The organism is Paenibacillus sp. FSL F4-0097, from assembly GCF_038593125.1.
Classification (GTDB): domain Bacteria; phylum Bacillota; class Bacilli; order Paenibacillales; family Paenibacillaceae; genus Paenibacillus_AQ; species Paenibacillus_AQ odorifer.
Map to the genome: position 1 here is coordinate 461,371 of NZ_CP151965.1, position 57,671 is coordinate 519,041.

47 protein-coding genes (1 of these 47 running past the window's edge) are annotated in these 57,671 nt (G+C 46.1%); 33 read left to right on the forward strand and 14 right to left on the reverse strand.

The window, feature by feature from the left end:
- Both MHH86_RS02060 and MHH86_RS02065 read right to left on the reverse strand, forming a co-directional pair.
- Window positions 1–1,266, reverse strand: partial view of a hypothetical protein gene (locus MHH86_RS02060; RefSeq protein ID WP_051491254.1) — the 5' portion only. 198 nt of this gene lie to the left of the window's left edge; only the first 1,266 of its 1,464 coding nucleotides appear in the window; the start codon lies at window positions 1,264–1,266; the stop codon falls past the left edge of the window.
- A gap of 72 nt (window positions 1,267–1,338) precedes the next feature.
- The gene (locus tag MHH86_RS02065; RefSeq protein WP_076103825.1) at window positions 1,339–2,559 is read right to left on the reverse strand and encodes an MFS transporter; all 1,221 of its coding nucleotides are present in this window, start codon (window positions 2,557–2,559) and stop codon (window positions 1,339–1,341) included.
- Window positions 2,560–2,719: 160 nt separating this feature from the next.
- Between MHH86_RS02065 and MHH86_RS02070 the strand changes: the two genes are divergently transcribed.
- The 7 genes from MHH86_RS02070 to MHH86_RS02100 all read left to right on the forward strand — a co-directional run bounded on the left by MHH86_RS02070 (window position 2,720) and on the right by MHH86_RS02100 (window position 8,254).
- On the forward strand, window positions 2,720–3,139 hold the full coding sequence (locus MHH86_RS02070; RefSeq protein ID WP_076103826.1) for a pyridoxamine 5'-phosphate oxidase family protein: 420 nt from the start codon (window positions 2,720–2,722) through the stop codon (window positions 3,137–3,139).
- Between the two features lie 119 nt (window positions 3,140–3,258).
- A complete protein-coding gene (locus MHH86_RS02075; protein ID WP_038568445.1) occupies window positions 3,259–3,933 on the forward strand; it encodes a response regulator transcription factor in 675 nt (224 codons plus the stop codon).
- Window positions 3,930–5,357, forward strand: a complete 1,428-nt coding sequence (locus MHH86_RS02080; protein ID WP_076223438.1) for a HAMP domain-containing sensor histidine kinase — start codon at window positions 3,930–3,932, stop codon at window positions 5,355–5,357. The genes MHH86_RS02075 and MHH86_RS02080 overlap by 4 nt, the downstream gene beginning before the upstream one ends.
- 70 nt (window positions 5,358–5,427) lie before the next feature.
- Window positions 5,428–6,339, forward strand: coding sequence for an ABC transporter ATP-binding protein (locus MHH86_RS02085; RefSeq protein ID WP_036682661.1), 912 nt, complete (start codon window positions 5,428–5,430; stop codon window positions 6,337–6,339).
- Window positions 6,336–7,052: an ABC transporter permease gene (locus MHH86_RS02090; RefSeq protein ID WP_076101308.1), complete on the forward strand. Its 717-nt coding sequence runs from the start codon at window positions 6,336–6,338 to the stop codon at window positions 7,050–7,052. Before MHH86_RS02085 ends, MHH86_RS02090 begins: the two co-directional genes overlap by 4 nt.
- 1 nt (window position 7,053) lies before the next feature.
- Window positions 7,054–7,788 (forward strand): ABC transporter permease, encoded by a 735-nt coding sequence (locus tag MHH86_RS02095; protein ID WP_036682657.1) that lies wholly within the window; start codon window positions 7,054–7,056, stop codon window positions 7,786–7,788.
- Between the two features lie 100 nt (window positions 7,789–7,888).
- Window positions 7,889–8,254, forward strand: a complete 366-nt coding sequence (locus MHH86_RS02100; protein ID WP_036682656.1) for a metalloregulator ArsR/SmtB family transcription factor — start codon at window positions 7,889–7,891, stop codon at window positions 8,252–8,254.
- A 364-nt stretch (window positions 8,255–8,618) separates the two neighbouring features.
- Here MHH86_RS02100 and MHH86_RS02105 read toward each other — a convergent pair whose 3' ends face one another.
- Window positions 8,619–9,380, reverse strand: a complete 762-nt coding sequence (locus MHH86_RS02105; protein WP_076147366.1) for a CPBP family intramembrane glutamic endopeptidase — start codon at window positions 9,378–9,380, stop codon at window positions 8,619–8,621.
- A gap of 264 nt (window positions 9,381–9,644) precedes the next feature.
- On the opposite strand from MHH86_RS02105, the gene MHH86_RS02110 reads away from it, so the two are divergent.
- Both MHH86_RS02110 and MHH86_RS02115 read left to right on the forward strand, forming a co-directional pair.
- A complete protein-coding gene (locus MHH86_RS02110) occupies window positions 9,645–11,894 on the forward strand; it encodes a heavy metal translocating P-type ATPase (protein WP_342479617.1) in 2,250 nt (749 codons plus the stop codon).
- 180 nt (window positions 11,895–12,074) lie between these two features.
- Entirely contained in the window at window positions 12,075–14,117 is a 2,043-nt protein-coding gene (locus tag MHH86_RS02115; protein ID WP_235219477.1) for a methyl-accepting chemotaxis protein, read from the forward strand.
- A 109-nt stretch (window positions 14,118–14,226) separates the two neighbouring features.
- On the opposite strand, the gene MHH86_RS02120 is transcribed toward MHH86_RS02115, so the two are convergent.
- The 3 genes from MHH86_RS02120 to MHH86_RS02130 all read right to left on the reverse strand — a co-directional run bounded on the left by MHH86_RS02120 (window position 14,227) and on the right by MHH86_RS02130 (window position 16,560).
- Window positions 14,227–15,189, reverse strand: a complete 963-nt coding sequence (locus MHH86_RS02120; protein WP_036682652.1) for an L-lactate dehydrogenase — start codon at window positions 15,187–15,189, stop codon at window positions 14,227–14,229.
- 402 nt (window positions 15,190–15,591) lie between these two features.
- Complete coding sequence (locus MHH86_RS02125) at window positions 15,592–16,092, reverse strand: cytochrome c biogenesis protein CcdC (RefSeq protein ID WP_036682651.1); 501 nt, start codon at window positions 16,090–16,092, stop codon at window positions 15,592–15,594.
- Window positions 16,093–16,299: 207 nt separating this feature from the next.
- The gene (locus tag MHH86_RS02130; protein WP_036682650.1) at window positions 16,300–16,560 is read right to left on the reverse strand and encodes a GlsB/YeaQ/YmgE family stress response membrane protein; all 261 of its coding nucleotides are present in this window, start codon (window positions 16,558–16,560) and stop codon (window positions 16,300–16,302) included.
- 249 nt (window positions 16,561–16,809) lie between these two features.
- On the opposite strand from MHH86_RS02130, the gene MHH86_RS02135 reads away from it, so the two are divergent.
- Entirely contained in the window at window positions 16,810–17,859 is a 1,050-nt protein-coding gene (locus MHH86_RS02135) for a lactonase family protein (RefSeq protein WP_038568464.1), read from the forward strand.
- Between the two features lie 129 nt (window positions 17,860–17,988).
- Here MHH86_RS02135 and MHH86_RS02140 read toward each other — a convergent pair whose 3' ends face one another.
- Window positions 17,989–20,256: an alpha/beta hydrolase gene (locus MHH86_RS02140; protein WP_342479618.1), complete on the reverse strand. Its 2,268-nt coding sequence runs from the start codon at window positions 20,254–20,256 to the stop codon at window positions 17,989–17,991.
- 387 nt (window positions 20,257–20,643) lie between these two features.
- Here MHH86_RS02140 and MHH86_RS02145 point away from each other — a divergent pair, with 387 nt between their 5' ends.
- The 4 genes from MHH86_RS02145 to MHH86_RS02160 all read left to right on the forward strand — a co-directional run bounded on the left by MHH86_RS02145 (window position 20,644) and on the right by MHH86_RS02160 (window position 24,045).
- On the forward strand, window positions 20,644–21,771 hold the full coding sequence (locus MHH86_RS02145) for a sulfate ABC transporter substrate-binding protein (protein ID WP_076179472.1): 1,128 nt from the start codon (window positions 20,644–20,646) through the stop codon (window positions 21,769–21,771).
- Between the two features lie 93 nt (window positions 21,772–21,864).
- Window positions 21,865–22,713 (forward strand): sulfate ABC transporter permease subunit CysT, encoded by an 849-nt coding sequence (cysT, locus tag MHH86_RS02150; protein WP_342479619.1) that lies wholly within the window; start codon window positions 21,865–21,867, stop codon window positions 22,711–22,713.
- 126 nt (window positions 22,714–22,839) lie between these two features.
- The gene (gene cysW, locus MHH86_RS02155; protein WP_036682641.1) at window positions 22,840–23,703 is read left to right on the forward strand and encodes a sulfate ABC transporter permease subunit CysW; all 864 of its coding nucleotides are present in this window, start codon (window positions 22,840–22,842) and stop codon (window positions 23,701–23,703) included.
- Between the two features lie 117 nt (window positions 23,704–23,820).
- Window positions 23,821–24,045 (forward strand): YezD family protein, encoded by a 225-nt coding sequence (locus MHH86_RS02160; protein WP_036682638.1) that lies wholly within the window; start codon window positions 23,821–23,823, stop codon window positions 24,043–24,045.
- Window positions 24,046–24,608: 563 nt separating this feature from the next.
- Here MHH86_RS02160 and MHH86_RS02165 read toward each other — a convergent pair.
- Window positions 24,609–24,917, reverse strand: a complete 309-nt coding sequence (locus MHH86_RS02165) for a hypothetical protein (protein ID WP_036682636.1) — start codon at window positions 24,915–24,917, stop codon at window positions 24,609–24,611.
- A 179-nt stretch (window positions 24,918–25,096) separates the two neighbouring features.
- On the opposite strand from MHH86_RS02165, the gene MHH86_RS02170 reads away from it, so the two are divergent.
- The 3 genes from MHH86_RS02170 to MHH86_RS02180 all read left to right on the forward strand — a co-directional run bounded on the left by MHH86_RS02170 (window position 25,097) and on the right by MHH86_RS02180 (window position 28,110).
- On the forward strand, window positions 25,097–25,510 hold the full coding sequence (locus MHH86_RS02170; protein WP_081383325.1) for a GNAT family N-acetyltransferase: 414 nt from the start codon (window positions 25,097–25,099) through the stop codon (window positions 25,508–25,510).
- A gap of 230 nt (window positions 25,511–25,740) precedes the next feature.
- A complete protein-coding gene (locus tag MHH86_RS02175; RefSeq protein WP_076306498.1) occupies window positions 25,741–26,373 on the forward strand; it encodes an NAD(P)H-binding protein in 633 nt (210 codons plus the stop codon).
- 90 nt (window positions 26,374–26,463) lie between these two features.
- The gene (locus MHH86_RS02180) at window positions 26,464–28,110 is read left to right on the forward strand and encodes an NAD(P)H-hydrate dehydratase (RefSeq protein WP_342479620.1); all 1,647 of its coding nucleotides are present in this window, start codon (window positions 26,464–26,466) and stop codon (window positions 28,108–28,110) included.
- 16 nt (window positions 28,111–28,126) lie between these two features.
- On the opposite strand, the gene MHH86_RS02185 is transcribed toward MHH86_RS02180, so the two are convergent.
- Both MHH86_RS02185 and MHH86_RS02190 read right to left on the reverse strand, forming a co-directional pair.
- Window positions 28,127–28,582 (reverse strand): hypothetical protein, encoded by a 456-nt coding sequence (locus MHH86_RS02185; RefSeq protein ID WP_051491252.1) that lies wholly within the window; start codon window positions 28,580–28,582, stop codon window positions 28,127–28,129.
- Between the two features lie 31 nt (window positions 28,583–28,613).
- A complete protein-coding gene (locus tag MHH86_RS02190; protein ID WP_038568476.1) occupies window positions 28,614–29,513 on the reverse strand; it encodes an SDR family oxidoreductase in 900 nt (299 codons plus the stop codon).
- Window positions 29,514–29,637: 124 nt separating this feature from the next.
- Here MHH86_RS02190 and MHH86_RS02195 point away from each other — a divergent pair, with 124 nt between their 5' ends.
- The 4 genes from MHH86_RS02195 to sdaAA all read left to right on the forward strand — a co-directional run bounded on the left by MHH86_RS02195 (window position 29,638) and on the right by sdaAA (window position 32,375).
- A complete protein-coding gene (locus MHH86_RS02195) occupies window positions 29,638–30,213 on the forward strand; it encodes a DUF4269 domain-containing protein (protein ID WP_342479775.1) in 576 nt (191 codons plus the stop codon).
- Between the two features lie 2 nt (window positions 30,214–30,215).
- Entirely contained in the window at window positions 30,216–30,635 is a 420-nt protein-coding gene (locus MHH86_RS02200) for a GNAT family N-acetyltransferase (protein ID WP_076103846.1), read from the forward strand.
- 154 nt (window positions 30,636–30,789) lie between these two features.
- Window positions 30,790–31,500, forward strand: coding sequence for an L-serine ammonia-lyase, iron-sulfur-dependent subunit beta (gene sdaAB, locus MHH86_RS02205; RefSeq protein ID WP_036682623.1), 711 nt, complete (start codon window positions 30,790–30,792; stop codon window positions 31,498–31,500).
- On the forward strand, window positions 31,497–32,375 hold the full coding sequence (gene sdaAA, locus MHH86_RS02210; protein ID WP_036682621.1) for an L-serine ammonia-lyase, iron-sulfur-dependent, subunit alpha: 879 nt from the start codon (window positions 31,497–31,499) through the stop codon (window positions 32,373–32,375). Before sdaAB ends, sdaAA begins: the two co-directional genes overlap by 4 nt.
- A gap of 2 nt (window positions 32,376–32,377) precedes the next feature.
- Here sdaAA and MHH86_RS02215 read toward each other — a convergent pair whose 3' ends face one another.
- Complete coding sequence (locus MHH86_RS02215; protein ID WP_036682619.1) at window positions 32,378–32,680, reverse strand: hypothetical protein; 303 nt, start codon at window positions 32,678–32,680, stop codon at window positions 32,378–32,380.
- Window positions 32,681–32,742: 62 nt separating this feature from the next.
- Between MHH86_RS02215 and MHH86_RS02220 the strand changes: the two genes are divergently transcribed.
- Complete coding sequence (locus tag MHH86_RS02220; RefSeq protein WP_036682616.1) at window positions 32,743–32,940, forward strand: YwbE family protein; 198 nt, start codon at window positions 32,743–32,745, stop codon at window positions 32,938–32,940.
- 65 nt (window positions 32,941–33,005) lie between these two features.
- Here the strand turns inward: MHH86_RS02220 and MHH86_RS02225 are convergent, their stop codons facing one another.
- A complete protein-coding gene (locus tag MHH86_RS02225) occupies window positions 33,006–33,728 on the reverse strand; it encodes an HNH endonuclease signature motif containing protein (protein WP_076103848.1) in 723 nt (240 codons plus the stop codon).
- 273 nt (window positions 33,729–34,001) lie between these two features.
- Here MHH86_RS02225 and MHH86_RS02230 point away from each other — a divergent pair, with 273 nt between their 5' ends.
- From MHH86_RS02230 to MHH86_RS02280, 11 genes are all read left to right on the forward strand, one after another.
- On the forward strand, window positions 34,002–34,484 hold the full coding sequence (locus MHH86_RS02230; RefSeq protein ID WP_143760487.1) for a hypothetical protein: 483 nt from the start codon (window positions 34,002–34,004) through the stop codon (window positions 34,482–34,484).
- Between the two features lie 62 nt (window positions 34,485–34,546).
- Window positions 34,547–35,563, forward strand: coding sequence for a LacI family DNA-binding transcriptional regulator (locus MHH86_RS02235; RefSeq protein WP_342479621.1), 1,017 nt, complete (start codon window positions 34,547–34,549; stop codon window positions 35,561–35,563).
- Window positions 35,564–35,959: 396 nt separating this feature from the next.
- On the forward strand, window positions 35,960–37,297 hold the full coding sequence (locus MHH86_RS02240; RefSeq protein WP_076215065.1) for a glycoside hydrolase family 30 protein: 1,338 nt from the start codon (window positions 35,960–35,962) through the stop codon (window positions 37,295–37,297).
- Window positions 37,298–37,325: 28 nt separating this feature from the next.
- Entirely contained in the window at window positions 37,326–40,553 is a 3,228-nt protein-coding gene (locus MHH86_RS02245) for a cellobiose phosphorylase (protein WP_342479622.1), read from the forward strand.
- A 209-nt stretch (window positions 40,554–40,762) separates the two neighbouring features.
- Window positions 40,763–41,716: an ABC transporter permease subunit gene (locus MHH86_RS02250; protein WP_051491255.1), complete on the forward strand. Its 954-nt coding sequence runs from the start codon at window positions 40,763–40,765 to the stop codon at window positions 41,714–41,716.
- A gap of 17 nt (window positions 41,717–41,733) precedes the next feature.
- A complete protein-coding gene (locus MHH86_RS02255; protein ID WP_036682603.1) occupies window positions 41,734–42,624 on the forward strand; it encodes a carbohydrate ABC transporter permease in 891 nt (296 codons plus the stop codon).
- 92 nt (window positions 42,625–42,716) lie between these two features.
- Complete coding sequence (locus MHH86_RS02260; protein ID WP_036682600.1) at window positions 42,717–44,411, forward strand: extracellular solute-binding protein; 1,695 nt, start codon at window positions 42,717–42,719, stop codon at window positions 44,409–44,411.
- Window positions 44,412–44,529: 118 nt separating this feature from the next.
- Window positions 44,530–46,440, forward strand: a complete 1,911-nt coding sequence (locus MHH86_RS02265; RefSeq protein WP_081382612.1) for a sensor histidine kinase — start codon at window positions 44,530–44,532, stop codon at window positions 46,438–46,440.
- A complete protein-coding gene (locus MHH86_RS02270; protein ID WP_340887988.1) occupies window positions 46,437–47,996 on the forward strand; it encodes a response regulator in 1,560 nt (519 codons plus the stop codon). The genes MHH86_RS02265 and MHH86_RS02270 overlap by 4 nt, the downstream gene beginning before the upstream one ends.
- Before the next feature lie 73 nt (window positions 47,997–48,069).
- Window positions 48,070–48,873: an AAC(3) family N-acetyltransferase gene (locus MHH86_RS02275; protein ID WP_076215077.1), complete on the forward strand. Its 804-nt coding sequence runs from the start codon at window positions 48,070–48,072 to the stop codon at window positions 48,871–48,873.
- 37 nt (window positions 48,874–48,910) lie between these two features.
- Complete coding sequence (locus tag MHH86_RS02280; protein ID WP_326046310.1) at window positions 48,911–49,549, forward strand: histidine phosphatase family protein; 639 nt, start codon at window positions 48,911–48,913, stop codon at window positions 49,547–49,549.
- A gap of 105 nt (window positions 49,550–49,654) precedes the next feature.
- Here the strand turns inward: MHH86_RS02280 and MHH86_RS02285 are convergent, their stop codons facing one another.
- Window positions 49,655–55,945 (reverse strand): 5'-nucleotidase C-terminal domain-containing protein, encoded by a 6,291-nt coding sequence (locus MHH86_RS02285; RefSeq protein ID WP_342479623.1) that lies wholly within the window; start codon window positions 55,943–55,945, stop codon window positions 49,655–49,657.
- 418 nt (window positions 55,946–56,363) lie between these two features.
- The gene (gene serS, locus MHH86_RS02290; protein ID WP_036682588.1) at window positions 56,364–57,650 is read right to left on the reverse strand and encodes a serine--tRNA ligase; all 1,287 of its coding nucleotides are present in this window, start codon (window positions 57,648–57,650) and stop codon (window positions 56,364–56,366) included.
- Window positions 57,651–57,671: the final 21 nt, after the last annotated feature.

Sequence of the window (57,671 nt, forward strand, 5' to 3'; positions counted from 1 at the left end):
CCCGCTTACTACCGTAAATACAGTGAGAATCATCAGCAGATTATCCCGTCGCTTGGACTGAAACTTATCCTGATACTGAAACAGATCATTTAAGGTTTCTTTCACTTCCTCGAACAAAGCGTCGTTTCCGTATACTTTACGCAGCTGAAGAAATATCTCCCGGCCCTGCGACTGGGAAATCAACTCCAAGAAGTAGAACTTTGCCGAGAACTTATTAATGGAGTAGATTAGATTGTCTATTTCCTCATAATCATGATTAATCCGAAGTCGGGAGTGCATATTGGCGAGCTTCAGCAGAACGATTTTGTGGAAAATATTGAGTAAAAATCCGTAATAATATTGCCCGTACATCTGGTTGGCTAGACTAACAGCAATCTCCTGTTCAGCCCGGGTCATGCAGCAAAAGGTCTGCTCATTCATCATATAATACGTGTCTGGGCCCCAGCGATTATAGGAATGCTCATGACAATAGTTTGCAATATACGCTGGATCGCTTGCACTGGCATAGGGCTTTCCGTTCAGATCAATTCCATCAAGCTGTGAGGCGCGATAGCGTAGATTTACACTAATCTCATCAGAACCTTCTTCATTCTGAAAGCCGTAAAAAGCTTGCACCTGCATTCTTTCATCTACGAAAAAAGGAAGGGTCTCAAAATAAGCCCCATTGATATCCGATTGATCCAGATATGGCTCCAGTCCATCCACCAAATTTCGGAAGACAAAATCCTCTACCATCTCATAGGTCTGTTCCCCGCAATGAATATAAGTGTAGTCATCCTGTATGAAGGTTTTCTCTAGCGCACGGAAACGATCCGCGAATTCTAGGGCAATACTAAAGGGAATCGAATCCCCCTCCAGCTGGACACGTATCGTCACGAATCCAAGCTGAAAGGGACATATGAATATATCCGTCGAGAGAATTTTGAAAAATATAGATTGCTGCGGAATCTCCAGAATGCAGTCGAGATTATTTACTCTGGAAAAACGGCGAAACGAGTCGGCATCCTTCCTGCGCGGAAAAAGGACGTGTGCGGCAAACGGTAAATAGGTGCGCTCCATTCGTTCATGGGAAACACAGTAACCTTCTCCATAATAGGCAGCTTCCAGTTCTTTGTTATCCAGAAAAAAACGTGTGAATCCGTCGTCCTGTAATTGCTGGATAAGCTGCTTAGAATCGCCCTTTTTTATAGAGAAGGGAAATATAAACTGCATAAGCGCAGTATGTAACAAAGGCTCAGTTGAAGACTCATTTAAAGACTCATTCATTCATTGTCCATCCTTGTGCTCAGAATATGCTTATAGATCACATTACCCTAAAAGGATAACGTTGATACTGTTCTAAATACGGGAACTCTTTCCTTCCACCGCTTGCCTGGCTTGGAATCTCCATGCGGCAATGCTTAGCAGGAACAAGAAGGCAGCAAAAGTGGCAAGTAATCCGGCTGTTTGCGCCACTTCTAAATGATCCATAGACCAGCCCGTAAACAGAGGTAGCAAAGCACCACCAACGCCTCCGGAAGCAATCATAATGCTGGGTGTTGACTCTTCGGTGCCAGGCAGCATTTTGCTGGAGAAAACCAATGCAATGGAGAAAATACCGGACATAAACAGCCCCAGCAGCAGAATTACAATGAAAGCAGCCATACGATTTTCAGTGAACGGAAAGAGTGTCAGCAGTAACAAGGTTAGTAAACAGCTGCTGAGAATGTACACGCGATAAGATATTTTTTCGGCAATTACACCCGCAAACAATCTTCCTGTAGACATCGCCAGCCAAAAGAAAGTGACTGTCAGTGCTGCCGCAGACTCTGTCATCCCTAGCTTGGCAATAAAGATAGCCGGCATAAAGTTGACTAAACTCATCTCTGTGCCTACATAAAGAAAAAAGAAAACGATGAAGATCCCTAGCAGAATCCATTGCTTACCTTTATACGGAAATTTTTTGTTAGAACGTGAGCTTGAGGAATGCGAATTGTCTGCTCCTTGGACAGAGGCACGTTCATCCAGCATGCGTTGTAGATTACCGAAGTGTCCTCTTGCCCAGAGGATAAGAGAAATCAAAGAGAAGGCAGCGACGATTAGAAAGGCCAATCTCCACGCTCCGGCAGCAATGAGCGGACTGGCGATAAGCGGCATCACGAGTGCGCCTATCCCGAATAGAACTTCGAGCCGGCTCATCGCAATAGCCGTTCCTTCGGTTACAGCACCAATAATGATGGTGCCGATAACCGCTTCGATCATCCCGAAACCAAAACCTGCGGCAACAGCGATAAAATACATCCAGCCCCAAGGCGGTAGAAAGGCATAGGCAACTTCTGCAACTATTAGAAGACTGGTGGCAATGAGGATGCCTCCACGTTTACCGAAGCGGCGATTAAGTAGGGGAGAGACCAACACGCCTGCTAAAAAACCAGCGAATTGACTAAAGATTAATTCACCGCCAGCACTGTAATTTTGATCATAATGTTGCAGTAGAACGGGCAGAATAGATCCCAGCACAACATGTGCCAGACCGATAACGAAGTAGGAGAGACAGCCGATCCAAATCAGTTTTTTCACGAAGTAAGCTCCTTATCTTGATGTAGTTTATGGAGTAAGGTCGGATTCAATGTGAACCTGAAGGGTACATTATAATAAGCACCATTGTTATGATAAATCCAAACGGTGAGCTTGGATATATAAACTTTTGTTTACATGCTTGAAGGGAGAGATTTACGTAATGGATAACAAACAACTGGAACAACTCATTATTAAAGCATTGGATGACAACAAGTTCGGTTCCTTTGGTACGATCGAAGAAGGAAATAAGCCGAAAGTACGTTATATGGCCATTTTCCATGAGGGTTTGAAGATTTATTTGGCTACAAATCGCAAAACTCATAAAGTGGAGGAGTTATCCGATAATCCGAATGCTTTTGTACTGCTTGGCTATGAGGCCGGCGGAAGCAAAGATTTGCTGGAGATTGAAGCGACCGCTACCGTCTCTAAGGATGAAGGCTTGCGCTCCAAGGTATGGAATAAAGAGCTGGAGCCATGGTTTACTGGACCTGATGATCCTAATTATGTGATTTTGGAGCTTACTCCAACACGTATTGAGTATGTAGGTAGCAATAAAGAGCATGGAGTATGGCAGCCATAAGCTATAGCCTTGAATTGATCAAACAGCCCTCCTATCCCCTATGGGGTAGGAGGGCTGTTTGATGTGTTATAATGACTTCAACTTTTTAGGTATTCATATCGGGGAGGAGCTAAAGCTACATGAGCGTTACTCTGTTATATATTGAAGATGATCGTGAGATTGGCAGCGTAGTGTCTGCTGATTTAAGCGAAAGAGGATATAGTGTCCGCTGGCTACGGAGCGGCGAAGGTGCGATGGAAGAAGCAGGCGCCTGCCAACTGGCTATTCTCGATGTTATGCTTCCTGGTCTGGATGGGTTTACGATCGGGCAACGATTGAAACGTTCCTACCCTAAGCTGCCCATTTTAATGCTCTCTGCCCGAACCTCGATTGATGATAAGCTGCAAGGTTTGGAATTCGCGGATGATTATTTGACCAAGCCTTTTCATCCGGATGAATTGGCCGCTCGAATCGAGGTGCTGCTCCGAAGGAATGGGGCATCTGTTCAGGATTCGCTCACACTTAAACATCTAGTCGTATATGAAGGGGATAACCGCGTGATGAATGCTCAGACTCAGGAAGAAATCATGCTTACAGGCAAGCAATTTCAGATTTTTTCCTATTTGCTGCGTCATCTTAACCAGATTATGACGAAGGAGCAGATCTACGAGGCCGTGTGGGGTGAGGCTTATATCGAAGGGGATAAAACTCTGATGGTACATATTCGTTATTTGCGCGAAAAGCTGGAGCTTGATCCGGGTAATCCGGAAATTATCGAAACTGTCCGTGGGATCGGATACCGGGTAAGAGCATGAGAGGATTAGAGCGCATTCGCAAGAAACGTAATTCCTCTTTGTTATCAGGGTATTTGCTAATTATCGTATCTGCACTGCTATTTATCCCTGTGGTCCTTCCGTTGTCTTTTGTTGGCTACAATATTCTTAACGAAGTGACCAAAGGTGCCCCGCCTGTAGATACATCCCTGTATTCGAATATTGCACCGCTGGAGACTATGTGGCATAAAGAGGCACTTCACTTAGGAAATGCTTCTTCGGAAGCCATAAATCAGCGGCTGCATGAATTGAGTCAAAAATACACTGAGGCTACTATGTTTTGGGTAGACGGGCAGGGAAAAACCCAGTTGATTCTCACGCCTGATGAAGGGGATAAGGATAAGATTTACCATGAAGTTCCTGATCAGTGGACTGCGGCTGAGGCTATTTCATTTATGAAAGAAAGTACGAATCGTGATCCTTTAGCCATCGTTGCTTTCGTGGGGGACAAAGTGGAGGCAGACAAGGGATTTATGGTGATGCAAATTCCAAGCAAGCTGTTGAACAAAGGGGCTTATGGGGGATTAGGGGCTTGGGCTTGGTATAACTTTGTGTTATTTACCCTTTTTGGAGGATTCGCTCTGGTTTCGTGGATGTTCTTTAGAAAAATTCGCAAACGGCTATTGCAACTGCAAACCGCGATGACGATTACAGGCCCGGATAGAATGCCTAAGTCTATAGTGACAGGCAAACTGGACGAGATAGGTCGCCTGGAGGAAGCTTTTAATACGATGGTAACCAAACTGGATGAAAGCCGACGCAGGGAAATAGAAGAGGAAGAGTTGCGTAAGCGTCTAGTCTCGAATTTATCTCACGATTTACGCACACCCCTAACCGTCATTCGCAGCCATATCCATGTTATGACCAAAGAGGATCTGACCTCAAAAGGTAAGCAGTCCTTACAGCTTATGGATGAGCGTATTGCGGATCTTAGCGTCCTGATCGAGAATCTTTTATCTTACAATCTGCTCAATAGTGGACGGGTAACCTTAAAGCTGGAACGTAAAGATGTTTTACGCTTGTTGCGGGAAAGTGCGGCTGCTTGGTACCCCGTATGGGAAAAAGAGGGCTTCGACATTGATATTAACCTGGAAGCCGAACCGCTATTCTGGAGGGTGGATGAGGTCTGGTTCCGCCGTATTCTCGATAATTTGTATCAAAACATTGTACGACATGCCAGCAGCGGGCATTATGTCGGGATCTCAACGGAGCAACGTAATGAACAACGTGCCATAATTATTGCGGATCATGGTCGAGGCATTCAGAGTCCATCCGATTACAAAGGGGCAGGTTTGGGATTGTCTATCGTCGATCTTTTGATGAAGCATATGGAGCTGGAATGGGTTATGGAGAGCACAGGCGAAGGCACTTCTATTGTAATCTTTGATCCGCGTCGTGAAATTTAAACAAAACTTAAACTTGGCACTTCCTTGTTCTTAACCTTGGGACGTTATGCTGTATACCGAGGTGAAGAACATGGAAGAAACAGTGATTAAAACTAAGGATTTATTGAAAAAATATCGTGGCCGGGCTGCGGTAGAAAATTTGAATTTAAATATCCGCAAGGGTGAGATTTATGGTTTTCTGGGTCCCAACGGAGCTGGGAAAACTACAACAATCCGTATGCTGCTTGGCCTAATTACACCGACATCTGGAAAAATTGAAGTGTTCGGTCAGGATCTTCGGAAGAATAAGCTGCAAATTTTACGGAAGGTAGGGTCGCTTGTCGAATCCCCCTCGTATTATGGGCATCTGAGCGCTGTGGACAATCTCGAAGCGATCCGCCGCATTCTGGATGTTCCGAAGTCACGAATCGCTGAGGTGCTAGATATTGTTTCTCTAACCGGGGAAGAGAGACGTCCGGTCAAAGGGTTTTCCCTCGGGATGAAGCAGAGACTTGGTATCGCAGCTGCCTTGTTAGGGAATCCAGAGCTGCTTATTCTGGACGAACCAACGAACGGACTCGACCCGTCAGGGATTCAGGAAATTCGTGGGCTTATCAAACGCTTGCCACAGGAGCAAGGAATTACGGTTGTAGTATCCAGTCACCTGCTTAGTGAAATTGAACAAATGGCAGATACCGTGGGTATTATTCGCCAAGGGCAAATGGTGTACCAAGATACAATAGCTAATCTGCAACAACAGGCTGCTGGCGAGATACGCCTTGCGGTTTCGGAACCAGAGTCTGCGTTACGTCTCGCTGGAGGTCGGGGGTATGAAGGGACACTACATGAGCAAAAACTGATTTTTTCAAGAATGAACGATGCAAGAGTAGCGCTGCTAGTCAAAGCTTTGGTAGAGAATGGGCACGCTGTCTATCGTGTAGAGGAGCGGAGACAATCGCTTGAGGACTTCTTCCTACAGGTTGTGGGAGGCGGGGAATCATGATGTGGCGGGCGTTGTCAGCGGATTGGCTTAAAATCCGCGGCAAAGGAATTTGGTTTCTAGTGTTTCTAGGACCGATTGGTCTAGTAGCCATGCAGGGCCTTAACTTTGGCCTTCGTTATGATTATCTGCGTCAGCAGTATAGCGCGGATTTATGGGGAGGACTACTGGATAATGTGTCCGGGTTTGTGCCCACAGCTCTTTTTCTGGGAGGCACTTTAGTATGCTCGCTGATTGCAAATGTCGAACATCAGATGAGCTCGTGGAAGCAGCTCTTGGCACTACCTATCTCCCGTACTTCAGTGTTTATGGCTAAGCTAACGCTCTGTCTGCTGCTTGTGGCTGTTTCCTGCTTGTTGCTCTCAGTGGGGATAGTTGTTTTGGGGCTTATTTTGGGCTTCAAAGCTGATCTTATTCCTTATGTGGATGTACTCAGAATTGGCTTTATGTCCTACATTGCGGCTCTGCCGGTCATCGCGCTACAGCTTTGGCTTTCCCTGGCTAATCGTAATCAGACACTGCCGGTTGCCCTGGGGATCACATTATCCTTGACGTCATTTTTCTCCATGTTCCTTTCGGAGTGGGTGCCTTTAACATGGCCATATTTGGCGTGGGACTCCTCTAATCGCCTCTTGTTCAGCGGTGCGGGTCTGCTGCTAGGAATGCTGGTATTTTTGCCGGGTGCAGTGCATTTCGCTCGAAAGGATGTGGATTAAGATGAAGTCATTTTGGAGAGTATTATCCTCAGAGCGATTAAAAATGTCTAAATCATATGTTTGGCTTTTAGTCATAGGAAGTCCGGTTTTATCACTGGTTCCCGGATTGTTATCGGATAATCAAGGCGAGAAGATGACTTGGGAGCTGCTGTTAAGTGTGATGTCAATGATGCATGCTTTGCTGTTTCTGCCTGTGCTTTCAGGCATTTTTGCGGCCCTGATCTGTCGTTATGAGCATCATGACGGTGGCTGGAAGCTATTGTTGTCTCTGCCTGTAACCCGGTTGTCGGTGTATCTCTCAAAATATGTGATGATCATCGGATTGCTGGCTGCTGTGCAAATAACGTTCCTCGTTATGGTGCTGGGAATGGGTTTGTTCCGTGGGGCTCCAGATCCAATCCCTTGGGCGCTGCTGCTAAAATCAGTATTTGGCGGCTTTGTAGCCTGCCTACCACTCGCCGCATTGCAGCTGGCGATCTCGCAAAGCTGGAGCAGCTTCGGCGCACCGCTGGCGCTGAATGTGAGTCTGACCATTCCCAATATACTGATCGCTAATTCTTCAACCTACGGCCCCTATTATCCTTGGGTACAGCCGATGTTAGCCATGAGTCCTTATGGTGATGACGGATTTGGTGCCTTTAATCTGCCTTTAGAGACACTGATGATGATAGTGGGAGGGAGCTTGATTGTCTTTTTTGCCGCAGGACTAATCTCCTTTTATCGTAAAGCAGTCTGATTCACAATCAGAGGCTATAAACTCCTCCTCAATGGACATCCCGTGCTGTTTTTCTTATAATTAAAGAATATAATTAGCTAAGATGGAGGAGGGCGAGAGCATGGAGCCAACGGCATTAGAAGATTGCGACAATACATGCAAGGGTTCAGAGCTTGAACCGGAATCCATTGCATTGATCCTGCCAGACCGTGGGATTACTGATAAAATGGCAGAAATGTTCAAAGCGTTGGGTGATCCAACACGAGTGCGGCTCATTTACGCTTTGTCTCAGCAAGAATTATGTGTACATGATTTGTCCGTGATCCTTGATATGGGCCAATCTGCGATATCCCATCAGCTCCGTTATTTACGGAATCTACGGATCGTGAAGCGCCGTAAAGAGGGGAAAACGGTATTCTATTCGCTGAACGATGCGCATGTGGAGCAGATCTTTTTACAGACCCACGAGCATGTCCGACACGAATAGCTAGTTGCAAAAAGGGGGACTCCCAGCAGCCATTGGATGGCTTTTGGGAGTCCCTCTTTTTATTATGCCGACGAGTCCTGATCATCCGCTACGGCTTACGGACCCAGCTGACGTTATTTGCACAATAATCGCTTTTTGAGCAGAGTTGCGGACCTCAGTGCAGTTATTCTTTAGAAAGAGGTCTTATTTTGCTCTTTTTCATGCCAATAGCGCCTATGGGGTCCGATAATATGCTAAACCGGGGATAATACTGCTTTTAGTGTCAACTGGGTCCGTTAGCTGTGTGGGTTGCGACAAATATTGCTCTAATGAAACCAAGTTGAATCCACTGAAGCCTTGTATTTCGAAGTAAGGATTTAGCTTATTAGCTGGCTTGATTTAGGTTCTTCGTTAGGTTTGGTTTTCTAAAGGACAACACTAGCCAGACACATTGCACAGCAAGCACTAGCAGGATAAACAGATCGATTCCCATGTATTCACTCGTATTATCGTTGCCCACAAACTGAATTAAATTATGTATAAAGTGAAAGGATATCAGCGGAAGAATATTATTATTTTTTAGCATTAGCAAGGCTAGCGCAAAACCGATCAGAAGCGCATATACGAGTTGTAGAAGAGTTTGTGTGATATCTGTGCCGGATAATGCATTAAGTAAGTGGGTAATAGAGAAGAGAATGCTTGAAGTGATCACTGCTGTTTTAGCCCCTTTAGGAAGCAAGGTCTTAAAAATCAAACCGCGATAGATGCTTTCCTCCACAAAAGCGACCAGCAGGGTGAAGAAAATAAAGAACAGTACCTCGGATGCGCTGATCTCACGAAAACCCTTAAAGGATATGGTAATCAGGACCACTACTAGTGGGGCATAATAGATCCAGTTGCCCGAGGATATGGTGTTTAGAGGTCGGAAGCCGAGCGTGCTCCATTTGCGCTTAACTGTAAAGTAGATGATGAGTACAAGCGCGATTGGGATGAAGGAGATAAGTACAGGGGCGTTGTACGCAAGTTCCTTAATGGTTGCGTAAGCCCCGGCGGCAGTTACGGCTACAAGTAATAACACCTCGATAATAACTACGCTCCAAATGGGGTGTTTCTGTGAAAAAGAAGACGTTTTGGCTAGCTTTGACATGTTCTAAATTCATCCCTTCTGTGTAAATCATTTGCCCATCGAGCTTCATTGATAATGGGGTCATTCGTATGTAAGAAACTTACTTTCGGTCATACATGATTTTACATATTTTCACGTAAAGGTCAATTGATTTAATTTTTAAGATAATGTAGAAAAATGGTGTATATCGCGTATTGACCTTGAAATATAAAGGGAATATAATAGGGCTAAGATAACATATGAACAAGTGCTCATATATGGTTTTTATTTGAGGAGATGTGCCGTATGGATACAATGCAAGGAAAATTAAAACGTCAGTGGGAATTAGAAGGTTTGGATTGCGCCAATTGCGCGATGAAAATTGAAGATAAGGTGAAGAAGATTGAAGGTGTATCGTCTTGTTCCGTTAATTTTGTAACAAAAACAATGACGTTGGAAACCGCCGCAGGGTATGAGGAATCAGCGATTGTAGAAGCGAAGAAAACGGTGAAGGCACTCGAGCCCCACGTAAATGTGAAAGAGAAGGTTGGGGGAAATCACAAGGCGCGCAATAGCGGTGCTCATGAACATACACATGATCACCAGCATGGACACGAGCATGTTCACGATCATCAAGCTGCTGGACATCATCATGGTCATGAGGATGCTGAAGGTCATGGTCATACACATGAGCATGGGGAAGGCGACACACGCAAAATATTGCTGCGGTTAGGCGCTGGTGGAATTCTTGCTCTAGCTGGGATATTCCTGCCCGTGGATGGAGTAGTTGAACTGCTGATCTTTTTGGCAGCCTATCTTATCGTGGGTGGTGAAGTTGTCTGGCAGGCGGTTAAGAACATCATCCGTGGTCAGGTGTTTGATGAGAATTTCCTGATGGCTCTGGCAACTATCGGTGCATTTGCGATTGGTGAGTATCCAGAGGGCGTGGCAGTAATGCTGTTTTACCAGATTGGAGAACTGTTCCAAGGTCTGGCTGTGAATCGTTCACGCCGATCTATTACGGCACTTATGGATATTCGCCCCGAGTTTGCCTATCTCAAGCTTGGAAATGATCTGAAGAAGGTCTCACCTGAGGAAGTAGCCATCGGAGATTTGATTGTTGTTAAACCCGGTGAGAAGGTACCCCTTGACGGAACTATACTTGAAGGTAACGCCATGATGGACACATCTGCACTTACTGGAGAGTCGGTACCACGATCAGCTGGTCCAGGAAGTGCGGTGTTAAGTGGTTTTATTAACCGGAACGGCGTAATTACTGTGCAAGTTACTCAGACCTTTGGAGAATCGGCCGTATCCAAAATACTGGAGCTAGTGCAGAATGCATCAAGCAACAAAGCTAAAACCGAGAACTTTATTACTAAATTTGCACGTGCCTACACGCCTGTAGTAGTGATCACAGCAGTTCTGCTGGCCGTCGTTCCTCCACTGCTGATCAGTGGTGCGACTTTTTCGGATTGGATTTACCGAGCACTTGTATTCCTCGTAATCTCTTGTCCTTGTGCGCTTGTGGTCTCGATTCCACTGGGATTCTTCGGAGGGATTGGTGCAGCTTCACGCAGCGGTATTCTGATTAAGGGAAGCAACTACCTGGAAGCCCTAAATGATGTGAAGGTAGTTGTCTTTGATAAAACCGGAACGTTGACCAAGGGACAGTTTAAGGTGACGGGGATTTATCCGTCGGGTGGCAAATCTAAGGATGAATTACTGCGGACAGCCGCTTATGCGGAGAGCCATTCCAATCACCCGATCGCTGAGTCGATTCGGACGGCTTATGGTGCACAGATTTCTAAGGAAGCTATCACGAATTATAATGAAATCTCTGGTCATGGTATCGAAGTAACTATCGAAGGCAAGACCGTATTTGCAGGCAACGCACGTCTGATGGAGCGGGAGGGGATTGCTTATGAGGTCCCAGAGCAGAGCGGTACAGTTGTTTACATTGCGGTAGATCATCAATATGAAGGTTATCTGGTGATCGCCGATGAAGTGAAGGAGGACTCACTGCAGGCCATTCAGCGCCTCAAAAAGCTTGGTATACGCAAGACGGTGATGCTGACAGGTGATGCTTCCGCCGTAGCTGAAGATGTAGGGAAGCAGTTAGGGGTAGATGAGGTACACGCAGAGCTTTTACCACAGCATAAGGTAGAGGCCATCGAGAAGCTGGATCGTGAAAAGCCTCCACGCGAGAAGATTATTTTTGTTGGAGACGGAATTAATGATACTCCTGTACTGGCTAGAGCCGATGTCGGGATCGCTATGGGGGGACTCGGTTCCGACGCTGCCATTGAAGCAGCGGATATTGTAATTATGACCGATGAACCTTCGAAGATTGCTGTAGCTATCGGAATTGCCAAGCGTACACGGACCATCGTATGGCAAAATATTATTTTTGCTTTAGGTGTAAAAGCTATATTCCTTCTGCTCGGTGCATTCGGGATTGCCACGATGTGGGAGGCTGTATTCTCAGATGTAGGGGTAACCGTACTAGCCGTACTGAACAGTATTCGAGCTTTAAAAGTGCAAGACGAGGGTTAAGTATCTTTGGTGTTTAAATAAATGATTTCAACAAAAGTGAGCTTTAGGATTCCAGTTTTAGGGGTCTTAGGGCTTATTTTTTTTATTTGCCAGCAAAGAATTTGTCTTTTTTTGCCGATATAGAAGATATATCCACATCAGGAGACATTATAACAAATGGAGTGAGGAGGCTATTTCATCGTGAATGAAAATGAAATGAAAGGAAACAAGATGAAAAAAATGAGAAAAAATGTAACGAAGAGAAAAGCGACGTCAATTCAACTTAAGTGGTCATCTGTTATATTAGCTATTGCAATCGTGCCGCTCATGGTAGCGACCATATTTTTACTTGATTATTTCGGCAATGTCACACGCACAGACAGTGAGCAAATGGCGCAGGACACCATTAATACGAACACATTCCGGATGGATGAGTGGCTATCCAACAAAACCTCGTCCGTAAAGGATCTGGTGTCCCAGCATCCTGAGTTCGATTTTACGAATCCAGCGAGTATCTTCCCTGTGATAGAAGTGCTGGAGGAAAGTGACAGTGAGACAGAAGGTTACAGTGTCATCAGTAAAGACGGCCAGTTAACTAATATGATGAACATGACCGCAAGTGTAGCAGATGCGAGCTATTTCTTGAAAGCGAAAGAAACACATGCGCCTGTGTTGGGGGAAATGTCCTATCTGGAGCAGCTTGATAAATATATCATTCCGATCGTAGTTCCTGTCATGGATAAGGATAAGCAATTTATGGGAGGTATTGTCTTCTCGATTACTCCTGAAGTTCTTGCCCAAATGAGTAATGAAATTACTATGGCGGATACCGGATTTGGATACGTAATCTCAAATGATGGCATGTATTATACTTATCCAGACGTCAGTCGTATGGGCAAAAAAATTACCGATTACGCTAAAGAGCCGGCTCTTCAGAAGGTCGTTGACAAGATTTTGAGCAACAAAGAGGGGTCCGAAACTTATAAGGGCGAAGATGGTAAGAAAGTCATTACATACTTTAAGACCATTCCAGATACTGACCTGAAGCTTCTTGTAACAGTACCGGAGAAAGAGGTTTTTGCCAAAGTGACCTCTGCACAAAGAACAGCAATGTTCATCTTATTGGCAGTTATACTCGTCATAATTTTTGTTTCTCTCTACCTTACTCGCCTTATCGTTAGACCCATTAAAGCTATTTCCTCCACTATGAAAAAGGTGGCAGAGGGTCATCTGAATGAGAGGGTTAAAGTGCAATCCGGAGATGAAATCGGCGAGATGAGTCAAAATATCAATGATATGATTGAGACACTCTCCGGTATTGTCAACAAAATTGATACAACGGTAGTGGAGGTTTCTTATTCCTCAGAAGGAATGCTGAAATCGGCTCAACGGTCGTCTTATACTTCAGCAGAGGTAGCAACAGTTATCCAAGAAGTGGCTCAAGGAATGGAAGAGCAATTCAGAGGCTCGGAGCAATCGGCAAGAGCAACGGAAGAGATGGCCGTAGGTTTGCAACGTATTGCTGAGTCCTCTGCAGCGGTATCAGATCAGGCTGAGACGGTCAACTCAGAAGTAGAGAGTGGCTATTTGGAAATCCAATCTACACTGCAACAGATGGCTGTTATCAGTTCCACAGCTAATCAGACAGCCGAGATGATTGGTAAATTAAGTGAGCAATCGGAACAGATCGGACAAATTGTGGATGTAATTTCTGAGATATCCAATCAGACAAGCTTATTATCTTTAAATGCTTCTATTGAGGCTGCCAGAGCTGGGGAACATGGCCGTGGCTTCGGTGTAGTTGCGAATGAGGTGAAGAAGTTAGCGGAGCGGACGAACAGTTCCATCATTAGTATAGTGGAGCTGATCGGCGGCATTCAGTCTTCGACAACAAGTGCAGCGGATTCCATGAAGAAGAGTATTGAGGAAATTGGCGATGGAATGGGAAAAATGCAAAACGTCGGTGTTTCCTTTGATCATATCCGTTCTTCGATCCGTGAAGTATCGTCGCAAATACAGGATGTGTCAGCAATTAATGAAGAGATGTCAGCTGGCACAGAAGAAATAACGGCTTCTATATCCGATATGCTCGGAATAGCTAAAGAATCTGCTGAGAATGCTCAGGCGGTCTCATTAGCTTCAGCGGAGCAGACGGAGATTATGAAGGATGTCGTGTCCTCGGCGGAATCACTTAATGAAGTGATGTCTGTGCTGAAAGAAGAAATCGAGAAGTTTAAAAAGTAGGAGATAAACTGAGATTCATCTCCTTATAATACAAAAAATCGCTCTTTGGGAGCTGGTGGGCTTATTTCACCAATTCCCAAAGTAGCGATTTTTTTTGTTCTTTATGAGATTAAATGCTTTCTTCCAGCTGTAGACTCTCGATGCCTGCACGTACAATATTGCAGGAGTTGTTCAATTTCTGGGTTTCCTCTGTATTTAAATTAAGCTCCAGCAGCTCTTGAATCCCAGTGTTGCCTATAATGGCGGGCACACCCGTGCATACACCACTATGTCCGTATTCTCCATCCAGAATGGCGGATACGGCGATAATTTTGTGCTCATCATTCAGGATCGAACGGGTAATGTAGGCAAGTGCGCTGCCAATCCCGAAATGTGTGGAGCCTTTACGGGTGAAAATTTCCCAGCCGGCATCTTTTGTCTTGCGGGAGATATCCTCCAGATCCAGATGCGGGAACCGCTCGCGATGCTGATCCAAAATTTGTAGAATAGGCTTGCCGCCAATTGTCACATGGGACCAAGCTACAAATTGAGATTCGCCATGTTCACCTAACGCGTAGCCATTAACACTACGCGGGTCAATGGAGAACACATCGGAGAGCAGTGTTTTTAGGCGCGACGAGTCAATGGAGGTTCCGGTACCGATAATTCTGTGGCGAGGCAGACCCGATATTTTCCAGACCATATAAGTGACAATATCGACCGGATTAGCGGCGACTACGAATATTCCATCAAATCCCCCAGCCATGATGTTGGTAATGATTTCTCTAGTAATAACAGCAGAGGCTTCCAATACGTCAAGTCGGGTCTGCCCGGCTGTTGGATTAGCACCAGCGGTTAAGATAACTACATCCATCTTTGCACAATCGCTATAGGTTCCGGCATATACCTTTGTGCGTGTGCTTGTGAAATCCATACAGTGCGAGAGATCAAGTGCTTGTGCCATAGCCCGATCATAGGTGCGGTCGATCATCATTATCTCGTCACAAATAGCCTGATTAACCATGGAGTAAGCACAGCTTGAACCCACCATTCCGGCCCCGACGATGGCTACTTTTCTCGATTTACTTTTCAATTGCCTTGTCCTCACTCTCTAAAAGTTATACGCAGTATAGGTTTCCAAATGATATTTATTTCAACATTAAGGTCTTTTGGAAGCTTATCGTTAGGTATGCTTATAGTTTAACGTATCCCTTCGCAGGTTACCTGACATCGGACTTACAAAGATTATATTTTTTCTTTTTAATGCTGAATAGGTGACATAACGAGTTGGATATTTTAAGTGATCTATTCCTATAGTGTATGTAAAGTACTAAAAGAGGATGTAATAAGAGGATGGCTAATTGATGTCAGAAAAGGGTGAAAAGTAGAAAAAAGCAGAGGATATAACATAAGCTTGAGTTACAAGAGGTAAGAAGTCATCTCAAGGATATCGGGTAAGCACCCTGAGATGGCTTCTTAGGATCATTGTTGACAATCATGGCTGGGGCAGCAGACTCCCCGAGGAAGTCATAGCCTTATAACGCTTGAACATAAAAAATCTCCAATGAACAATCATGCCGAAGGCTAAAATAAAGAACAAACCACCGGACTGTGGGATAGACACATAACGGTTAATAAATTCATGGAGTAAAGTGCGGACTAGAAGAAGTCCGAGCAGGATAAACGCAAAGCTCTTGGAGCGTTGAGCATAAATTTGTCCATCACGTTGTTCAAAATGGGTGCTGCGTATAAGAGGATACGCGAAGATGAACCAGCCAATCAGAAAGGCGACTGCCGCCCACCATAATGGGAACCTGACCGCAGGTGCCACAAACATGGCAAAACCCGTCGACATACCGAGAGGTGGAATCCATATTTTTCGAATGGTAACCGGACGTGCGCTTGCTTTTAGACGAATGAAAATAACCATCAGCGCCATGAACAAAGCCCCTAATGTAGAGCCAATATGTAGAAGCGAGGGGTTTATGTTACCCATGATACACGACCTCTCTATGATTTCAGTCACTTGTATCTTCATTATAACAGAAAAACGATGGCAAAACATTGAAGTGTATTGGCTCCATACCCGCTACAATTCCAGCTTAGGAATTATTTCTTAAAGGAGCGATACATACAAAAATCCCCGCCAGAGCATACTCTGACGAGGATTTATTGATGTGAATATTATTATCTCAGCCCAGACTTACGAACGGCTGCGTCCACTTGTCGAGCGAAGAATAAGGCTCACGATAAAGATCAGCACAACCGCACCGATCAAAGAAGGGAAGAAGTAGAAATCACTTACTTTAGGTCCCCAGCTTCCCAGAAGCACGCCACCGAGCCATGAACCGATAATACCAGCGATGATATTACCGATAACACCACCAGGAATATCTCTGCCCATAATCAGACCAGCCAACCAACCAATAACCCCACCAACGATTAACATCCATAGAAAACTCATGTTACTTCAACTCCTTCGTTTTGTTGTTTGCGATGTCTACTATTAACCTTTGTGACCATCTTTAAACCACATGGAAAAACTTACTTCTTCCGGAATAGTTAGGGAGTAGGCTCTAAATGCAGTTTCGATAATGTATTACAACTATAAACATGCTATAGTGAAAAAATATTATAAAATTATGAGTAAACCCCTATTAGTAAAGGGTAAGTAAGAAGTAATACAATACATAAAGATAAAGGAGCCACTATTATGGAACGGGCTAATGAGGCATTGTTTTATGTAGGAACGTATAACTCTGAGAATGAGAAGGCGATTCAGTTATGTGCGCTTAGTCTTTTATCGGGGGAAATGAGAATTCTTGAGGGTACCGAGGGAATTGAGAACCCATCGTTTTTAGCTGTGAATAGTGCAGGCAGCGTGTTGTATGCAGTTAGTGAGAAGGATCAAGGTGAGGTTTACGCATATGCAATTGATCCCGCAACTAAAGCGTTGCAATCACTTGGAAGTCGTTCTACGGAAGGCGGCGCTCCTTGTTATGTCTCCATTAGTCCTAAGGAAGATTACATATTCGTCTCCAATTACTCGGGAGGCAATGTTAATGCTTTTCCTGTAAATGAAGATGGTTCGCTTCAAGAAATGTCCGACCAAGTAAAACATGTGGGTTCAGGCATTCGTGAAGACCGTCAGGAGGCTCCGCATCCGCACTCTGTCATTCCGGACGCAAGTGGTAGACATGTGCTGGTGTGCGATTTGGGACTGGATCAAATTGTGATCTATCGCCCTGAAGAGGGCAAACTGGTAAAACATCGTGAGCTTAATCTGCCACCTGGTTCAGGTCCGCGTCATCTGGCGGTGCATCCCTCTGGACAATGGATCTACCTGGCGAATGAACTGAATTGTACAGTAACGGCATTTGCTAATGATGAACAGGATGCAAATCTAAATATTTTACAGCATCTTAGCACGCTTCCTGATAATTATACTGCTGGTAGTGACGATACAGCTTCCGATATTCATGTCTCCCCTTGTGGCAGATTCCTGTATGTCTCCAATCGCGGACAAGACAGTATCGCCCTGTTCCATATCGATGAATTAACGGGTCTGCTTGAAGCGGTGGATTGGCAGGTTACCGGCGGGCGTACTCCGCGTAACTTTGCAATTATTGGGGATAAGCTGCTTGCTGCTAATCAGAATAGTGATAATATTACCTCGTTCTCCATCGATAGTGAGAGTGGCAGATTAATCCCTACAGGAAATGAATTGGAAATGAAGTCACCTGTTTGTGTGCAAGCGTTGTAGGCTGAGACTAGGTTATTGTATGTCGTAAAAATAAGGGCTATTCCCGTAATCCATTCATTTTTTCGTGAGTGGAGGTTGGGAATAGCCCTATTTTGCAAATGAAGACCTAAGGATAATAGCAAGTGATTGTTAAAATGTATTTCTGATACCTAAATCGTAAAAACCGATGTCATCAAGCATGATCCGGTCGCCTTCTTCTTCAAGATAGAAGGTGATTTCCGTCAGGTTGTCAGGATCCAGCTCTGGTTCTTCCTCCTGAAATTGTTCGAACGGCATCTCGTAGGTTTGAAATACAGCTTCGGAAAGGTCGCCGTATTTGCCATCGTTTATCCGCTCTTCAAGCCATGGGAATAACGTGAACTGAGTTTGTGGAAGTGGCAGTATGTCCATTACTTCATCCAGCTTCAAGCGTGCTGAGGTATCGTTATGGTCAGTTAACTCCACCTCAACCTTTGGAGGTTGTGGAACATCCATTTCTTCATTCATGTCGTCATTCAGATTTGCCATGGAGAACGTAAGGCCATCTGCCCCTAAAAGAGCAGTTTCAGTACGGACACTGTCGTTAAGCTTAATGTTGTAATAAGCTTCTTCGTTTTTGCTGGCTGTGCGTTCAAGGACAACACCATAGGTGGCTTTGCTTTTCGACTCCCGGTCTTTAGCTAACTCTTCTGACCAAGAAATACCCGATGCTGCTGCTGTTCCCAGTTCTACAGTGTTTTTGTTACGGTCATCGTCAAATGTGGCTACAGGACGATATCCCCCGCTTTGGAATCTATTGTAGTAGGCGGTATCTGGTAACCACTTCAGCCCGCTGCGATAATCCCGGAACAAGCTTTGGTATTCCTCTTTTTCATGCAAGGTGGTCTCTAAGAAAGCTGATACATAGACCTTGGCGATTTGCCGTTGTTTGTCTGCATCCATGATTTGTGTCCGATTTAAAAAGAGTCCAGCTGGCAAGGTCTGATCATACCCGCCCCAATCGCTGTTGAATTGACTGTGATTGGCATCCGCAATATACAGCGAGCTTTTGAAAGCAGATGATCCTTGGGAATAGGAAGTGCGTATATACTGCCGATCACCATAGAAATCATGTACATCTCCATCGCGGGCTCCCTGCAAGGTCAAATAATTGATGTCTTTGAGACGGGCTTGCTGGTCATCTATTGTTTTGTCCGTCGGTGCAAGCGCGATTACAGAGGTTATATTAAAGCGATTAACTGCCGCCATCACCGGATCATCCTTAAACCAACGAGTGGCATCCGCGGCCATAGCTACGGCTTGTCCTCCGCGGCTATGGCCGAGCAGGGCGGTTTTTGTGAAATCTATTTTCTGATAAAAAGGACTGCCCGGATCATCTGAAAAATCTGCTAGCTGCTCTAAATGTTTCAGTAGGATCCAAGTACGTACTTTAAAATCATTGTCCGGAATGCCGGACCAAGCAGAATAATTCAGGAAATTCTCATCGAGCGAGATCGCGATAAATCCCCGGCTTGCCAATAGTTCGCCGAGATAAGCGTACCCGTCATCAGAGTAATCTTCCATCATATGATTGCCGTGCACCATCAGCACTACTGGATATGGACCTTCACCTTCTGGCATCCATACGCGACCATTCAGGGGAAGTGCCTTATAATCGAAACCCCAGAATAAAGTGCGCAGCTTTGACCAATCCTTAATATAAGCAGAAGCATCGGCCGTAGAGGATATCAAGCTTGTATCCTTGCCGTATTCGGCACGATGAAGATCGGTACCACTGGCATAGGTGAAGGTCTGATAAGCTAGATTGCCTGGTATTCCCGGATCGGAGGCTGTCAGTGGAACGACTTCCGTATCGTTGATATCGACCGACTCTGAAATAGGAAGTTCTTGTACTCCGCTTGCCAGCGCAAGTGGGGAAAAAGTCACCGCCACTGTTAGCAGAAGCCCTAGTGTTATTCTTTTGCTGCGGAGCAGGCCGATGGCTAGTCCGCCTAATGCCCCTAGCAGTGCAAGCACGACCGCGATGACAACCGCGGCTTCAATCTCAAAATCTGCGTAATATAAGATTAGTAGAATAGCTCCAAAATCACTCAATACACAGCCTGCAAATAATCTTGGGATACGCAGTCCGGTCAACGCTAGCAGAACAGCTAAGATATTGCCGGAAATCGCCAGCAGGACAGTGCCTGCACCTGCAGCAAGAGCGATATCGGTAGGTTTACCTAATCCAGTAGGAATGCCTAACACGGCTGTACTAAAGGCTAAAAAGCATACTATCCAAAGACCGGCTATAGCTGTTCTCCAAACTGCTGTATCGTAACGGTAGGTTCCCCTAATTCTTCGTCCAATTTCTTGAGCCATACGTCTGTGGAGCCGTGGTTTCAACGGCGCAGGGACGTACTCTAACTCCATACCCATGACTCTCTCCCCTGACATAAAGCGGTATTTTCTCTTAACCCATAAGCTGTAGCAATAATATTACTTTATAGCATCAATAACAAGTGGATCTTACAGGAACCGACCCCATAGCTTGTACGGTGTGATGTGTGGGAGTTTTCTTTGACATAGGCTGGAAAAAAAGGTTTGACACAGTTAAAGGGTTTCAGTATTATATCCATATAAACCAACTAAGTAGATAGGAATAATTGAAGAAAGTTCTTACCGTACGAACGGAGGAACGCCTGCATTAGGCTCGCAGACACGGTCTTAGGACCGGTTTGACCTGCCATACGTAGGCTTTCCTCCGTTCTTTTTGTGTTACCCAAGGGTTTGTCTGGTACGAAAAAACATGGGGGAGTGGAAGAGATGAAGAAAAAGATGAATAAAGGGCTTCTTGTAGGGTTTAGCTTGTTGCTGACGGCAGGGCTTACTGCTGCTTGCGGCAGCAATAACAATAACGGCAATAGTGCTAGTCCGGCAACAGACGCACCAGCAACAACCAATTCAGCGGAGGCCACAAGTGCGGCTGAAGCAACAAAAACTCCATCTAAAGATCCAGTAGAACTACTGAACGTCTCATATGACCCTACTCGCGAATTGTACGAGAATTATAATAAAGCTTTTGCTGCCTATTGGGAGAAAGAAACAGGACAGAAGGTCACCATTAAACAATCCCACGGTGGATCAGGGAAACAAAGCCGTGCTGTGCTTGATGGTCTGGAAGCGGATGTTGTGACATTAGCACTTGGTTATGATATTGATGCCTTGCAGGAAAAGGGACTGATCAATGAGGGCTGGCAAAGTAAATTCGATCATAATAGCTCGCCTTACACCTCGACTATCGTGTTCCTTGTACGCAAAGGGAATCCGAAAGGAATCAAGGATTGGCCAGATCTGCTCAAAGAGGGCGTAGAGGTTATTACACCAAACCCGAAAACATCAGGTGGAGCACGCTGGAACTACTTGGCAGCTTGGGGCTACGCACTTGACCAGAACAATAACGATGAGGCTAAGGCTGAGGAATTTGTAAAAGAACTGTTCAAGCATGTGCCAGTGCTGGATACCGGCGCGCGTGGATCTACGACAACGTTTGTGGAGCGTGGAATTGGTGATGTGCTGATCGCATGGGAGAATGAAGCCTATTTATCTGTGGAAGAGCTGGGACCGGACAAATTTGATATCGTGAATCCTTCGGAGAGCATTCTGGCTGAACCGCCAGTAGCTATAGTAGATAAGGTTGTGGATAAAAGAGACACGCGTGAGGTATCCGAGGCGTACTTGAAGTACCTCTATAGTGAAGAGGGACAAAAAATCGCGGCTGAAAACTACTACCGTCCTACATTAGATAGCGTGAAAGAAGAATACAAAGATAAGTTCCCGGAAATCAAGCTGTTCACATTGGCTGACAAATTCGGAACCTGGAAAGAAACGCAAGAGAAGCATTTTAATGATGGCGGGATCTTTGACAAGATTTATGTGCCAGGTGCCAAATAACAGATGAATGAAACGCAGGATGTAATCATTGAGATTTGTCCCGGTAGGGGCTGATCGGCTAAAAGGCCGAAGGCGAGAAAGGATGAATAGGGGATGAATGTCACCACTACGGCTACACCAGCAGCAACACGGCGCAAAATACTGCCCGGCTTCGGGCTGACGATGGGCTACAGTGTACTATACCTGAGTCTAGTGGTTCTACTGCCACTTTCGGCGCTGCTGTTCAATTCTACAGGTCTGAGCTGGGCGAAATTCTGGGATGTAGCTACGGACCCGCGGGTATTAGCCTCGTATCGTGTGAGCCTGTCGACAGCTGCTGCGGCCGCTTTTGTAGATGCAATTCTAGGACTTTTGCTGGCGTGGGTACTGGTACGTTATGAATTTCCGGGCAAAAGAATATTTGATGCGCTGATCGATCTCCCGTTTGCCTTGCCGACAGCTGTAGCCGGTGTCTCTTTGACGGCGCTCTATGCAGGCAATGGCTGGATTGGGTCTTGGCTTGAGCCGCTGGGATTAAAGGTGGCATTCACTCCGCTCGGGATTACCTTGGCTTTGATGTTCATCGGCATACCGTTCGTTGTCCGGACGGTGCAGCCGGTGCTGGAGGATTTGGACAGAGATATGGAGGAAGCTTCGGCAACCCTTGGCGCAGGCCGCTGGAGAACCTTTCGCTCAGTAGTACTGCCTGAGCTGTTCCCGCCACTGCTAACAGGTTTTGCTCTAGCTTTTGCCCGGGGCATCGGTGAATTCGGCTCCGTCGTATTCATCTCCGGTAACATGCCGATGAGGACGGAGATTGCTCCGCTGCTTATCATGTCTAAACTGGAGCAATATGATTATGCCGGAGCTACCGCCGTAGCCCTGCTATTGCTCTTCATTTCCTTCTTTATGCTGCTTGTTATTAACACACTTCAGCGCTGGGTTCGTAAGACTTCTCGTTGAGGGTAATCTCTGTGACAGCTGACATCCGATCATGTTCAAACTTACTCGGAGACAATTCGTATCTGTTGTCGATACTGCATACTCGAAGTATCTTGTCTTCGTAAAACCCTTAAAGGAGGAATAATTTTGGCCGGTACCGTCCCCCTCTACACCCCCCGGCTACAAAAGAATGCGTCCTCGTCCGCGACAACAGAAACCCCAATTGTAAAATGGGTGTTGATCGGAGCGGCTGGGCTAGTCCTTTTTTGGCTGATTGCTCTGCCATTAGTTGTTGTGTTAACCGAGGCGCTGAAGAAGGGCTGGGATGTATATATAGCTGCCCTGACTGATCCGGATGCCCGCTCAGCGCTGCGATTGACGCTGCTTGTTGCAGCGGTAACGGTGCCTCTGAATACCTTTTTTGGTGTAACAGCGGCGTGGGCTGTAACCAAGTTTCGTTTCCGCGGCAAAGGGTTTCTAATTACCTTGATTGATCTCCCTTTTGCAGTTTCGCCTGTCATCGGCGGTCTAATCTTTGTGCTCGTCTTCGGTGCTAACGGATGGTTTGGTCCTTGGCTAAGCGCACATGATATCAAGATTGTATTTGCGCTTCCGGGTATCGTGCTAGCCACGTTGTTTGTGACGTTTCCTTTTGTAGCGCGTGAGTTAATCCCGCTGATGGAGGATCAGGGTACACAGGAGGAAGAAGCCGCAATTACACTCGGAGCACATGGGTGGCAAATCTTTTTCAGAGTCACACTGCCTAATATTAAATGGGGATTACTATACGGCATTATTTTGTGTAATGCGCGGGCCATGGGTGAGTTTGGTGCGGTTTCTGTGGTGTCCGGGCACATACGTGGGGAGACGAATACGCTGCCGCTGCATGTTGAGATTTTGTATAACGAATATCAATTTTCAGCATCTTTTGCAGTAGCTTCTTTGCTCCTGTTATTGGCTTTGGTAACGATGATTATTAAAAGCTGGTTGTCGCGAAAAAATGCCCATTGACATGACTTTTAGTTCCATGCTAAGTTAATTCATAGTATACTGATTGGTAATAACGGAATTGAGGAAAAAAGGAATTTAGGCGGATATAATCCTTTGGTGAGAAAGGGAGGCTAGAGAATGGCTAAACCGCTGAAAGTGGACGATTTATGGCTTACGCGGATTGCAGGACTTCTGGATGATATGGAATTTGGCTCATTGCATATTGTGGTGCATGAAGGTCAGATTGTTCAGATGGAGCGTACGGAACGCAAACGGTTTGAGAATAGCAGTGGCAACGCAAATGGACGTTATATTGGTGAAAACGGCGGCCGGCGGGCCGATTCTCAATCCGCGGGACGTTGATTCAATCTCTGGGCAATCATAAAGATATATCTCATCTTTTTGGATAAAAGATTATGGAGTTGTCACATAAGCCACGTAATGGCTGCTGGGGCAACTCCTTTTCTTTGTATGCTTGGATATTCTGGCACGTATGACGCATCCCATCGGACTCAGTTGACGCTAAACGCAGTATTATGCCACATTTGCCACGCTAACGGACCGCATAGCTGTTATTGGCATAAAAAACACCACATATGGACCTGATTCTAAGCAATAACGTCCCTGGAGTCCGAAACCACGCTCCAAAAGCTGAAAAGGCGCAAATAACGTCATCTGGGTCCGTAGGTCGCAAGGAATGATGAGTGTTGAAGCAGACCGCTCATGAGTAAGAACACAGTAATATGTCATCCGGGTCCGTAGGTCGCCGGGAATGATGAGTGTTGAAGCAGACCGCTTACCAGTAAGAACACAGCAATACGTCATCTGGGTCCATAGGTCGCCGGGAATGATCTGTCTTTTTACGACTTTTACAAATGATTCGGCCCGTGGGACAGTTACATATTTTGATGTTGCAGGTACGTTTGTTAATAACGAGGGGCTTGGCGTGAGGCGGATACGCCCTCCATTAACAGGATGAACGCAGTGATGGCATGCATAATCCAACCAACGATCGGAATAAAAGCTAAAATCGAGGTGATAATGCCCAGAACGTTACCCATGAATGGTTTATGTTCTCTTTGCAGCACAACAACGGCTACAGCATGAAGCAAAAAGGCAATGGCCAAAGGGACCCAACCATTAGCAATGATAAAGAGTCCGCCAATCAACGGCAGAGCCAGAAAAGCTTCATAAAGGCATGTTCCCCATTTAAACAGCTTGGCTACAGGAGACATAATGCTTCACCCACCCTTTTAAAAATATTGTTACAGATACTATTCCACACAGTCAGTAAAGGAATTCAAGAATATAATGCTTATCCCTCAGTTTCAAAAACATCCCTAGCAGTGAGCCTTGCCTGTGAACCATGCAGTCGTATATAGTGGGAACAGCAATGCTGAACGGAGGAGTGCGGATGGAAACAACAAGTAAGCTTGATATACGCCATGAACAGCCTTCAGTGGAACAGTATTTGGCGCTGAGAAAAGAAGCTGGGCTGAGTGAAATGAGTGTGGAAGGTGCAGCGATCGGTTTGCCTCGTTCTATTTTTGCGGTAACTTTGTATGAGGAGAATAACTTAATCGGGATGGGACGGGTGATTGGCGATGGGGGATGCTTTTTTCAGGTCACGGATATCGCGGTCAAGCCTTCACATCAAGGACGAGGTTTGGGAAAGCTGATCATGCGGGAAATCAGGGAGTTCCTTAATACTGTACCTGACAAGGCTTATGTAAGTCTGATTGCAGATGGAGAAGCCTCGAAGCTCTATGCACAATACGGATTTGAATCGGTTATGCCACGTTCTCAGGGAATGTTTTTGCGTCGCTAAGCTAAGGCGAATTCATGCTGCTTTTTTAGTAGGAGTGCCCCTTGTATTGGTTAAGGGGTTTTTGGTCTGGAAGTGGAGTAGTAGGTGCGATCTGGTTTCGATTGGATCTCAGGGGATAAATAATGTTTAAAGGCTGTAAGGGAAAAGCTATTCAGATGAGCATCAAAAAAATAATTGAGCAGAAGGCTGCACGATAATGGTCTTGCTCGTAGAATGTGAGGAACAACAAGATGGATGTTGTAATATTGGGCGCTTCAGGAACGATTGGAAAGGCAATTGTACAGGAGGCATTAAAAAGAAAACACGAAGTAACAGCTGCGGTACGCAATCCAGAGTCAGTAACTCTCGAACACGAGCGTTTACATGTCACAACGGTGGATATTCTTGATCCGGCTTCAGTAGCAGCTGCGGTCCGTGGCCATGAAGAGGTAATCAGTGCTTATGGACCAGGAGCGGGCCACGAGCAGGATCTGATTACGGCGGCAAAAGCGTTGGTGGAGGGTATGCAGACGGCAGGGTTAAATCGGCTGTTGGTTATTGGAGGTGCAGGTAGCTTAAAGACTGAAACTGGAGAGCTGCTGATGAATACACCGGATTTTCCGGAAGAGTTTAAACCAGTTGCAGAGGCGCATGCGCAGGCTTATGAGATTTACAAAAATACAGAATTGGATTATACGTATCTCAGTCCTGCTGCGGTAGTTCATCCAGGTCGTCGTACAGGTCATTTCCGCATCGGATTGGACCGTCTTATTCTAGATGAGAATGGTGAAAGCAAGATTAGTGTGGAGGATTTCGCTGTAGCTATGGTGGACGAGCTGGAGGAAGGGAATTTTAGTCGGGCCAGATTTACTGTCGCTTACTGATATCAGACTTGCGCCGGACTTGCGCTCGGGATTGTACTTGGAATTGCGTGTGAAGCTTTGGAACGGTAGATAGCGGAAAGGGGCTAAATCATGTATCTGGTAACTGCTGAGCAAATGAGGCAGCTGGACAGCGAAACGATCCAGCAGCTGGGGATTCCAGCGATTGCGCTGATGGAGAATGCGGGAAGAGTTATCGCAGAGGAGATCATCGCGCTTTGCCGGGAGAGAGGCGGGGCAGGCTGCAGGAATGCAGCCAAAGGGAACGATGCCGGGCTAAAGCAGGCCGCGCTGGGTGACCTAGGCAAGGCATTTAAGGTCAGCGCAGATCATGCGCTGACGCTTGCCTCTGCCGCCGCCGAGCGATGGTTCATCCTCGTCGGCAAAGGCAACAACGGCGGCGATGGCCTCGCCGCCGCACGGTACCTTCGCGAGACCGGCATCGCCGTCACGCTCGTCTATGCGGTGCCGCCGGAGTCGCTCTCCGGCGAGGCCGCCCTGCAGCGCGATGCGGCTGCAGTCATGGGCCTGCCTGCCGTAGTATACGGCAGGGATCGGCTGGACCTTGCCGAGTGCAGCGGCATCCTGGATGCGCTGCTCGGCACCGGCGGCGCGGGAGCCCCGCGCGGCGCCTATGCGGAGCTGATTGCCGCAGCGAACAGCAGCGGCAAGGTCATTGTGTCCGCGGACATCCCCAGTGGTCTGAACGCGGACACAGGAGAGACGCATGAGCCTTGCATTCATGCGTCAGTGACGGTATGCCTCGCGTTTCTCAAGCGAGGCCTCCTGCAATACCCCGGTGCAGGCGCGGCGGGGCATGTCAAGGTACGGGCCATCGGCATTCCGACTGCTCTGGCTCTTAACAGCGGTGTGCAGGCACACCTGCTGACACCGGAAGTGCTGCATGCCCATCTGGGTGTCGATCTGGCCCGGCGGCGATCGCCTGAAGGCCATAAGGGTACTTATGGGCATGTACTCCTTGCCGCCGGCACCCTACGGATGAGCGGTGCTGGACTACTCGCAGCCCGTGCTGCGCTACGCACGGGCTGCGGACTGGTGACGTGGGCGCTTCCTAAGAAGCTGTTACCTTCCGTCATCGGTGTTGTTCCTGAATTGATGCTGGCTGATGTAGGTGGCAGTGAAGAGGGAAACTGGGTGGCTGAGACCGTGTCAGAGCTACTGAAGTTAAGCGAAGAGCGAGATGTAATAGCTGTGGGTCCTGGTCTTGGACGGTTCCCGGGAGATACAGATTGGCTTCGCAGTCTTTGGGAAGGCAGTGATTGCCCGCTGGTTATCGATGCGGATGCCTTAAATATTCTGGCTGACTCCGATTATAAGAGTTGGGTGCGGCGTCATTCTGTAATTTTGACCCCTCACCCAGGTGAGATGGCTCGTCTAGCCAACCTAACTACGGCTGAGGTCCAGCGTGACCGGATCGGTCTGGCTATGGACTATGCCAAGGAGCATGGGGTTACACTTGTGTTAAAAGGAGCGCATACCGTGATAGCAACTCCTGAAGGGCAAGCTTATGTAAATACCACAGGCCATCCCGGCATGGGCACTGGTGGAGCCGGTGATGTGCTAACGGGCATGATTTCCAGCCTGCTGGCTCAGGGACTTCATGCTACGCAGGCAGCAGCTTTTGGGGTATACCTGCACGGATTAGCAGGAGAGAGAGCAGCCCGTCAGCGGAATAATCCGGCGGCTATCATTGCCGGAGATATCATTGAAGCGCTTTGAATACACCTAATAAGGCTTATGACAGCAGTAAACAGAGCAGTGGCAGAAACAGGGCGAATACTGGCAGCAACAGAGGGAATCTTTCCACACCAAGCTGGGTCACTCGAAGAATGAGCAGTCCCAGAATTCCACCCAGACCCCATAGCAGATACTCTGCACCTTGTTCCGCTGCCAGCCATAAACCTGCGCCGAAACCCGTGACGACGTATACAGCCAGAGGCAGGATTTGCGATTTCGAACGCAGAATATGCAGCAGTATATCCGCTACTAACGCCGCAGGCAATCCATAAGCATAAATGGCATAAGGAATCGATAGTGGCCAGCCTTCAGGGATTCCGTCGGATTGTGGAAATCCAAGCATAAGTAAGGTAACAAGGACGTAGGTTAACCCTGCGCAGGCTAATTTGGTTAATGCGTACATGCCACTGCTCAGGCGGACAGAAGAGATATCATAATCGTTTATCTTATTCATTTGATATACATTCCTCTCGTGGTGTAATGCATCAGCTGGTGACCATGTCTCCACCATTGACATGAATACATGTCCCGGTAACATACGAAGAATCCGGTCCCGCTAAATAAAGATAGGCTCCTGCTAACTCATATGGCTGTGCGGCACGTTTAAAGGGTGTATCCGTCCCAAATACACTAACCTCATCTGCGGAGTAGCTGGAGGGAATTAGTGGTGTCCATACGGGTCCGGGAGCTACACTATTGACACGAATGCCAGAGTCTACGAGTGATAAGGCTAAAGAGCGGGTAAAGGATACGATCGCACCTTTAGTTGAGGAATAATCTATAAGCTCTTTATTTCCTTGATAGGCAGTAATGGACGCAGTATTGATGATGGCTGCGCCTTTTTTTAGATGTGGAAGTGCGGCTTGCGTCAGGTAAAAGAATGGAAATATATTCGTCTGAAACGTTTGGTAGAGCTGTGCTTCCGTGATATCCAAAATACTTTTTTGTGGATACTGGACGCCATGATTGTTGACGAGGATGTCCAGCTTGCCAAAAGTGCGAAGGGTATGCTCCACAGCCTTGAAGCAGTTTTCCTTATGGCGTAAATCAACTTCGATCCGCAAACAACGTTGCCCTAATTCTTCAATTCGCCGCTGAGTGACCTCTGCATCTGAAGCTTCGTATAAATAAGCTATAGCGACATCTGCGCCTTCCTTTGCAAAAGCAATGGCCGCCGCTTTACCAATCCCGCTGTCGCCTCCGGTGATGAGTGCAATTTTTCCTTTCAGCTTTCCACTGCCGGCAATCTCCGGATCTTCACTGATGGGGCGAGGATTCATTAGACTCTCTAGACCTGGCTGACGGTCTTGGTGCTGCGGGGGAAAAGCAATAGGCTGTTCCTTACATATCGTTTGTTCCCCATAGTAGGGGTAGGTGGGATTCATTTTTACATACACTCCTCCTTGCCTTCTATCTTCCGTATATTTCTATGCATGCGCCTAGAAAAGCGTGCGCTGTTATCCAGTTATACCTGTGTTTATATCCTAGTCGGAGGGGCGTTTGTCCGAGATGAATGATTGGCGAAATATAGATTATTTGAATCACGGAACTCCAGTGCAAAAAGAGGTCTATGCCCTGTTAAGAAAATTAAATATTATGAGTTTGCTGGCCGACTATAACCCGGTGCTGGTTGGCACAGTGCCGCTTGGAATTCAGGTGAAGGGCAGCGACCTGGATATTATTTGTGAGGTTCATGATTCCGTAATGTTTACGGACATTGTTAGTCGATATTTCGGAACCATGGATGATTTTACTAGTGTATCGCGTGTGGTTGATGGGGTCCCTCGAACGAAAATTAACTTTATGGCCGGGGGCTGGCCTATAGAACTGTTTGGGCAGCCGCGGCCTACAGCTCTGCAGAATGGTTACTTACATATGATCATTGAAGCGGAAATTCTAGCTCAGCTGGATAATGATTTTCGCCAGCTGATCATTATGATGAAAACAAACGGATGGAAGACCGAACCCGCCTTCGCGCAAGTGCTGGGTTTGGAAGGTGACCCTTACGAAGCGCTGCTGATGCTGGAAAAGCTTCCGCGGAGTGCTCTTTATGCTTTTTGTCATTCTATACAAGCGAGGGGATAGACATGAATTATCGAGAGATGATTGCGGATGATTATGAAGCTGCCTACCAGCTATGGGAAAATACAGAGGGAATGGGACTCAGCGAAGCAGATTCGAGGCTGGAGGTTGCGCGTTATCTGGAGCGTAATGCTGGCTTCAGCCAGATCTGCGAGAATGAAGACGGCCGGATTGTAGGAACTGCATTGTGTGGACATGATGGGCGAAGAGGTTATATGTATCATGTGGCGGTTAGTAATGACTGCCGAGGCATGGGCATCGGGCGTGAGCTTGTAAAGCGTTGTCTCGGTAATTTACATGCAGCTGGTATTGCAAAATGCCATCTGATGGTTATAGGAACCAATGAACAAGGAAGAGGATTCTGGGAAGGGATAGGCTGGCAGTATAGAGGTGGAATTATGTTATACTCCCAGGATATCTTGTGATACATAAGATGCGAAATGAAGATACTATCTAAGTAAAATATCATTAGATTAGAAGTGGATATATCACAGCAAATGTAACGGTGAACTCCGACTGCCAGTGCAGTATACTATATATGAGTTTGATAATTGCCTATTTGCAGGCAGGAGGTCTTTTATGCGTTTTAAAGATGTGTTTTCAATTATTGGTCCGGCCATGGTCGGGCCTTCAAGCTCGCATACAGCCGGTGCAGCACGGATCGGAAGGGCTGCAAGGCAGGTGCTGGGTGAAGTGCCGCGTGTGGCAGAAGTGACGTTTTTTGGTTCTTTTGCAGCTACTTATCAGGGACATGGTACAGACCGGGCTATTGTCGGAGGACTTATGGATTACGCTACCGATGATCATCGGTTACCCGACTCTCTGGAGTTGGCGGCTGAAGCTGGGATGGAAGTATCTTTTGAGCAAGGAACGGGATTGTTTCCTCATCCTAACACGGTTAAACTGCATCTTATCGGACAAGAGACAGGAAGTGAGCTGACTTTAACGGGGACATCCATCGGTGGTGGAAACATTGAGATCGTCGATGTGGATGGTTTTGGAGTAAAGCTTACGGGAATGTATCCGACGGTATTGATTCATCATATGGATTATTTAGGTGTTCTGGCGAGTGTTACAGAAGTGATGCGTAACGGACAATTTAATATAGGGCATATGTCTCTTGATCGGAAGAATCGCAGCGGTGCAGCCTTAACGGTACTGGAGCTGGATGAAGCTGCTACTCCTGAGCTTATTGAAGCGCTTAAAGCGCTCACTGCGGTGAAATCGGTGAAATTGGTTAATTTAAACGAAGGTAAGCAAGATGAGAAGGGGAAGGAAAGCTTAACATGAATTTTCAAACACTTAGTCAACTGGCTGTATTATGTGAGGAACGTGGCCTCACCATTGGAGCTCTTATGCTCGAAGAGCAAAGCGCGGAATCTGGACGTTCCAGTGAACAGGAATTTGCCACTATGCGTGAGTATTATGGGGTCATGAAAGAAGCTGTTCATCGTGGGATGCATGAAGATACCACTTCGCGCAGCGGCCTTACGGGAATGGATGCCCAGCGTGTAGGAGCCTATAACGCAGCAGATGAACCATGCCTAGGTGGACCCGCTGGTCAAGCAATGGCCTATGCTTTGGCTGTATCCGAGGTTAATGCCTCAATGGGCCGAATAATTGCTACACCTACCGCAGGTTCATGCGGAATTATTCCGGGTGTATTTCTCAGCTGCCAGGAACGGTTTGGCTGGGATGATGATTATATGGTTTCCGGTTTGTTCGCTGCGGGAGCAATCGGTTATGTCATTGCCAACAATTCGTTTGTATCTGGCGCAGAGGGTGGCTGTCAGGCCGAGGTCGGATCGGCCATCGGGATGGCGGCAGGAGCTTTAACCGAACTGCGTGGAGGGACGCCTGCACAAGCAGTGCATGCTGTTGGACTGGCGCTTAAGAACACATTAGGACTGATTTGCGATCCGGTGGGAGGACTTGTAGAGATTCCTTGTATCGTTAGAAACGGATTCGGTGCAGTGACCGCGCTCGCCGCCGCGGATATGGCACTGGCTGGTGTACGTAGCGTGATCCCTTCAGATGAAGTAATCAAGGTCATGCTTGAGGTAGGCTCAGCTATGCCAGAAAAACACCGCGAGACCGCAGGTGGCGGATTAGCACAGACACCTACCGGCCGCAAGATCATGCAGGATTTACGTAAAAAGAAATAATTTTAGAGCATTTTGAAACGTTCCAACTGTTCCCATAAGCCTTCCTTCCGAAGGATTTCTGCTTGTTTGGGTCCCATAAGGTCAAAGTGGGGGAATGGGGAACGATTATGAATATATTTAGCCGGCAGTCCATTTTCCTCACACCAATAGGTTAATCTGGTTAGGTCACTACAGCCTACCTTGGTGACAGTAGTCATGCCGGGAAAACGCGGGTCTAGCCAGTAATGGGTTAAGAAGGCGATTTCTCCTGCGGAGACTGCTTTTTTCCAGCGGGTTAATTCTTCTCTGTTGATGCCGAAGGCCATTACGTCTCCTCCTTATCTAGTATAGTTGACAACATTATAACCCATTGAAAGGGGATTACATCATGAACGGACAGGTAAGAGCCGATATTCGTCCTGGGCTTGAAGTGGATATTGTGCTTAAGCAGGATCAGCCGACGGGTAAGCTAACACATGGAACGGTGAAGGATATTCTCACCAACTCACCTCGACATCCGCATGGCATCAAGGTGCGTTTAACCAGTGGACAGGTAGGACGAGTTAAAAATATTGTTGCTAACTAATAATAAAATTCACCTTTAATTTAAAAAGCGCCCCTAATCAACTGAGATTGGGGCGTTTTTCTATTTTATCTGCTCATAAAATCCTCAACGGACTGATCGGCCTTGGTCTGATTACATAACGTACAAGCGCAAACGCAATTATCCGGAGTAGTATGGCCACCTTTAGCACGGGGCAGCAGATGATCTATAGTGTCTCCATAGGAGCCACAGAAGTAGCAGGTATAGTTGTCTCTGGTCAATATATAAGCACGGAAATCCTTATTGCTGTATATCCTGCGGATGGTTCGGCGATTCACTACGATAGCGGCATGTTCTCTGACTAGAGTAACCGCAAGCTCGTAGTCAATTTCCTGATGCCAGCGCCGTCCTTTATCACTGTGGCCACGCATTAGAATTTTCCCTTTGGCAGAGGGAATCAATTGCGTTGGATCTTCGGGACTCAGTTTCGCGCCTTGAGAATGAGAATGTTTCCTTCGTTGTTCCAAGCCCCGTATGCGCTGATTTGGGTTGGATTGCGGTGAAGAAGCAACCGTGGAAGAAGGCTTTCCTTGTTTGGAGCGTTCCTTGACAGCTGAAGAAGGGGGTTGAATGGTATCAGGTTGTACTGGAATGGGACCTGCTGCAAGAGTGAGATCTATGTTTTGTCGTTGTTTGCGGCACTCCCGACAAGCACCACGGCGAGACTGGCCTTTGGAACGTTTGCCGGTACGTTTACGAAATTCAGAGAGCGGCTTCTGTTGCTGGCAATAGGTGCATTGTTTGGTGGATAAAAGATGGGTATCGTTCATAGATATGTTAGGTTCAGCGCGTCTTTGCGCCCGTCCTGTCTCCTTGTTTTTTAGGATCCAATGTATTTTATTTATTAGATTCAGTCGGCAGGGTTAACATTTCGTTCTAATCTTAGTATAGCGTAAAATACAATCGTTCACATCGCACTCAAAAAAAGCTTAAATACGGCTTTTTGTGTGATATCTATCTTGGTGACGTTCAGGAAAAACATGTAAAATTGAAAAGAGCAGTAGGGAATGCTCTACTTTTTTAACATGGGAAGGGGTATTGAAATGGAACCAACCAAAAGAAGGCCGTTTACGGTAACATTGCTTTATATTCTTCATATATTTTTGGGGGTTGGAGCGTTAGCAGGAGGCGGGTCAATGGTCATAGATCCTAGTGGTGATCTGATACACATGCCCACATCTATGCTGGAAAGATCGCCATTTTCAGATTTTTTAATTCCGGGTATTTTGCTATTCATCGTATTTGGTATCCTGCCCTTGTTTGTGTTTTATGGGTTGATCAAGAGACCAGAATTGCGCTGGGTGAATACTTTGAATCCCTTTAAGAAATTATATAGCTTCTGGGCATTGTCCCTATATATCGGATTTGGGTTAATTATTTGGATTATGGTGCAGACGTATATGTTGAACAGTGTGGCAATCATACATCTGATCTATATGAGTCTAGGGCTTTTGATCCAAGTCTTTACGCTGCTTCCTTCCGTACAAAGTTACTTTTTGCTGGACGGCGGTATCGAAAGACGTTAAAATTGCAGTGAACAGAAGGTATCAGAAGGTATTTCATTAGTCTGGGCAAGGAGTGAACCGGATTGACAACTATATATGATATTGCCAAAAGAACCGGTTACTCTCCTACAACGGTATCCAAGGCGTTTAATAATTATTCCGATGTACGGGAGAAGACTCGCCAGGAAATTTTCCGGGTTGCCCAAGAAATGGGATATTTGCCGAATTCCCATGCCCGTACACTGACTACTAAGAAATCATGGACCATCGGTGTATTGTTTGTAGAGAATACGGGATTTGGTATTCGCCATCCCTTTTTTAGCGCTGTGATTGAGAGCTTTAAGAAGGTTGCTGTGGATAAGGGGTATGCCCTCATGTTTATTTCCAAGGATGTTGGAGGTAAACAAAGTGGTTATTTGGAGAATTGCCGAATTCGTGGTGTAGATGGTGTTGTCGTATTCTTGTCTGATTACGAGGACCCTTATTTCCGTGAGCTGCTAGAGAGTGATATTCCTACTGTGATTCTGGATTTTGAGACTACGCAGTCGCATACGGTATGTTCGGATAATACGGCTGGAGCTCAGCTTGCGATAGAGTATTTAGTTTCTTTGGGTCATCGCAAGATTGCTCATATTTCCGGAGGTATGAACACTTTCCCTGGTAAAACCCGGGAGTTAGGATATAAGAACGCTATGAAGCAGCAGGGGCTTGAAGTGCCGGAATCCTATGTTGTGAATGGAGCTTTTTATTCTCGTGAAAGTGGTTATCAAGCGATGCTGGAGCTTCTTAAGCTGCCTGATCGGCCATCCGCTGTTTTTGCTTCTGGTGACATGTTAGCTTTAGGGGCTATTATGGCGGTAAAAGATAGTGGACTTTCCGTACCGCTGGACATTTCAGTTGTGGGGTACGATGATATTGATCTAGCTGAGTATGTTACACCTGCATTGACAACCATTCGTCAGGATACGGAACTTTTAGGAAGCCGAGCAGCGGACATTCTTTTAGCATCGATTGAAGGGAAACAGTTGGATAAGGAAGCGGTTCTAGTTCCGGTAGAAGTGATCGAACGGGAATCCTGTGCGCCTCCGAGCGGAAATTAGGGCTGTATCAAATTCCATAAGTACAGAGAGCAGGCTGCTGCCCACAGGATAAATCTTGACGAAAAGAAAAGAGTCCTGATAAAGTAGAGGACATCATAGCTCGAATTCTTCCTATGTGGTATTTGCTACAGCTTATTCAGAGGAATGGGGCTATAATGGGTATATTGTTATGCCGCTTTTTTTTCCTGCTCTTCGTTAGATCATTTTTTTTCGCAACAATCGAAACCGGTTTCGATTTTAAGTTTCGAATGAGCTGAAATCAAAGTTTACCGAAGGCTTCCTTGAATTTTCTCAAACGTTTCAGTGGCCCATCGCTCCGAACCCTAACATCGGATGGTGATCCAGTAAAGACAGTGCTTGTTGTTAGTAACAAAACAATTAGAGGAGATGGATGAAATGGCAAAAGTTCAAACTGTAGTAACTGCAAAAGATACAGGGGAACGCTTAACTCCGAAAGAGGCAATTGTTTTTAGCGCAAGAGTTGATTCTGGATCTGCCGATGTAGAGCTTAAGCCAGAGCAGGAGTTCCAAAAGATGATAGGATTTGGCGGCGCTTTCACAGAAGCTGCGGCATATACGTTGTCACGGCTCAGTCCTGAGAAACGGGCAGAGGTTATTCATCGCTACTTTCATCCGGTAGAGGGATTAGGCTATAACATGGGTCGTGTTCATATTCATAGCTGTGATTTTGCGCTTGGAAATTATACTTATGTCGCTGATCATGATACGGAGCTGGCTACCTTTGATATCTCCCATGATCATAAGTGGGTGCTTCCGCTGATTAAGGATGCAATGCAGGTAAAAGGTGGACCGTTCACGATGTTGGCCTCTCCTTGGAGCCCTCCGGCATGGATGAAAACAAATGGTGAAATGAATAATGGAGGATCGCTCAAGCCAGAATACGCTGAAGTTTGGGCACGCTACTATACCAAATTTATTGAAGCTTATGGGAAGGAAGGCGTACCTATTTGGGCGGTTTCCGTGCAGAATGAGCCGGCTGCTGTTCAAGTCTGGGATTCTTGCATTTATAGTGCGGAAGAGGAACGCGATTTTGTTAAAAATCATCTCGGTCCAGTGATGCAGCAGGCAGGCCATTCCGATGTATACATTGTTATCTGGGATCATAACCGCGATATTATGGTCGAACGTGCTTCGGTCGTGTTGTCTGATCCTGAAGCTGCACAATATGTGTGGGGTACAGGCATCCACTGGTATGGTGGTGAGGAGTTCGACAAGGTAGAGAAGGTACATGATCTATTTCCTGACAAACATCTATTGTTCACTGAGGGCTGTCAAGAGGGCGGCGTCAAGCTTGGCGAATGGTTTACAGGTGAACGTTACGGCAGAAATATGATTGGGGATCTCAATGCATGGACAGAAGGGTATCTGGACTGGAACCTGGTACTGGATGAGACCGGCGGGCCCAATCATGTAGGGAATCTCTGTGATGCTCCAATTATTGCAGATACAACAACAGACGAATTGCACTATAACAGCTCTTATTATTATATCGGGCATTTCAGTAAATTTATCGCGCCAGGTGCGGTACGGATTGGCTTTACTTCTGAAGCGGAAGGAATCCTATCCACAGCATTCCGTAATCCGGACGGCAGCCTTGCTGTCATATTGATGAATGAGAGCGAAGAAGCTCGCACGGTAACCTTGGGGCTTGGCGAAGAGATTGCCAACTGCGAGCTATCCCCTCATTCTATCGTAACGCATCTGATTTCATAAATAAGTAACAGTTTAGGAGGACATTAACGTGAGTAATTATTATTTCGAATCAGGTAATTTTGTAATGGAGCAGTTTGATACAGGAAAGCCTTTCTCTAGTTTCCTGCCAGGTCTTGCAGGTCTTAAGGGAATTCCAATGTGGACTTTTTATGTGAACCGGGGGCAAGCGATTTGCAGCTTTGGAGTACGCGACAAGAACTCGCCAATCATGGAATTTTCTCCAGCAAATATCTCTTATAAAGACGTAGGAACCACCGGCTTCCGAACCTTTATTAAAATAAAAGGCGAGCAAGAGATTTATGAGCCATTTCAATCGGCACGTCCAGATCCTGCCGCCAAGCGGATCATGACCATTTTGCCTAACGGACTGACCCTTGAGGAAAGCCATGCCGGGCATGGGCTGAAGACGACCGTACACTATTTCAATCTGCCTAATGACGATTATGCCGCGTTGGTACGTCGGGTGGAGATTGAGAATATCGGGGGCAAAGAGATTGAGCTGGAGCTGATGGATGGTCTGCCTGAGATCTTGCCTTACGGAGTAGAAAACAGCGGCTACAAGGAGATTGGTAACCTGCTGCGCAGCTGGATGGACGTATACAATCTGGAGAACGGTATTCCGTTCTATAAGCTGCGTTCCAGCACCAACGATAGCGCGCAGGTTAGCGAAATCACAAATGGGCATTTCTATCTGTCGTTTACTGGAGAAGGAGAAAAAGTCGCGCCAATCGTTGATTTCGAGCTTATTTTCGGCGGCAATACCTCTCTTACTTACCCAGACCGCTTTGCGGGATTAACGCTTTCGGAGCTGAGTGAGCTTCCACAATATCCAGTCAATAAGGTTCCTTGCGGCTTCAGTGGTGTGGCTAGACGTTTGGCACCCGGCAGCAGCTTGACCCTGAATACTTTGGTTGGGCATGTAAATGACATCGATAAAATCAATAAAAAGGCAGAGCATTTATGCCGAGATGAATATATTCTGTCCAAATCCCAAGAAGCCGCAGGTCTGACAGAGGAATTAACAGAAGACATTGCCACGCACACTTCATCGGCTGTGTTTGATGCTTATTGCCGTCAGTCCTATCTCGATAACTTCCTGCGTGGAGGCTATCCTTTTATTTTTGACAATGGCGGAGATGGCTTTGTGGTTCATTTATATTCCCGTAAACATGGCGATTTGGAGCGCGACTATAACTTCTTCTCGCTTGCCCCAGAATACTATTCACAGGGGAACGGAAACTTCCGCGATATGAATCAGAACCGCCGGAATGATGTGTTTTTTAATCCGAAGGTGGGCAGCTTCAACATCAAAATGTTCTATAGCTTAATTCAAGCAGATGGCTACAACCCACTTAGTGTTCAAGGAACAACCTTTGAAGTGAAGTCAGACAGCAGAGCGAAGGCTGCGGAATGGATCGGAGAAGCGGCTGCGGATCATCAAGCTGAGCTTGTTAAGCTATGCAACAGTCGGTTCACCCCAGGCAGCCTGATCAATTACATTGCGGATCATAACGTTACGTTGAAGGTTAGTGAGCAGGAGTTTCTGTCGGGTCTGCTAGCCCTGTCACAGCAAAACATTGAGGCTGCTTTTGGCGAAGGCTTCTGGTCTGATCACTGGACATATAATTTGGATCTCGTAGTAGGTTATTTGGACATCTTCCCTGACAAGAAGCAGGAGCTTTTATTTGGGGATAACACTTATGCGTTCTATGACAGCCCAGCATATGTGCTGCCACGTAGTGAGAAGTATGTAATTAGTGACGGAAAAGCCCGGCAATATGGCGCCCTCCTGGAGGATGAGGAGAAGCTGCATAAGCTGAAATGGAAAGCAGGAGATACCCATTGGCTGCGTGCCGAAGGTGGGCAAGGTGCTATTTACCACACCAATCTGTTCGTGAAGATGTTGTCTCTTGCTTTGAATAAATTTGCTACGCTTGACCCTTACGGCATGGGTGTGGAGATGGAAGGCAACAAGCCGGGCTGGAACGATGCCATGAACGGTCTGCCAGGATTGTTTGGCTCCGGAATGAGTGAGACTTTTGAGCTGAAGCGTACTGTAGTCTTTTTGCTGGATGTGCTGAACGGTGCTGAGAATGTACAGGGAGCTGTAAAGCTGCCAGAAGAAATCGCGGAGCTGCTTGAAGCGGTATATCACGCGGTAACTGCTGTCCTAGCAGGAGAAGTGGAACAATTCAACTATTGGGATACAGTAGCTTCAGCCCGTGAAGCTTATAGAGCAAGTATCCGGTTTGGCATTACTGGTGTTGAGTCCGCAGTAACGCTGGAGCACATCCGCGAAGCCCTTTCCAAGTTCCTAGTTAAAATTGATGAGGGGATCAACAAGGCGGTAGAAATGGGCAATGGACTTACCCCCACCTATTTCCGTTTTGAAGCGGAGAAATTCCATCAGGTAACAGATGCTGAGGGTCAACCAGTCATTAGCGGATACGGACTGCCAAAAGCTGTGGTTGAGGAGTTTAAGGCTTATGCCTTGCCTTATTTCCTGGAAGGACCTACCCGCTGGTTGAAGACGATGAAGAACCCGGTGCAGGCAAAAGAAATCTATAATCTGATTAAGCAAACAGAGCTGTATGATCGGGCAACATCTATGTATCAGACCTCTGTTAGTCTAGAAGGTGAATCGCATGAAATCGGACGAATGAGAGCCTTTACACCAGGCTGGCTAGAACGGGAGTCTAACTTCCTGCACATGTCCTATAAGTATCTGCTTGAGCTGCTGAAGGGCGGGCTGTACGAGGAATTCTACGGTGAGCTGAAGACGTCGCTGGTGCCATTCCTTGATCCTGCTGTTTATGGACGCAGTACACTGGAGAATTCATCTTTTATCGCAACCGGAGGCAATCCTGATCCAAATAACCACGGTAGAGGGTTCGTAGCGAGACTTAGTGGATCGACTGCGGAATTCTTAAGCATGTGGAGAACAATGATGGCTGGAAGCCATGTTTTCAGATTGGAGGATGGAGCGCTTACACTGTCTCTTGATCCGGTATTGCCAGGATGGCTATTTGATGAAGAGGGCAATCTGTCCTTCACTTTCCTTGGGAATACGGAGGTAATCTATTCTAACCCAAAACGTGAAAATACCTTTGGCGAGAAGAAGGTTAGCATTCAATCTTTGATGCTTGTATACCGTAATGGAACTATGACTAAAATATCTGGAGCGTTCGTGCGCGGTGAAGAGGCAGAGGCTCTGCGGCGTGGAGAAATCGCGCAAATTCAAGCAGTATTAGCATAAAAATAGAGGGGCGAGCTGCGGCTCGCCCTTAAATTTTCAATGAATCCGAAAAATGGAACCTATAATCCGAAATTCAAAGCCTTACGGAGACAGGCAAAAGCAAATACAATGGATACATAAACATTGTAAGCGCTTTAGATTAAATACAGATATAGAGCCTGGAGGTCCAAAGGATGGAGAACAAAAAAAGCATGGAAGTAAGCTCAGCGATGAAGCCGTTAATTCCTGGCAATTTCGAAACCGGTAAAGTAAATCGCAGTCCGCTTTGGAAGAGGTTCATTGCCCAGCGTCATTTGCAGACAATGGCTCTACTCGGCATTGCGTGGATGATAATCTTTAACTACATTCCCATGTATGGAATTATCATTGCTTTCAAAGATTACAACATCGTTAAAACGATTGCAGAAGCCCCATGGGTGGGACTTACACATTTCAAAGAGTTCATGGATGATGACAATCTCTCGAATGTAATTAAAAATACACTCGGCATTAGCTTGTTTAAGCTAATTATCGGATTTCCCTTGCCGATAATCTTCGCTCTATTTCTGAACGAAGTTCGTTCAATGAAATTCAAGAAGACCATACAGACGATTTCGTATTTGCCCCACTTTCTCTCATGGGTGGTACTCGGAGGGATTTTGGCTACATGGCTTGCTGATGTAGGAATTATCAATAACATTTTGCTAGCGCTTCATCTTATTGATCAGCCAATTACATACTTGGCTGAGCCGGGTTACTTCTGGACAATTATTATCTCCTCTGATATCTGGAAAGAACTTGGATGGTCAGCGATTATCTATTTAGCAGCAATTTCCGGTGTATCTCCTGAAATGTACGAGGCGGCGACAATCGACGGCGCGGGCAGATTTCAGAAGATGTGGTATGTTACCTTGCCGGCGATTAAATCGACAATCAGCATTCTCTTCATTCTCGCGGTCAGCGGAGTGCTGAACTCCAACTTTGATCAGATTCTGGTCCTGCGCAACTCACTGAATGATAGTGCAAGTAATGTAATTGATTACTATGTGTACTATACAGGGATTCTCTCAGGCCGCTTCTCTTACTCAACTGCAGTTGGATTGTTAAAATCGGTTATCGCTCTAATCTTGCTGCTGATTGCCAACCAAGTATCTAAAAAAATCAACGATACATCGTTGTTCTAGGATAAGGAGGACCATATATGTTTGCACTTAAGCGTAAAACGAAGGGCGAGGCCCTGTTCGATATCATCAATAACCTCATCATGTTATGTATCTGCTTCATAACGCTTTACCCGATCTGGTACGTATTGGTTAACGCCTTCAATAACGGTAATGACGCCATGCGGGGAGGAATCTACTGGTGGCCGCGGATGTTCAGCTTTGAGAATTTCGAGGCCGTGTTTGCCAGCCCCGGCATCATGCAGGCGATGTGGGTTACTGTCGCCAAAACACTTTTGGGTACTGTACTGCATGTATTTTTCACAGCGATGGTAGCTTATGCATTCTCCAGAAAAAACCTCATTGGCGGTAAGTTCTACATGCTTATGGGTACAGTGACTCTCTTTTTTGGCGGGGGACTCATTCCTACCTTCCTGCTGATGAAGGACCTTCACCTATTGGAGAATTTCCTAGTCTATATTATTCCGGTTATGTTTAGCTTCTTTGATCTTATTATCTTCATGACCTTTTTCCGGGAGATTCCCGATGGGCTGGAAGAAGCGGCACGGATTGACGGTGCTAATGATTGGTCCATCTTTTTAAGAATCGTACTTCCAGTATCCATGCCTGTAATTGCTACCATTGCGCTGTTCCATGGCGTGTATCAGTGGAATGATTACTTCACGGGTATGATCTATATCAATAATACTGATCTGCAGCCGATTCAGACGTATTTGTTCCGGGTCGTCGCACAATCGAGCTCTAGTCAAATGATGGTCGCTGTACAAGGCAGCAGCGTTACGAGAAGCGTAACGTCACAGTCCATTAAGCTGGCGACGATGGTAGTGACCACATTGCCGATAGTATTCGTGTATCCGTTCCTGCAGCGTTATTTCGTTAAAGGGATGATGATCGGCTCCATTAAGGGCTGATGTCTAGCAGTGATAACTCCTCCGGTTGCCTACAGCTGTAGGCACTGGGGTTGAGCTTATAATTAACATTCATAGAAAAGGGGTAAACAAGCATGGGCATGAAACGTAAGCCAAAAGCAATGGGAGTTCTGCTTCTCGCAATAATGATGTCATTGTCAGCCGCAGGCTGCTCCAGCGGAAATAATGCTGGCAAGAATGCCGAAGGTAATGCTAACAGCGCTAAAGCTACTAATACGGAGGCAAGTGCTGAACCGACTGCTGCTGCATTATCAGCAGATGAACCGGGATGGAAGATTGATACTTCACCCATTACATTTGACTGGTACCTGAACTTCTCATGGTTCCCTAATAAATGGGGCGTGGACCCAACCTCCCAATATGTAACTAAGAAGACCGGAGTTGATATTAATTTTATCGTTCCGGCTGGTAACGAGAATGAGAAGCTTAATACGCTGATTGCATCCGGTAAATTGCCTGATTTCATCACTTTGGGTTTCTGGGAAGATGCGATTAAGAAAATGGTCGAAGGTGAACTTGTTCTTCCATTGAACAAACTTGCTGATGAATATGATCCGTACTTCTTTAAAGTATCCGATGCTGATAAGCTGGGCTGGTATACACAAGAAGACGGCAATGTGTATGGCTATCCTAACTCTTCTTCCTCTCCTGCCGACTATGAGAAATATGGAGAAAATTACGTATCCAACCAAGTATTCGCTGTCCGCAAGGATATGTATGAAGCTATTGGAAGTCCAGATATGCGCACACCAGAAGGTTTCTTGAATGCGCTTAAATTAGCGAAAGAGAAATTCCCTGACGTAAATGGACAGCCGCTTATTCCACTTGGTTTGCATGAATTTACCGAGAACGGTAACGATTCTTTGGAAGGTTACCTGCAGAACTTCTTGGCAATCCCAAGAGAAAAAGATGGCAAGGTATATGCTCGTGAAACTGATCCTGAATATATCCGCTGGATGAAGGCACTTCGTCAAGCGAATCAAGACGGTCTGCTGGCTAAAGATATCTTTATCGACAAACGCCCACAAATGGAAGAAAAAATTGCCCAAGGCCGTTATTTCGCAATGCTGTATCAACGTACAGACTTTGCAGCACAGCTAGGAACGATTTACCAACAGGATCCAACCAAAACGTATATCGCTGTTGACGGACCTTCCAATACGAACTTGGATAAACCAACCCTTGATGGCCCTGGTATCTCCGGTTGGACTGTAACGCTGATCTCCAAAGATGTTAAGGATAAAGCACGTGCTATCCGCTTCCTCAGCTACTTGAACAGTGAAGAAGGCAACAAAGACTTGTTCTTAGGCGAAAAAGGTGTCAGCTACGATACGATCGATGGAAAAGATCAATTTAAACCAGAAGTGTTTGATTTGATGAATAAAGACCGTTCGACGTTTGATAAGCAAATCGGATCTTCCTTTACATTCTGGATGCTGCAAAATACGAACATTACGGACCAATGGGCTCCTAAATCGGTAGAACCATTTAAGCAATTGGAAGATTGGACTAGAGGTAAATCCATAGGCTCCTCTGAGTTCCAACAAATCGAACCAACAGGAAACTCTCCTGAAGGCATCATCGCTTCGAAGCTGAAACAGTTGCGCGGTAAAACTATGCCGAAATTGCTCATGGCTTCTTCCGATGCGGAATTCGATAAGATTTGGAATGAGTATTTAGAGAAGAGAAAGAAGGAAGGCGAAGATGTATTTGATGCCTACCAACAAAAGAAATATGAAGAGAATAAAGTGAAGCTGTCCATAAAATAAAAAGCATGACCCAAAATGCCCGCTAACTGCGGGCTTTTGGGTTATTTTCGAATTATAATAAGGAATAGTTATTAAGTATTTGAATATTCACTATTTTAGCGAGGTGGACAGGACAGAAGTGTATAAAGTGAATAGGCGAGATCGAATCAGAGCATTATGGCATTCTTTTAGTTATTGGTGGGGGCGGAGATCTCTTCAGAGCCGTTTAATTGCAGCTTATGTTTTTATTGTTTTAGGCCCGTGTATGCTGGTTTCTGTCTATTCCTATAAAGCCATTAATAATACCTATCTCCGCGATGCCGTCGAGAAAAATGATTATTTGTCGCAAATGGAGAAGCTGCACATTCATAATCAGATTGAGGCGATGGAACGGGCGGCACAAATGGCTTATTCTGATGCTGAAGTAGAAAAATTCTTAGCGAATGAAACCGAGCCGCAGCTAGTAGATTTGGTTGATTTTAATACAAATGCCTATGTGAATATGACTCGTATTCAATTTAATAATCCGAATATTGAGCATTTACGGCTGTATTCGAGAAGCAATAAGGTGCATGAAATTTGGCCGATTATCTTTCGCGAAGAGCGAGTTTCTTCCACCCCATGGTTTCAGAAAGCGCTTCAATTGAAAGGGCAGGAATACTGGTCTTTTCAGAAAAGTGATCCGGATTTGATGCAGAGATACTTGGGAGCACCGACGGAGAGTCTGCCAAAGGTTTCTTTGCTGCGTGAGAAGAGTCGGCCAGCAGACAATCATATTGGCATGGTGCAGGTGGATATGCTGCTGAGTCGGTTTACACCCAAGACGTATACAGATGTACGGGATAATCAGACCCAGATGTTCCTTGTGGATAGTGAGCTGCAGCTTTTCACCAGGCCGGACAATTCTTTTTTGCAGGATAATCTAGAGATGGCTGATATGATTGCAGAACGGTATAAGCAGTTCCGGGAAACTGGCGAATGGGACAGTAATTACTCGGAGAATGGTAAATCGTTTTTGTTAATTAACACTCCGCTAGAACGAATTGATGCTTATTTGTTAAATGTAGTGTCAATGGAGGGAGTGATGAAGGATATCTCCCGCACGCGCAACTTAATTATTGGAGCCAATGTTGGTTTTATTACTTTACTAACGCTGATCGCTTATGTGACAAATGCCTTTATTCTAAAAAATCTACGTAGATTGACCGAAACAATGAAAAAAGTGCGCAGAGGTGAAGCGTACACTGGAATAATGATTCGTGGTGGAGGGGAAGTCGGGGAGCTTGCCCATCATTTCTCCAAGCTGATGAATACCATCAATACGTTGGTGGCTCAGGCAGTGAGCAAGCAGGCGTTGTCTAAAGAGGCTGAGCTGCGTACGCTGCATAACCAGATTGACGCACATTTTTTGTATAATACGCTGGAAAATATAAAAATGCTGGCTGAAATTGAGAACCAGCGAACGATCTCGGACGCACTGACCTCGCTGGGTGGGATGATGCGCTATAATTTTAAATGGTCCGGAGAGTATGTGAAGCTGCGGGATGAAGTCCGCCACATTGAAAATTACATTGAAGTGATGAATATTCGTTTTGAATATCCGGTTAAGTTAGTGCTTCATATTGAACCTCGATATTTGGAGCTGGAGGTGCTGAAAATGTCACTGCAGCCTATTGTAGAGAACAGTGTTAAGCATGCTTGGTGCGACGGGAAAGAGAATTTACAGGACCCGAACATTCATATTCATATTTCGGAAACGGAAGGTGATATTTGTATAGAGCTTCGTGATAATGGCATCGGCTTAAATCCAGAGCGTTTGGTTGCTTTGAACGAGGCGATTTATGCGAAAGATGAGCGCTGTGAGAGTGCCTCAGAACAGAGAGATGTTGACCGCCGAACAGGTGGTATTGGACTGAGAAATGTACATCAGCGACTGCAAATCTTTTATGGTGATGAATATGGGCTTGTAGTACAGAGTGAGGCAGGGAGTTGGACGATGGTACGTCTGACCTTGCCGAAAGTTCTTTTGACAGGAGAAAAACAACTATGAAGAAGCTACTGATCATTGATGATGAAAAGAATATCCGTTACGGTCTCAAGACTATGATAGAAAGAGAATTTCCGTCCGTGTATACCATCACAATGGCGAGTAATGGCGCAGAGGGTTTCGATATATTTAAGACCGAAGGTGCAGATATTATTATTACAGATATACGTATGCCAGTGATGGATGGAATTACGCTGTTGGAGCAGATATCTAAGGTAACAAGTGGTGAGAAAAGCCCGGCAGTGCTGATCTTAAGCGGGTATGATGATTTCGAATATGCCAAAAGCGCGATTCGTTATCGCGTAAAGGATTACTTGCTGAAGCCGATTCGCCGAGATGAGTTGTTCGAAATTTTGAAGAATATCGATAAGGAACAGGAAGAACAGGATCTCAGCGCAAGGCAGCTGGAACAGGAAACGGAACACTTCCGCAGGGAACTGCGGTCCAGTCGTTTACGGGGACTGCTAATGCAGCAGGAGGTTCCGCTGGAGCGTGAGCAGCAAGAGTGGCTAAGTGATCTGCAAGCACCTTTTACAGTTGGTGTGTTGAATTACTATTACAATGACGGAACAAGAATGAAGTCGGGGGATGTTCAGGGACTGGCGGAACGATTGATCGGACCGCTTGAAAAGTTTTTCTCGGAAATCACAACGGATTGGGATGGAAAATTAGTCTTGATCGGGAGTAGAAAACAGGATTTTATGGAGCTGTCCAGACAAGCTGAAGCTAAGGAAATAAAGGGATTATCGATTGGGATTAGCAGCGAAGGAGGAAGTCTTGAGGACCTCCGTTCCTGTTATAAGGAAGCATGCCGGGCACTGCAATATACTTTTTTATATCCGCAAGTGAGTTTATTGGATTATGGGGATGTTGGCCAGGGACGGTCTAACTTTCCGTTACCTAAGGAGGAGCTTCGCAAGCTGCTCAATATGCTGGGAACAGAACGCGAGAAGGAGATGAAGCATCTTCTATCTGTGATTTTTCAAACTGAGCATTTGAAGGAACTGGACCTAGCTTATCTGGAGTCCGTGGGACAGAATGTAAACGAGCTGGTGTTGGATGAAGTGTTTCGGGTGCATGGCGAAGCCTCGGTAGAGGTATTGAAGCTGTATCGTACGGTAGGCAATATGTACAACTATCGTCATTTCCACGAATATTATCGTGCGCTGGAGAACTTACTCTTGAGTGTGAATGAATACATTGTAGGCGTAAGGTCTGCGCATACCGAGCATGCGGATATGGAAGAGGCACTGAGCTATATTGAAGCCAACTACGCCCGTCCACTGAATATGGCTATGGTCAGCAATCATGTATCCTTGAATTATTCTTATTTTAGCGAAGCCTTTAAGGCATATACCGGTGAGAATTTTGTTATCTATTTAAAAAAGGTCCGCATCCGTCATGCTAAAGAGCTATTGGCAAAAGGCTGCGGTAAGCTCGCAACAGTCTCAGAAGAGGTAGGCTTCGAGAACAGTAAACAATTTACCCGTGTTTTTAAAGAGCTGGAGGGGATTTCCCCAGGTGATTATAGAGCGAAAATAGTATCCGAAGAGTGTTGAGGCTATTGAAGATGCATTTAGAAGCGGCCCTCCTATATAATGGATTTGAGAAGATTCATTGGAGGAATGAAGGGTGGAAGAAATACAAGGCAATTTGATTACGGTTCAGACATTAGCAGCGGATTTTCGTCGACTGGGCGTTAAGGCGGGCATGACGATTTTATTGCATTCTTCTTTTAAATCGTTAGGCCAATGGGTAGCCGGGGGCCCGGTCGCTGTTATTTTGGCATTGGAGGAGGTCCTCGGAGAATCTGGCACGCTGGTAATGCCTACTCATTCAAGTGACCTGACTGATCCCGCAGGCTGGAGCAACCCACCGGTGCCGGAGGCGTGGTGGCAGAGTATCCGCGAGCAGATGCCGCCTTATGATCCAGACCTGACCCAGCTTAGAGGAATGGGGGTTATTCCGGACTGCTTCCGTAAACAAAACGGAGTAAAACGCAGTGACCATCCGATACATTCGTTTGCCGCTTGGGGCAAGCATAGAGATGAAGTTATGTATGGTCATTCGCTTGAAATGGGTCTGGGGGAAGATTCTCCGCTGGCTCGTATTTACGATTTAGGCGGACATGTACTGTTGCTGGGAGTAGGCAATCTTAATAATACTTCCCTGCATCTTGCCGAATGCCGCGCATCTTATGCTGGCAAGAAGGAAACCCTTGGCGGGGCGCCCATTATGGTGGATGGAGTTAGACAGTGGGTTGAATTTAAGGAGCTGGATTGGGATTCTGACGATTTCGTTCAGCTGGCAGATCAGTTTGGACAAGAGACGGGACTTATTACATATGGACAGGTTGCTTCGGCAACCGCTCAATTGATTCCGCAACGGGAAATCGTTGATTATGCAGTGAACTGGATGGAACAGAACAGGAAGTAAAACTCATTGGATAGGGGAAACGGAAGGAGAAGCTGGCATGAGTATAACAACGATATTTTTAACCCGGCATGGTCAAACGGAATGGAACGTGCAGCATCGGATGCAGGGACATATGGATTCTGAACTGACGGCTCTTGGTGTGCAACAGGCAGAATGGCTGAGCCGGGGAATGCGCACTGAACAGCTGGATGTCATCTATGCAAGCCCCAGCCCAAGGGCGCTGCGCACAGCTGAGATTATTCGTGGAGAGCGGAGTACTCCGCTTAAGACCTCTGAGGCGTTCAAAGAGATTGGCATGGGTGTGTGGGAAGGCCGTGATTCTAATGAGCTGGAGAGCGAGTATTCGGAGCAGCATCGCAATTTCTGGCAAGACCCTGAGCAGTTTAAAGTGGAGGGCAGTGAGACCTTCGCAGAGGTGCAGGCACGGGCGCTGGGCAAGCTTCAGGAAATTCTCGTTGACCATCAAGGTGAGACCATTCTTATCGTCACACATACAGTAGTGATCAAGCTGTTAATGGCCTATTTTGAGTGCAGAGCGCTGCCTAAGCTCTGGGATCTGCCTTACATTTATCCGACCTGCTTATGCAGGGTTGATTTTACGGATGGTGTGCCGGAAATCCTGCTGCACGGGGATACGAGCCATTACGAAGAGAGTGAAGCTGGGATGGAATCATAACACTTCCTACAGATCAGGTTGGTTTATTAAAAAAGGCGGTTCCTCGGGTGCGTTACGCACTCGGGGAACCGCCTTTTTGTCTTCAGAGCTGGAGATCAGTTTTTGCTAGTTGATAAACTGGAGAGATTTCAATGTCTTCTCCAGCATCGTAACCGCTTCGGCACGAGTTGCCAGCTTCTGTGGAGCAAAGGAACCGTCCGTTGCTCCTTGGATAATGCCCTCAGCAGCGATTTCTGCTACTGCTGCTTGAGACCAAGCAGGAATGCTTGCTGCGTCACTGAATTTAGCCAGTGCCGCAGGATCGGCATTTAAGGTTTTACCTGTGTACTTGATGGCTTTTGCTAATACCGAGGCCATTTCCTGACGAGTGATTGGGCTACCCGGCTTAAAGCTGCCATCGGTATAACCGGAAATCAATCCGGCTTCTGCTGCGGTGCGTATAGCATCAGCATACCAAGCACTTGAGTTTACATCTTTAAATGTGGTCTCACCATTACCTGTCGCAAGTCCCAGAGAACGCGTAATTAATGCGGCGAACTCAGCACGTGTGATCGACTGTGAAGGAGAGAACGTATCGTTGCTTGTTCCGCTGACAATTAGTTTGGTAGCTAATAGATCAATGGATGATTTAGCCCAGTGTCCGTTAATATCTGCGAACGTTTTGGAAGACTTAACAACGGTGTAGTAGCTGTTGCTGTTCCGTTTAATCGTAACGTCCGTTGTTCCATCTGTTTTAGGAACAAAGATAGCAGGCACGAAGGAGATCTTACCTGAAGCAGGATCGAAGACCACTGCCGTTGCGTTATTTGAATTTAAGGAAGTAGGTACATTGATCGTCCGATTAACATAAGTACTGCCGAAATTGTTCAGCGGCACACTCTTACTTCCGGCTTGCGCTGAAACGCTGAATTCGATTACTGGAGCAGCTAAAGTAGCATTACCTAGCTGTGATGCGATAGCTTGGTTTGTGCTGCTTAGTGTTCCCGAATTCGCTAGTAGAATAGATACCGTAATTGTAAAGTCGCTGGTGCCTAATTGAGCGGCAAGTGCTGCGCTGTTTACAACACGGAGTGGCAAGGAATAAGAAGCGCCATCAGTAGTAAAGGTGAGAACTGTGTTAGGCTGTGCTGCTGCTTGTTTTACAAGCACACTGCCTGGAAGCACTACTTGAGCGCCGCCTGTAGTAGCTTTAACCGGAATAACCAGCTCTTGGCTACCCGCTGGCAGTTCAGCAAGTTGTTTGGTTAGATCAGCAGCATTAATTGTTGTTACTTGTGCTGAAGCAATTGGTGCCGCAGTTGGAGCAACAGTTGGTGATGGTGTAGCTGTAGCGGTTGGTACTGTTGGAGCCGATGTTGGTACTGATGTAGGCACTGAAGTTGGATCTGGTGTTGGTACTGGTGTTGGGTCTGGTGTCGGAGTTGGATTTGTCTCCGGCAGTGGTGCACCTTTTAGATCAACAATCCGGCCCTCAACGGCGGAAGTGTTCGCAGTGACCGTTCCAACCTTCTGCAGATACTTCGTAAATACATCAAAGTCCGGTAGGTACAGCAGATTCACGCGACCTTCTTTATAGGCCTTTTCAAGTGAAGTATAGAAATCTCCACCCTTAGCTGTGAAAGCATTCGTAGCTACTTCGTAGGATGCGTTCAGATCCAGAGGGACGTATTTATCCCCGTTTTTCACTTCAATACGCAGTACACGTTCGTTCACAGGTTTCGTAGAGTCGTAATAGAATTTCAACCCTGCAACGTGTGGGAAACGTCCGTCTGCTGCCGGCGTTTTGGAAACCCCGTTCTCCATGGCATCCTTAATTTCTTGTCCAGTCAAAGTGATCGTAACCAGATCGTTGTTGAATGGAAGTACGCCGAGTACTTCGCCTTGTGTGATCGGTCCTTCGTTGATGGATTCGCGAATACCGCCACCGTTTTGCAGGGCGATTACGGCATTAGTGCCCGCTTTTTGAGCTGCATAAAGCATGCCATCGGCAATCAGGTTACCAAGATTAGTTTCCTTTGTGCGCACATTATCGCGAACGCCGTTTAGAACAACCTCTGAATTTCCTACTACCTCATTGGTTAGTTCTTGAATACCCGGCTTATACTCCGTATCCAGGATCTTTTTGGCTTCTGGGTCCTCGGCGATAACGTAGTTAGTGCCGTTTTTAGCATCGATGGGGATTAATTGATCTTTCCAATCGGTCAGTACGCCATCTTGGTTAAATTTAACTTCAAGTTGTCCAAGGAAAAGACCTTTTTCACCGGTCTGTACAATAAGCTTCGGTGCGTTAGGATCGCTGTTATCAACAACGGCTTGATTCAGTTGCGTGTGGCTGTGCCCCCCAACGATAATATCAATGCCGTTAACAGCTTTGGCTAACTTGAGATCTTCTTCGTAGCCAAGGTGTGAGAGAACAATGATCTTGTTAACATTCTCTTTTTCAAGCATAGCGACCGTTGCTTCCGCTTTAGCGAAGGCATTCTCAAAGGTCACTTTACCTGGTGAAGCAATGTTCGCCGTGTCTTCTGTCGTCAGACCCATGATGCCGACCTGTTGGCCGTCTACTTCTTTGATCAGCGCAGGGTAGATGGTTCCAGCATTACCTGACCGGCCGATTTCATTGGTGAACATTTTGCTAAGAATATCATCCGCTGAGAAGTTCACGTTGGAGGAGACGAATGGGAACTTAGCGTTGCCGATGAATTTGGATAATACATCAGAGTCTTTATCAAATTCATGATTACCGAAAGTCATAGCATCATATTTGACCAGATTCATAAAGGCCAGATCTGCTTGACCCAGATACTTATTGAAGTAAAGTGTTCCGGAGAACACATCACCTGCGTCTACAAGAATAGGATTCTCTGTAGTCGCCTTGGCATCTTGGATTGCTGTTACACGGCGTAAGATGTTGTTTGGCGAGCTGACAGTATCTAATCCTGCATGTGTATCATTGGTGTGCAGAATGGTTAGTGGGAAGTCTTCAGCAGTATTAAAATCAATCTGTGCCAAAACCGCATCATGATCGGATACCCGGCCATTCGATGGTGAGAAGTCGGCATTTAGATGAACGACATCTACTTTAGAAGAAGCCGTTAGATTTTTACTGACAAGAATATGATCTAGCACTTGAGAGTTTCCGTCATAGGTGTACGTATACTGCTCATTTAAAGGCAATGTATCGATCAAATTGTCTAGTTCTGTACCTTTTAAGAGGGTTGCAGTTTTAGTGAATTGGAAGTCATTCAAATCACCAAGAGCTACGATGTTGGCTTTAGGATTTGCAGTCAGAACCTCTTTGACAAATCCGTTTACGACCGCCGCGATTTTATGGCGTTGTGTTTCACTGGACAATACAGGGGGCTGAACGTTTCCGAAAGGACCGGTATCGCCGCCTTTTGAATTGAAATGGTTAGCGATCACAATTACTGTTTCGCCACCGAATACGAACTGTGCAGCAAGGGGTTTACGTGAACTTGCAAAGGCAGAGTTTGTTGGATCAATTCGGCCCGGATTGTAGGTCAATTGATCTGCCGCTGCATTATATCCAACGGGTTGTGTAGCTGTACCTTTTTGTCCGCTCACACTGTCTGCAAGCTGTACTCTTGCTGGATTGTACAGGAATCCTACGCGAATGTTTCCGCCTGGGGCACCGCCATCCATATTGTTCTCCGGAGCGATGTCTGTGTATTTATATACGGGACCGCCAGCGGTTTCAATGGCTTTAATCAGTTCGGCTGCACTTGCTTCAGTGATTCCATTATTGGTTTCACCATTGCTGTCCTGCATTTCGACAACGCCGATAATGTCAGGTTTTTTCATATTGTTTGTGATGGAGTCGGCTAGTTTCTGGATTTTTGTTGCTCCGACACCGGGGTAGAAGTTTTCAATGTTATACGATGCAATCAACAACTTACTATCATTGACTTCAAGAGTAGTTGTTTCTTGCTTAAAGGTACTTGGAGTGATGGCTGGAAGCTTACCGTTTTCCGGAATCACTTTGAAGTTACCGTTGTTGTATCCGATGACACCAGTAACATCTCCAGCGAACTTATCTCCGGTGATGACTTCTTGCCCCGGATTTCCGTAAGCGATGATGAGGCGCTGAGGATTGTATTGGTTGTATTCTTTGAGAACTAATCCACCAGCTGGTGTGATGACATCAGGTGTATCATTTTCTACTCTTGTAGGGATGTTATAGAGCATAGAATTTCCGCTACCACTTGTCCAATAAGGACTGATAATCGTAGGGGTAGGGAGCTTGACTAGCATACCTTCTAACGATTCGTAGAAATCAATTGCATCTTCATTAGGCTCAAAATTAGCCATGCCGTCATTGTCAATTATGGTAGACGGAATTGCTCTCCCGCCTTTACCAAGTACAACAGGCACCGGCACAGTATAACTTGAAGAGGAGTCCACTTTTATTGAAGTCATAGTAATTTGAGTAGAGGTTAAATTACTTGCGTTACCTTCGTTGTATTCGGAAATAGCTCCACTAACTTGGACTAAATCTCCAATTTGAGGTTTAAGGGATGAATTAGTGCTGTATACAAAAATACCTTCCGAAGTGTTTACATTATCGTCTGGCTGAGGATCTTGCATAAAGAAACCTCTATAAGCGCCAGTTGCAAAGGTGTACCCGTATTGGGTAACGATGCCTTCTACATCAGAAACGTTCTGACCTGTATACTCAGAAGCATGAGATTCTCCTTGAATATCATGTATACGAGGGAGTTCAGACGCTTTATAAGCAAAGGTATAAACCTTACTTGTCTTGCCATCTGCTACGACAATTGCATTGACGGTAAGATCTTGATTAACTGTAATCGGATCTGAATAAAGTTTACTTGCTGTTGTTGGTTCAGTTCCGTTGGTCGTGTAGTAAATCTGTGCTCCAAGAGTAGGGCTGGAAAGGGTCACAGAACTTCCTTTGATGATGCGACCTGCGCCAGGGCTGGCCATAACGGAAAAAGTTTCTTCCACCAAAGCATTTTCGTTAAGTGGAATGAACTGATAAGTCGTATTATATTGCTCGATAACCCCAGTGATATTGTCAAAGGTTTTACCCTTAACTAGTTTAGGCAGGGTTGAAAAAATTGTGAATTGTTGTCCACCTTGGCTAGCAGTCACCGTGCTGCCATTTACATTGTCTATGGTCACATTATTCATAGTTACCAGCTGAGCTTCGTGGCTTTCGCCGTTCGCGGCAGACAAGTCGGTTGCGGTGATCAATTTTGGTGCAGGCACCCCAACATTTTGTGCAGCTACATTGTATTGAAGTCCACTTTGGAATTTGATTTCTTGCAGATTGCTGTAGATATCCATTGTGCCGCTTACTTCAACACGATCTCCAACGTTTGCGAACTCTGGAAATCCATAAAGTACGATCCCGCCGGATTCATCCTGAATATACATTTTTGCTGCATTAATGTGAGTTACGATACCTTCTGTTAAAATATTCTGACCTTTACTAGCAAGGCGTGCTGTTGCAACATCTGTTTTGGCCAGAATCGTGTAATCAAAAGTCGATACAGGGCTGTCTGGCATATTTGGTTCTGAAGCATACGCTTTAATCGTAGTGTCCTCAGTTAAGGTAATAGGCCCTGTGTAAGGTTGAAAATTAGTTGAACCACCTGATCCATAAACAGCTGCGTAGACGGATGCTCCAACCGTTGGAGAATTTAAAGATATTTCTGTGCCTACCGGCCAGGCATTAGAGGCTGGTGAAGCTAATACGGAACTAGCAGTCTCCGGTAATTCAGGTAATGTACCGTAGCTGCTGTTTCGTGGACTTGGTGCTTGGACAACAAAATCCGTAGAGTTGTTATCCATATCTAGACCGCGGCTGTCTGCCGGTGCATTAGCCGCAGCTTTACGGATAGCGGCTGTCGTATTAGAGAGAGCAGCGGTCGCACTTCCCTCGACATTTGTGGCTGTTCCGTAGCCAACTAAATCAATCGTTGTACCTGATTTATCAACGAGGTCGACTTTGCCGTTTGTACCACTCATAGCAAGGATTCCCTTGCTAACATCAGGAGCAGGCAAGTCGCTAGTTCCTCCAGCTCCAGCGGCCTCCTCAATAAGGAAGTATCCATTTGCCGGGATAGTTCCATTTAAGTCTGTTCCACTACTAAAGGTTCCGGCCGCTGAGGTATACCGAACTTTCCATCCAGTCAAATCTACTGGATGATTCGTAGGATTGTATAATTCAATAAAATCATTTTTAAACTCCGCTCCGCCGTTTCCACCACCACCATAGACCTGCGAGATAACAATGTTGCTATTATCCGGTGCTGCCTCGGCAGTCTGGACAGCTGGTAACACACTGCCGGCAACCATTAACATTGCCAGTCCAGTAGCGAACCATTTTCTTACTCTTGAAGAAATAATCATTTGGATAAGTCATTCTCCCCTCGAATCTTTTATTTACAACCTATTAAATCTTAGCATTCAAATGTAAAATGAAAGGTTGTCTTACATGAATATAAATTAAAGTTTGCATCAATTAAATCTAAAAATTGAAATGTTGTGATTTTAGTATAAAAACAGTGCATAAATACAATATTAATAATAAATCTAGTATTTTTATGGTTAATAGAGCACCAACATGTTAATTGCATGTTATGTATATTGTTGAATTCAGTATGGATTACGACAAATTTATTCTAGAGTTTTGTTAATTTTTACATAGGGAAAACAATAGAGATTAGAATTATATAGAATGTATCGGAACTAAAATAATGCCCCTCCAGCTTCTTATCGAGAAGTGGAAGGGCATTATTAATTTAAAATCTATTTGGACAACACAGTATTACTGGTGCGGAAGCTCAAGCCGTTCAATTCCATCCATATATTTACGCAGTGCCTGCGGAATGTAAATGGATCCATCCTCCAGTTGATGATTCTCCAGCAGCGGAATTAGGATCCTTGGTGTAGCCACTGCGGTGTTATTTAAGGTGTGGCAGTATTGCAGCTTACCGTCTGTATCCCGGTAACGAATGCCCGAGCGACGAGCCTGGAAATCGAGCAGGTTGGAAGCCGAGTGTGTCTCTCCGTATGCATCTCTGCTTGGCATCCAAGTCTCGATGTCATACTGCTTATGTGTCTTCAGGGACATATCTCCTGTGCAGACAGCCATGATCCGATAGGGGAGTTCCAAGAGCTGTAGAATATGCTCTGCATTCGCAAGAATCTCCTGCAGCATGCCCTCCGATACGCCCTCATCATTCCGACACACGATAACTTGTTCAATTTTTGAGAATTGATGAACACGGTACAGGCCACGCACGTCCCGTCCCGCCGATCCTACCTCACGGCGGAAGCAGGCCGACATTCCGGCGAGCCGCATTGGCGAATCCAGTTCGACAATCTCATCGCTATACAGCGAAACAAGCGACACCTCCGATGTGCCTACCAGCCAGCGATTGTCTCCGTTTAGCTCATAGGTCTGATCCATCCCGCCGGGGAAGAAGCCCGTACGTTCCAGCGCTTCCGGACGGACAATCACGGGAACATCCATCACCGTGAACCCGCGGGCCGTAAGTACATCAATGGCCAGCCGCTGTACAGCCAGATGTAACAACAAGCCTGCACCCTTCAGCACATAGCTGCGTGGACCGCCTGCTTTGACGCCACGGGGGATATCGATGATATCGTGGAGCTCGCCTAGCTCCACATGATCACGCGGTGTAAAGCCGAATTCCGGCAACGTTCCAGTCCGTCGCAGCTCTACATTATCTTTATCATCATGGCCGATCGGTGTATCCTGCGATACAGGGTTTGGTGCGAGCAGCATGAGTTCTCCACAGCGCCGGTCTGCTTCAGTTAGATCTGCCTCATAGAGATTCAGGCGGTTGTTCAGTTCTCTTACTTGTTCTTTAACTGCTTCTCCTGCCACGCTGTCACCCTGTCGTAAAAGTCGTTCAACCTCTTTGGTCAGGCCGTTACGCTGGGCTCTCAACTGTTCCGTATCTTGGCGCAATTCGCGCCGTTTCTCATCCCATTCCAGCAGTTCATCCAGTGGGAAGTCGACTCTTTTCCAAGCCGTAATGTTTCTTACAAGTTCCTGATTGTCTTTGATCCAGTTCATATCCAGCATACCGTTTCGCTCCTTTTTGGT

What these genes read in the sequence shown, in the direction of transcription:
- MHH86_RS02070 (WP_076103826.1), top strand. Translation starts at nt 2,720, where the DNA reads ATGGATAACAAACAACTGGAACAACTCATTATTAAAGCATTGGATGAC.
- MHH86_RS02075 (WP_038568445.1), top strand. Translation starts at nt 3,259, where the DNA reads ATGAGCGTTACTCTGTTATATATTGAAGATGATCGTGAGATTGGCAGC.
- MHH86_RS02080 (WP_076223438.1), top strand. Translation starts at nt 3,930, where the DNA reads ATGAGAGGATTAGAGCGCATTCGCAAGAAACGTAATTCCTCTTTGTTA.
- MHH86_RS02085 (WP_036682661.1), top strand. Translation starts at nt 5,428, where the DNA reads ATGGAAGAAACAGTGATTAAAACTAAGGATTTATTGAAAAAATATCGT.
- MHH86_RS02090 (WP_076101308.1), top strand. Translation starts at nt 6,336, where the DNA reads ATGATGTGGCGGGCGTTGTCAGCGGATTGGCTTAAAATCCGCGGCAAA.
- MHH86_RS02095 (WP_036682657.1), top strand. Translation starts at nt 7,054, where the DNA reads ATGAAGTCATTTTGGAGAGTATTATCCTCAGAGCGATTAAAAATGTCT.
- MHH86_RS02100 (WP_036682656.1), top strand. Translation starts at nt 7,889, where the DNA reads ATGGAGCCAACGGCATTAGAAGATTGCGACAATACATGCAAGGGTTCA.
- MHH86_RS02105 (WP_076147366.1), bottom strand. Translation starts at nt 9,380, where the DNA reads ATGTCAAAGCTAGCCAAAACGTCTTCTTTTTCACAGAAACACCCCATT.
- MHH86_RS02110 (WP_342479617.1), top strand. Translation starts at nt 9,645, where the DNA reads ATGGATACAATGCAAGGAAAATTAAAACGTCAGTGGGAATTAGAAGGT.
- MHH86_RS02125 (WP_036682651.1), bottom strand. Translation starts at nt 16,092, where the DNA reads ATGGGTAACATAAACCCCTCGCTTCTACATATTGGCTCTACATTAGGG.
- MHH86_RS02130 (WP_036682650.1), bottom strand. Translation starts at nt 16,560, where the DNA reads ATGAGTTTTCTATGGATGTTAATCGTTGGTGGGGTTATTGGTTGGTTG.
- MHH86_RS02135 (WP_038568464.1), top strand. Translation starts at nt 16,810, where the DNA reads ATGGAACGGGCTAATGAGGCATTGTTTTATGTAGGAACGTATAACTCT.
- MHH86_RS02140 (WP_342479618.1), bottom strand. Translation starts at nt 20,256, where the DNA reads ATGGGTATGGAGTTAGAGTACGTCCCTGCGCCGTTGAAACCACGGCTC.
- MHH86_RS02145 (WP_076179472.1), top strand. Translation starts at nt 20,644, where the DNA reads ATGAAGAAAAAGATGAATAAAGGGCTTCTTGTAGGGTTTAGCTTGTTG.
- cysT (WP_342479619.1), top strand. Translation starts at nt 21,865, where the DNA reads ATGAATGTCACCACTACGGCTACACCAGCAGCAACACGGCGCAAAATA.
- MHH86_RS02160 (WP_036682638.1), top strand. Translation starts at nt 23,821, where the DNA reads ATGGCTAAACCGCTGAAAGTGGACGATTTATGGCTTACGCGGATTGCA.
- MHH86_RS02165 (WP_036682636.1), bottom strand. Translation starts at nt 24,917, where the DNA reads ATGTCTCCTGTAGCCAAGCTGTTTAAATGGGGAACATGCCTTTATGAA.
- MHH86_RS02170 (WP_081383325.1), top strand. Translation starts at nt 25,097, where the DNA reads ATGGAAACAACAAGTAAGCTTGATATACGCCATGAACAGCCTTCAGTG.
- MHH86_RS02175 (WP_076306498.1), top strand. Translation starts at nt 25,741, where the DNA reads ATGGATGTTGTAATATTGGGCGCTTCAGGAACGATTGGAAAGGCAATT.
- MHH86_RS02180 (WP_342479620.1), top strand. Translation starts at nt 26,464, where the DNA reads ATGTATCTGGTAACTGCTGAGCAAATGAGGCAGCTGGACAGCGAAACG.
- MHH86_RS02185 (WP_051491252.1), bottom strand. Translation starts at nt 28,582, where the DNA reads ATGAATAAGATAAACGATTATGATATCTCTTCTGTCCGCCTGAGCAGT.
- MHH86_RS02190 (WP_038568476.1), bottom strand. Translation starts at nt 29,513, where the DNA reads ATGAATCCCACCTACCCCTACTATGGGGAACAAACGATATGTAAGGAA.
- MHH86_RS02195 (WP_342479775.1), top strand. Translation starts at nt 29,638, where the DNA reads ATGAATGATTGGCGAAATATAGATTATTTGAATCACGGAACTCCAGTG.
- MHH86_RS02200 (WP_076103846.1), top strand. Translation starts at nt 30,216, where the DNA reads ATGAATTATCGAGAGATGATTGCGGATGATTATGAAGCTGCCTACCAG.
- sdaAB (WP_036682623.1), top strand. Translation starts at nt 30,790, where the DNA reads ATGCGTTTTAAAGATGTGTTTTCAATTATTGGTCCGGCCATGGTCGGG.
- sdaAA (WP_036682621.1), top strand. Translation starts at nt 31,497, where the DNA reads ATGAATTTTCAAACACTTAGTCAACTGGCTGTATTATGTGAGGAACGT.
- MHH86_RS02215 (WP_036682619.1), bottom strand. Translation starts at nt 32,680, where the DNA reads ATGGCCTTCGGCATCAACAGAGAAGAATTAACCCGCTGGAAAAAAGCA.
- MHH86_RS02220 (WP_036682616.1), top strand. Translation starts at nt 32,743, where the DNA reads ATGAACGGACAGGTAAGAGCCGATATTCGTCCTGGGCTTGAAGTGGAT.
- MHH86_RS02225 (WP_076103848.1), bottom strand. Translation starts at nt 33,728, where the DNA reads ATGAACGATACCCATCTTTTATCCACCAAACAATGCACCTATTGCCAG.
- MHH86_RS02230 (WP_143760487.1), top strand. Translation starts at nt 34,002, where the DNA reads ATGGAACCAACCAAAAGAAGGCCGTTTACGGTAACATTGCTTTATATT.
- MHH86_RS02240 (WP_076215065.1), top strand. Translation starts at nt 35,960, where the DNA reads ATGGCAAAAGTTCAAACTGTAGTAACTGCAAAAGATACAGGGGAACGC.
- MHH86_RS02250 (WP_051491255.1), top strand. Translation starts at nt 40,763, where the DNA reads ATGAAGCCGTTAATTCCTGGCAATTTCGAAACCGGTAAAGTAAATCGC.
- MHH86_RS02255 (WP_036682603.1), top strand. Translation starts at nt 41,734, where the DNA reads ATGTTTGCACTTAAGCGTAAAACGAAGGGCGAGGCCCTGTTCGATATC.
- MHH86_RS02260 (WP_036682600.1), top strand. Translation starts at nt 42,717, where the DNA reads ATGGGCATGAAACGTAAGCCAAAAGCAATGGGAGTTCTGCTTCTCGCA.
- MHH86_RS02270 (WP_340887988.1), top strand. Translation starts at nt 46,437, where the DNA reads ATGAAGAAGCTACTGATCATTGATGATGAAAAGAATATCCGTTACGGT.
- MHH86_RS02280 (WP_326046310.1), top strand. Translation starts at nt 48,911, where the DNA reads ATGAGTATAACAACGATATTTTTAACCCGGCATGGTCAAACGGAATGG.
- MHH86_RS02285 (WP_342479623.1), bottom strand. Translation starts at nt 55,945, where the DNA reads ATGATTATTTCTTCAAGAGTAAGAAAATGGTTCGCTACTGGACTGGCA.
- serS (WP_036682588.1), bottom strand. Translation starts at nt 57,650, where the DNA reads ATGCTGGATATGAACTGGATCAAAGACAATCAGGAACTTGTAAGAAAC.